51 protein-coding genes, 1 tRNA gene and 4 pseudogenes (2 of these 56 only partly in view) are annotated in these 57,365 nt (G+C 61.6%); 25 read left to right on the forward strand and 31 right to left on the reverse strand.

Going from position 1 to position 57,365, the window contains the following annotated elements; genetic code table 11:
• From CD932_RS25810 to CD932_RS25820, 3 genes are all read right to left on the reverse strand, one after another.
• A protein-coding gene (locus CD932_RS25810; RefSeq protein ID WP_094445727.1) for a transglycosylase domain-containing protein crosses the window boundary here: on the reverse strand, positions 1-1,460 show its 5' portion. It extends 1,666 nt beyond the left edge of the window; only the first 1,460 of its 3,126 coding nucleotides appear in the window; its start codon is at positions 1,458-1,460; its stop codon lies beyond the left edge, outside the window.
• Between the two features lie 348 nt (positions 1,461-1,808).
• Entirely contained in the window at positions 1,809-2,594 is a 786-nt protein-coding gene (locus tag CD932_RS25815; protein ID WP_094445728.1) for a molybdopterin-binding protein, read from the reverse strand.
• A 37-nt stretch (positions 2,595-2,631) separates the two neighbouring features.
• Complete coding sequence (locus CD932_RS25820) at positions 2,632-3,459, reverse strand: EI24 domain-containing protein (RefSeq protein WP_094445729.1); 828 nt, start codon at positions 3,457-3,459, stop codon at positions 2,632-2,634.
• A gap of 185 nt (positions 3,460-3,644) precedes the next feature.
• On the opposite strand from CD932_RS25820, the gene CD932_RS25825 reads away from it, so the two are divergent.
• Together CD932_RS25825 and CD932_RS25830 are read left to right on the forward strand one after the other, a co-directional pair.
• The gene (locus CD932_RS25825; RefSeq protein ID WP_094445730.1) at positions 3,645-4,001 is read left to right on the forward strand and encodes an FKBP-type peptidyl-prolyl cis-trans isomerase; all 357 of its coding nucleotides are present in this window, start codon (positions 3,645-3,647) and stop codon (positions 3,999-4,001) included.
• Between the two features lie 178 nt (positions 4,002-4,179).
• Positions 4,180-4,434, forward strand: a complete 255-nt coding sequence (locus CD932_RS25830; protein ID WP_094445731.1) for an acyl-CoA-binding protein — start codon at positions 4,180-4,182, stop codon at positions 4,432-4,434.
• Between the two features lie 116 nt (positions 4,435-4,550).
• Here the strand turns inward: CD932_RS25830 and proX are convergent, their stop codons facing one another.
• From proX to CD932_RS25850, 4 genes are all read right to left on the reverse strand, one after another.
• Complete coding sequence (gene proX, locus CD932_RS25835) at positions 4,551-5,600, reverse strand: glycine betaine/L-proline ABC transporter substrate-binding protein ProX (RefSeq protein ID WP_094445732.1); 1,050 nt, start codon at positions 5,598-5,600, stop codon at positions 4,551-4,553.
• Between the two features lie 9 nt (positions 5,601-5,609).
• The gene (gene proW, locus CD932_RS25840; protein WP_094445733.1) at positions 5,610-6,710 is read right to left on the reverse strand and encodes a glycine betaine/L-proline ABC transporter permease ProW; all 1,101 of its coding nucleotides are present in this window, start codon (positions 6,708-6,710) and stop codon (positions 5,610-5,612) included.
• Positions 6,707-7,942: a glycine betaine/L-proline ABC transporter ATP-binding protein ProV gene (gene proV / locus CD932_RS25845; protein ID WP_094445734.1), complete on the reverse strand. Its 1,236-nt coding sequence runs from the start codon at positions 7,940-7,942 to the stop codon at positions 6,707-6,709. Before proV ends, proW begins: the two co-directional genes overlap by 4 nt.
• A gap of 549 nt (positions 7,943-8,491) precedes the next feature.
• Entirely contained in the window at positions 8,492-8,776 is a 285-nt protein-coding gene (locus CD932_RS25850) for a polyhydroxyalkanoic acid system family protein (RefSeq protein WP_094445879.1), read from the reverse strand.
• A gap of 151 nt (positions 8,777-8,927) precedes the next feature.
• Between CD932_RS25850 and CD932_RS25855 the strand changes: the two genes are divergently transcribed.
• From CD932_RS25855 to CD932_RS25870, 4 genes are all read left to right on the forward strand, one after another.
• Entirely contained in the window at positions 8,928-10,355 is a 1,428-nt protein-coding gene (locus CD932_RS25855) for a hypothetical protein (protein WP_094445735.1), read from the forward strand.
• A 31-nt stretch (positions 10,356-10,386) separates the two neighbouring features.
• Positions 10,387-10,686, forward strand: a complete 300-nt coding sequence (locus tag CD932_RS25860; RefSeq protein ID WP_094445736.1) for a protealysin inhibitor emfourin — start codon at positions 10,387-10,389, stop codon at positions 10,684-10,686.
• 268 nt (positions 10,687-10,954) lie between these two features.
• Positions 10,955-11,278 carry a ferredoxin FdxA gene (gene fdxA / locus CD932_RS25865; protein ID WP_094445737.1) on the forward strand — a complete coding sequence of 108 codons (324 nt, stop codon included), beginning with the start codon at positions 10,955-10,957 and terminating at the stop codon, positions 11,276-11,278.
• Between the two features lie 219 nt (positions 11,279-11,497).
• Positions 11,498-12,718, forward strand: a complete 1,221-nt coding sequence (locus CD932_RS25870; RefSeq protein WP_094445738.1) for a polyhydroxyalkanoate depolymerase — start codon at positions 11,498-11,500, stop codon at positions 12,716-12,718.
• Positions 12,719-12,772: 54 nt separating this feature from the next.
• On the opposite strand, the gene CD932_RS25875 is transcribed toward CD932_RS25870, so the two are convergent.
• Positions 12,773-13,570 (reverse strand): ABC transporter substrate-binding protein, encoded by a 798-nt coding sequence (locus tag CD932_RS25875; protein ID WP_094445739.1) that lies wholly within the window; start codon positions 13,568-13,570, stop codon positions 12,773-12,775.
• 247 nt (positions 13,571-13,817) lie between these two features.
• Here CD932_RS25875 and rsxB point away from each other — a divergent pair, with 247 nt between their 5' ends.
• Together rsxB and nth are read left to right on the forward strand one after the other, a co-directional pair.
• On the forward strand, positions 13,818-14,540 hold the full coding sequence (rsxB, locus tag CD932_RS25880; RefSeq protein WP_094445880.1) for an electron transport complex subunit RsxB: 723 nt from the start codon (positions 13,818-13,820) through the stop codon (positions 14,538-14,540).
• Positions 14,537-15,184 (forward strand): endonuclease III, encoded by a 648-nt coding sequence (nth, locus tag CD932_RS25885; RefSeq protein WP_094445740.1) that lies wholly within the window; start codon positions 14,537-14,539, stop codon positions 15,182-15,184. Before rsxB ends, nth begins: the two co-directional genes overlap by 4 nt.
• A gap of 31 nt (positions 15,185-15,215) precedes the next feature.
• On the opposite strand, the gene proB is transcribed toward nth, so the two are convergent.
• The 5 genes from proB to rplU form a co-directional block, all read right to left on the reverse strand.
• Complete coding sequence (gene proB / locus CD932_RS25890) at positions 15,216-16,334, reverse strand: glutamate 5-kinase (protein WP_094445741.1); 1,119 nt, start codon at positions 16,332-16,334, stop codon at positions 15,216-15,218.
• A gap of 15 nt (positions 16,335-16,349) precedes the next feature.
• On the reverse strand, positions 16,350-16,760 hold the full coding sequence (locus tag CD932_RS25895) for a hypothetical protein (protein ID WP_094445742.1): 411 nt from the start codon (positions 16,758-16,760) through the stop codon (positions 16,350-16,352).
• A 12-nt stretch (positions 16,761-16,772) separates the two neighbouring features.
• Complete coding sequence (gene obgE / locus CD932_RS25900) at positions 16,773-17,882, reverse strand: GTPase ObgE (RefSeq protein ID WP_094445743.1); 1,110 nt, start codon at positions 17,880-17,882, stop codon at positions 16,773-16,775.
• A gap of 113 nt (positions 17,883-17,995) precedes the next feature.
• On the reverse strand, positions 17,996-18,268 hold the full coding sequence (gene rpmA, locus CD932_RS25905) for a 50S ribosomal protein L27 (RefSeq protein WP_094445744.1): 273 nt from the start codon (positions 18,266-18,268) through the stop codon (positions 17,996-17,998).
• 40 nt (positions 18,269-18,308) lie between these two features.
• A complete protein-coding gene (gene rplU / locus CD932_RS25910) occupies positions 18,309-18,620 on the reverse strand; it encodes a 50S ribosomal protein L21 (protein ID WP_054268134.1) in 312 nt (103 codons plus the stop codon).
• A gap of 282 nt (positions 18,621-18,902) precedes the next feature.
• Between rplU and ispB the strand changes: the two genes are divergently transcribed.
• From ispB to CD932_RS25925, 3 genes are all read left to right on the forward strand, one after another.
• The gene (gene ispB / locus CD932_RS25915) at positions 18,903-19,892 is read left to right on the forward strand and encodes an octaprenyl diphosphate synthase (protein WP_094445745.1); all 990 of its coding nucleotides are present in this window, start codon (positions 18,903-18,905) and stop codon (positions 19,890-19,892) included.
• Between the two features lie 154 nt (positions 19,893-20,046).
• A complete protein-coding gene (locus CD932_RS25920; protein WP_094445746.1) occupies positions 20,047-22,152 on the forward strand; it encodes an AsmA family protein in 2,106 nt (701 codons plus the stop codon).
• Between the two features lie 62 nt (positions 22,153-22,214).
• A tRNA-Pro gene (locus CD932_RS25925) sits at positions 22,215-22,291 on the forward strand.
• Between the two features lie 121 nt (positions 22,292-22,412).
• Here the strand turns inward: CD932_RS25925 and CD932_RS25930 are convergent.
• The 5 genes and pseudogenes from CD932_RS25930 to CD932_RS29080 all read right to left on the reverse strand — a co-directional run bounded on the left by CD932_RS25930 (position 22,413) and on the right by CD932_RS29080 (position 27,924).
• Complete coding sequence (locus CD932_RS25930) at positions 22,413-23,570, reverse strand: methyl-accepting chemotaxis protein (RefSeq protein ID WP_254926768.1); 1,158 nt, start codon at positions 23,568-23,570, stop codon at positions 22,413-22,415.
• 262 nt (positions 23,571-23,832) lie between these two features.
• On the reverse strand, positions 23,833-24,108 hold the full coding sequence (gene tnpB / locus CD932_RS25935) for an IS66 family insertion sequence element accessory protein TnpB (protein WP_094445881.1): 276 nt from the start codon (positions 24,106-24,108) through the stop codon (positions 23,833-23,835).
• Between the two features lie 169 nt (positions 24,109-24,277).
• Positions 24,278-25,431: pseudogene (locus CD932_RS25940) on the reverse strand (IS3 family transposase); the annotation flags it as partial.
• 154 nt (positions 25,432-25,585) lie between these two features.
• Entirely contained in the window at positions 25,586-25,972 is a 387-nt protein-coding gene (locus CD932_RS25950) for a transposase (protein WP_176461144.1), read from the reverse strand.
• Positions 25,973-26,100: 128 nt separating this feature from the next.
• Positions 26,101-27,924: a hypothetical protein gene (locus CD932_RS29080; RefSeq protein ID WP_176461118.1), complete on the reverse strand. Its 1,824-nt coding sequence runs from the start codon at positions 27,922-27,924 to the stop codon at positions 26,101-26,103.
• A 300-nt stretch (positions 27,925-28,224) separates the two neighbouring features.
• On the opposite strand from CD932_RS29080, the pseudogene istA reads away from it, so the two are divergent.
• Positions 28,225-29,086: pseudogene (gene istA, locus CD932_RS25960) on the forward strand (IS21 family transposase); the annotation flags it as partial.
• A gap of 17 nt (positions 29,087-29,103) precedes the next feature.
• Complete coding sequence (gene istB, locus CD932_RS25965; protein ID WP_254926776.1) at positions 29,104-29,868, forward strand: IS21-like element helper ATPase IstB; 765 nt, start codon at positions 29,104-29,106, stop codon at positions 29,866-29,868.
• A 57-nt stretch (positions 29,869-29,925) separates the two neighbouring features.
• Here the strand turns inward: istB and CD932_RS29575 are convergent.
• Positions 29,926-31,413: pseudogene (locus CD932_RS29575) on the reverse strand (IS66 family transposase).
• A gap of 365 nt (positions 31,414-31,778) precedes the next feature.
• Here CD932_RS29575 and CD932_RS25980 point away from each other — a divergent pair.
• On the forward strand, positions 31,779-32,183 hold the full coding sequence (locus CD932_RS25980; RefSeq protein WP_094445753.1) for a DUF4431 domain-containing protein: 405 nt from the start codon (positions 31,779-31,781) through the stop codon (positions 32,181-32,183).
• A gap of 5 nt (positions 32,184-32,188) precedes the next feature.
• Here CD932_RS25980 and CD932_RS25985 read toward each other — a convergent pair whose 3' ends face one another.
• The 4 genes and pseudogenes from CD932_RS25985 to CD932_RS26000 all read right to left on the reverse strand — a co-directional run bounded on the left by CD932_RS25985 (position 32,189) and on the right by CD932_RS26000 (position 35,673).
• Positions 32,189-32,986, reverse strand: a complete 798-nt coding sequence (locus CD932_RS25985) for an SDR family oxidoreductase (protein ID WP_094445754.1) — start codon at positions 32,984-32,986, stop codon at positions 32,189-32,191.
• 93 nt (positions 32,987-33,079) lie between these two features.
• Complete coding sequence (locus CD932_RS25990; protein ID WP_254926769.1) at positions 33,080-33,676, reverse strand: TetR/AcrR family transcriptional regulator; 597 nt, start codon at positions 33,674-33,676, stop codon at positions 33,080-33,082.
• 96 nt (positions 33,677-33,772) lie between these two features.
• A pseudogene (locus CD932_RS25995) lies at positions 33,773-35,168 on the reverse strand (GntP family permease).
• A 121-nt stretch (positions 35,169-35,289) separates the two neighbouring features.
• A complete protein-coding gene (locus CD932_RS26000) occupies positions 35,290-35,673 on the reverse strand; it encodes a hypothetical protein (protein ID WP_094445756.1) in 384 nt (127 codons plus the stop codon).
• 266 nt (positions 35,674-35,939) lie between these two features.
• On the opposite strand from CD932_RS26000, the gene CD932_RS26005 reads away from it, so the two are divergent.
• The 3 genes from CD932_RS26005 to CD932_RS26015 all read left to right on the forward strand — a co-directional run bounded on the left by CD932_RS26005 (position 35,940) and on the right by CD932_RS26015 (position 39,681).
• Positions 35,940-37,121: a benzoate/H(+) symporter BenE family transporter gene (locus CD932_RS26005; RefSeq protein WP_254926777.1), complete on the forward strand. Its 1,182-nt coding sequence runs from the start codon at positions 35,940-35,942 to the stop codon at positions 37,119-37,121.
• Between the two features lie 96 nt (positions 37,122-37,217).
• Entirely contained in the window at positions 37,218-38,567 is a 1,350-nt protein-coding gene (locus CD932_RS26010; RefSeq protein WP_094445757.1) for an MFS transporter, read from the forward strand.
• A 28-nt stretch (positions 38,568-38,595) separates the two neighbouring features.
• Positions 38,596-39,681 carry a porin gene (locus CD932_RS26015; protein WP_094445883.1) on the forward strand — a complete coding sequence of 362 codons (1,086 nt, stop codon included), beginning with the start codon at positions 38,596-38,598 and terminating at the stop codon, positions 39,679-39,681.
• Positions 39,682-39,750: 69 nt separating this feature from the next.
• Here the strand turns inward: CD932_RS26015 and CD932_RS26020 are convergent, their stop codons facing one another.
• Positions 39,751-40,665: a LysR family transcriptional regulator gene (locus CD932_RS26020; RefSeq protein WP_094445884.1), complete on the reverse strand. Its 915-nt coding sequence runs from the start codon at positions 40,663-40,665 to the stop codon at positions 39,751-39,753.
• A gap of 102 nt (positions 40,666-40,767) precedes the next feature.
• On the opposite strand from CD932_RS26020, the gene CD932_RS26025 reads away from it, so the two are divergent.
• From CD932_RS26025 to pcaD, 8 genes are read left to right on the forward strand one after another with little or no spacing between them, the layout of a single operon-like run.
• Positions 40,768-41,877 carry a muconate/chloromuconate family cycloisomerase gene (locus CD932_RS26025; protein WP_094445758.1) on the forward strand — a complete coding sequence of 370 codons (1,110 nt, stop codon included), beginning with the start codon at positions 40,768-40,770 and terminating at the stop codon, positions 41,875-41,877.
• Positions 41,878-41,889: 12 nt separating this feature from the next.
• Entirely contained in the window at positions 41,890-42,180 is a 291-nt protein-coding gene (gene catC / locus CD932_RS26030) for a muconolactone Delta-isomerase (protein WP_094445759.1), read from the forward strand.
• Between the two features lie 33 nt (positions 42,181-42,213).
• Positions 42,214-43,134 carry a catechol 1,2-dioxygenase gene (gene catA, locus CD932_RS26035; protein WP_094445760.1) on the forward strand — a complete coding sequence of 307 codons (921 nt, stop codon included), beginning with the start codon at positions 42,214-42,216 and terminating at the stop codon, positions 43,132-43,134.
• A gap of 10 nt (positions 43,135-43,144) precedes the next feature.
• A complete protein-coding gene (gene benA, locus CD932_RS26040) occupies positions 43,145-44,521 on the forward strand; it encodes a benzoate 1,2-dioxygenase large subunit (protein WP_094445761.1) in 1,377 nt (458 codons plus the stop codon).
• Positions 44,518-45,009: a benzoate 1,2-dioxygenase small subunit gene (gene benB, locus CD932_RS26045; RefSeq protein WP_094445762.1), complete on the forward strand. Its 492-nt coding sequence runs from the start codon at positions 44,518-44,520 to the stop codon at positions 45,007-45,009. Before benA ends, benB begins: the two co-directional genes overlap by 4 nt.
• A 28-nt stretch (positions 45,010-45,037) precedes the next feature.
• Positions 45,038-46,057, forward strand: coding sequence for a benzoate 1,2-dioxygenase electron transfer component BenC (gene benC / locus CD932_RS26050; RefSeq protein WP_094445763.1), 1,020 nt, complete (start codon positions 45,038-45,040; stop codon positions 46,055-46,057).
• Positions 46,058-46,060: 3 nt separating this feature from the next.
• Complete coding sequence (locus CD932_RS26055) at positions 46,061-46,846, forward strand: 1,6-dihydroxycyclohexa-2,4-diene-1-carboxylate dehydrogenase (RefSeq protein WP_094445764.1); 786 nt, start codon at positions 46,061-46,063, stop codon at positions 46,844-46,846.
• A gap of 9 nt (positions 46,847-46,855) precedes the next feature.
• Positions 46,856-47,641: a 3-oxoadipate enol-lactonase gene (pcaD, locus tag CD932_RS26060; protein ID WP_094445765.1), complete on the forward strand. Its 786-nt coding sequence runs from the start codon at positions 46,856-46,858 to the stop codon at positions 47,639-47,641.
• A gap of 12 nt (positions 47,642-47,653) precedes the next feature.
• Here pcaD and CD932_RS26065 read toward each other — a convergent pair whose 3' ends face one another.
• The 7 genes from CD932_RS26065 to CD932_RS26095 all read right to left on the reverse strand — a co-directional run.
• The gene (locus tag CD932_RS26065) at positions 47,654-48,259 is read right to left on the reverse strand and encodes a membrane integrity-associated transporter subunit PqiC (RefSeq protein WP_094445766.1); all 606 of its coding nucleotides are present in this window, start codon (positions 48,257-48,259) and stop codon (positions 47,654-47,656) included.
• Positions 48,256-49,887, reverse strand: a complete 1,632-nt coding sequence (locus CD932_RS26070) for an intermembrane transport protein PqiB (RefSeq protein ID WP_094445767.1) — start codon at positions 49,885-49,887, stop codon at positions 48,256-48,258. The genes CD932_RS26065 and CD932_RS26070 overlap by 4 nt, the downstream gene beginning before the upstream one ends.
• Positions 49,877-51,175, reverse strand: a complete 1,299-nt coding sequence (locus CD932_RS26075; RefSeq protein WP_094445768.1) for a paraquat-inducible protein A — start codon at positions 51,173-51,175, stop codon at positions 49,877-49,879. The genes CD932_RS26070 and CD932_RS26075 overlap by 11 nt, the downstream gene beginning before the upstream one ends.
• A gap of 86 nt (positions 51,176-51,261) precedes the next feature.
• Complete coding sequence (locus tag CD932_RS26080; protein ID WP_094445885.1) at positions 51,262-52,605, reverse strand: amidase; 1,344 nt, start codon at positions 52,603-52,605, stop codon at positions 51,262-51,264.
• Positions 52,606-52,733: 128 nt separating this feature from the next.
• Positions 52,734-55,238 carry a S8 family peptidase gene (locus CD932_RS26085; protein WP_094445769.1) on the reverse strand — a complete coding sequence of 835 codons (2,505 nt, stop codon included), beginning with the start codon at positions 55,236-55,238 and terminating at the stop codon, positions 52,734-52,736.
• The gene (locus CD932_RS26090) at positions 55,216-56,241 is read right to left on the reverse strand and encodes an AAA family ATPase (RefSeq protein ID WP_094445770.1); all 1,026 of its coding nucleotides are present in this window, start codon (positions 56,239-56,241) and stop codon (positions 55,216-55,218) included. The genes CD932_RS26085 and CD932_RS26090 overlap by 23 nt, the downstream gene beginning before the upstream one ends.
• 265 nt (positions 56,242-56,506) lie before the next feature.
• Positions 56,507-57,365 carry the 3' portion of a M20/M25/M40 family metallo-hydrolase gene (locus CD932_RS26095; protein ID WP_094445771.1) on the reverse strand. It continues 377 nt past the right edge of the window, so the window shows 859 of its 1,236 coding nt (coding positions 378-1,236); its start codon lies off the right edge, out of view; it ends in the stop codon at positions 56,507-56,509.

The following is a 57,365-nucleotide window of genomic DNA, read 5'->3' on the forward strand; positions in this document are numbered from 1 at the left end:
GTAAAGCTGTACACCACATTGGCCGGATCGCCATTGCCCAGCATGCCCTTGCCCGTCAGGCCGGCCGCTTTCGCCACCGCCGGATCGCGCAATTCGCGCAAGACCTTGGTGACGGCGTTTTGCGCCTGTGCGTCGAGCGTGCTGACCACGCTCAGGTCGAGCCGGTCGAGGTTGTACAGGCGCGGGTCGCCCAGCATCCCGGCCAGGTGGTTGCGCACGGCATTCGAGGCCTTGCGCGTGACAAACGAGGTGGCCGCCTCCGACTGCGCGCCGGACGCCGTCGATGGCCGCAATGGCTGGGCCAGCGCGGCATCGCGCAGCTGCGGCGTGATCACGCCGGCCTGCGCCAGCAGGCGCAAGTGGCTGTTGGTCAGCGCTTCGAGGTCGGCGCCGCCGGCCACCAGATAATGCGAGGGACGGCGCTGTGCGATCAACAGGCTCAGCGCCTGCTTGTAGGCCAGCGCGCTGCCCGGCTGGTCCAGCCTGGGCGTCAACTGCGCCTTGACGTCGTCGAAGTTGCGGCCATACCAGACCCACATGCCGTCGCCGATGCCGTTGACTTCGCCAAAGCCGCTTTTTGCCGACAGCGGCACCGTATTGAGGTAGTTGACGACGATCTTGCGCCGCACCGCCATGGTGTTTTCGCCATCCTGGTACGAACGCAGGCTGGCCGACAGCATCTGCAGCAGCTTGTCTTTCATGGAACTGGTGCGGCCGTCTTCGGAATGGCGGTATTTTTCGATCTGCGTGGCCAGCGTGCTGCCACCGCCGCCGCGATGGCCACCCACCATATTGAGCGCCTTGTCCAGCACGGCCTTGCTCAGGCGGTCCCATTCGACGGCCGGATTGCGCTCGGGCGTGCCCGGGTCGAGCAGTTCGCGGTTTTCGATAAACAGCAGGCTTTGCACCAGCGCCGGCGGCGCTTCGGCAAAACCGTTGAAGGCACGCTCGGGATAGACGGCCGAAAACAGCGGCGCGGCGCGGCAATCGAGGATGGCGAGGCCGGCGCGGTTTTTCTCGTGGTAGGTGGCAAACACGCCCATGTCGACCAGTTGCACCATCTTCGGCGACATGCGCGACTGCGCCGTGACGGTGTAGTCGCGCGCATTGAGCTTGCCGATGAAGTCGGGCAGGCTGGCGTAGCCGAGCCGCTCGTCGTACGGGCCATGCTGCGGATAGCGGATCGCGCCGGCAGGACTGGCGCCGGGCTCGACCTTGTATGTCAGTTGCCGGCTCAGGCGGTTGAAAAACTCCGCCTGCAAGGCCGAGCTGCGCACTTCACGCATGACGAACCAGGCCGCGCCGGCGATCAGCGCCAGCAGTATCAGGACAAAGATCGGCCAGACGCGCGAACGGCGCTTCGGGCGCGGCCCCACGGGCGGCGGCGCCTCGGGTCCGGCCACGGGTTCTTCGGGAGGCCGCACTTGTGCATGGGCCAGGTTGTCGCCTGTGTCTTTCATGGGATGCTGGAGTCAGTTTGAATAAGGGGGTGGTTGGCGCGCACCAGACGGCGACGGCAAATGCAGCCGGCGTGCTCTGCGCAAGATAAGACGGTGGCCAGGCGAGGCCGGTAATACTGCTGCTTGCTTGACATGATATCCAGACCGGTGAATCAACAATACGCAACAGGACAGCGCCCGCGTGGGCAGAACGGCAATGACGCAAAAGTCCTGTTCACCATTGCACCACATCGGCACGAGCAGCATTGACGAGCGCGCACAAAAATCTTTCTTCCATAAAGATTTTCGCAAAAAAACAACGACCGGACTGTACGCTTGCATACATAGCTGCAAGCGGGTTGGCAACCTTCAGATGGTGGTGTATTCGGCGCGCAAGGCGTCGAGCGCGGCGCGCATCTCGGCAAAGGCAGCCTGCGCCTGTTCCGGCTCGCCCTTGACGCCCAGTTCGATATGGCGGCGCGTGTTGGCGTCGCCCACGCTGGGCAGGCTGAATACCTTGATCAGGGGGAACTGCGCTTCGAGCCGCACCATCAGCGGCGTGAGCAGGGATTCGGCCGTTTCGTACACCAGCAGCGCATGCTCCGCATGCGGCACCTGGTTGAACAGGTGCGCATAATGGGTGTCGAGCACCCACTCGATCATCGGCCAGGACATGACGGGGAAACCGGGCACGAAATAATGTTCGCGCACGGCAAAGCCGGCAATCTTGTTGTACGGGTTCGGGATCAGCTCGGCGCCTTCGGCAAACTCGGCCATTTTCAGGCGGTGCAGGTTTTCCGGCGAATCCAGGTCGACCGCCACGCCCGCTTCCAGGCCCATTTCCGTGATGCGCTGCTGGATGTTGAGCTTGCCTTGCGGATGCAATACCAGTGGCAGGCCCAGCGCGCTGGCTGCCGCCTGGCGCGTATGGTCGTCGGGCGTGGCGCCGATGCCGCCAAAACACAGCACGATGTCGCCGCTGGCAAAGGTGCGCTTGAGCAAGGCGACGATGCGCTCCGGCTCGTCACCTACATATTCCGCCCAGCTCAGCTGCAGGCCACGCGCCTTGAGCAGCTGCACCACTTTCGGAAAATGCTGGTCCGTGCGCTTGCCCGACAAAATTTCGTCGCCAATGATGATCAGTCCGATAGCCATGTCACTTCCTTTGTTCGATTCAATATGATAATGGGTGTTACGCGTCGGCGGCCGGCACATCCTTCATGCCCTGCACGGCGCGCAATGCCGCCAACGCTTCCAGGCAGTAGTACTGGAACCACAGGCCGGTAAAAATAAAGATCAGCACATACAGCCAGATGGCGAATCCCGCCAGGAAGGGGAAGAACACCACCGACATCACGCCGCCCATCCACAGCATGCCGGGCACGGCGCCAGCCACGCCCGAGACCAGGCCAATGACAAAGAGCTGCGTGCGGCGCGCGCGCATGATGGCCTGGCGCTCTTCCACGCTGGCGTAGTCGGCCATCGCGTCATAGGCCATCACGCGGTAAGTGAGCCAGCCCCACAGCACGGCCTGGCCCACCAGCGCGGCCGGCGGAAACGCATACAGCGGCAGCATTACCACCCAGGCAATGATGAACAGCAAGAACGTGGCCAGCGAAGTGCCGACGCTGCCCAAGAGGCTGCCGCCATGCTTTTGTTGCAACTGCGGAAAGTGGCGCCCGCCGACATGGCGCGCAATCGCCGGCATCGCAAACAGGCCCATGAAGATCAGCGCCGTCAAAATCATCAGCGGCAGCAGCATGAACATGGCGATCAGCGGCACGATCACCGCTTTCAGCATGCCCAGGCCAAAGGTGGTCAGCACGGCGCCGCTGGTGCGGAAGAAATCGTATTCGGTAAACCACGCGTGCAGGCTGTCGATCAGCGGCTGCAGGCCGAACCACAGCAAGGCGCCCCACAGCAGCAGCGACAGCAGAAACGGCAGCGCGCTCAGCAGCAACATCTTGCCGTGCAGCTGGGACAGCAGCGCGCGGCCATAGGAATTGATTACATTGCGCATCAGTGCGGCCCTTTATGTACGTCGTCAAACAAATCGGTGCGAGGCGCGATGATAGCAATAATCGACGACACGCTCATGACAAAATGGCGCGCACCACCGTCGAGCAGCACGATAGCGGGGCCCGTGGCGCATTCGCGGCCCATGCTCTACAATCTGTAGCTTTCATCGTCTTCAAAAGGAATCTCATGTCCATCACCACCACCGCCTCCGGCCTGCAATATACCGACACCGTGATCGGCGACGGCGCCGAAGCCAAGGCAGGCGACAATGTTGTCGTGCATTACACGGGCTGGCTGCAAAACGACGACGGCAGCGCCGGTTCGAAATTTGACTCGAGCAAGGACCGCAACGATCCCTTCGAATTCCCGCTCGGCGCAGGCCGCGTCATCCAGGGCTGGGACGAAGGCGTGCAAGGCATGAAAATCGGCGGCAAGCGCCAGCTGATCATTCCTGCGGCACTGGGCTATGGCGCACGCGGCGCCGGCGGCGTGATTCCACCGAACGCCACCCTGATTTTCGATGTCGAACTGCTGGGCGTGTAATTCCCCGCTCAACCGCAGCATGCGCCGCCTCTTCAGGCGGCGTTTTTTTTGAGGCTGCACTCTAATGCAGCGCGCGGTTTTTTTACTATGATGTCTGGCATTGCGGCAAGCAGGGTGGCCACTCCGCCAGGCTTGCCGCATATCCACACCATGATCCATCCAGCATTGAGGAGCACCCATGAACTTGCAAGAGCAATTTGACCAAGCCCAGCTCGATTCCAAGACCCTGTCCGAACGTCCGGACAATATGACCTTGCTGAAGATCTATGCGCTGTTCAAGCAGGCATCGAGCGGCGACGCCACCGGCGAGCGCCCGGGCATGACCGATTTCGTCGGCCGCGCCAAGTTCGACGCCTGGGCCGCGCTGGCCGGCACTTCGCAAGAAGATGCGCAGCAGCAATATATCGACCTGATCGAGGATTTGAAGGACTGATCAGTGCGTTTTGGCAGGAAAACCGGCCAAAACGCCTGAAAAACTCACCAATAACCACCGCAACAGGCGGTTAACGCAAAAGTGGCTACCCAATCGGTAGCCACCTTTTTATGGGTTTAGTTTTTGGCTGCGGCCAGCGCTTGCGCGATCCAGCCGTCAAACGCCTGCTGGTGGACTTTGATCCAGCCTGCCGTGTGGCGCGCGATATCGGCTTGCGTGTTTTCGCCGGAGCGCATGCGCTCGTTTTGCGCATTGATATCGTCTATCGGCAGCCGCATCACTTCAAACAGTTTCAAGGCCGCCGGGTTCTTTTCGGCCCAGGCGCGGTTGACGACGATGCGCGTGGTATTGACGGCAAAACCGTAGTCGCTGCCGTCCATCATGCGGGTATTGCTCTTGTCAGGATTGGACGAGAACGGCACTTTCAGCCACACCACATCCTTGCCCGGCACCAATACGCCGCTGACCCAGTACGGCGTCCACGTGTAGTACAGGATAGGCTCGCCACGCTGGTAGCGGCCGATGGTGTCGGCGATCAGCGCCGAATAGCTGCCCTGCACATGCTGCACGGTTTTGCGCAACTGGTAGGCATCCATATGATTTTCGATCATCGCCTCGCAGCCCCAGCCAGGGTTGCAGCCGGTCAAATCCGCCTTGCCGTCGCCATCATGGTCGAACAGCCTGGCCAGGGCCGGGTCGCGCAGCTGGTCGATATTGGTGATGTTGTACTTCTCGGCCGTCTTTTTATCGATCAGGTAGCCCTGCGCGGCCGGGCCCGCATACTGGCCCACGCGCATCAGCTTGGCGTCGCCGCCGGCATGGTCGTAATAGTCCTTGTGCAACGGGTCCCAGTGCACGGCCAGGAAGGTCGCGTCGCCATTGGCAATGGCGATATGCGCGGTCGGATATTCCACTTCCTTGACCGGCTGCATTTCATAGCCGAGTTTTTCCAGCGCGCGCTCGACCAGCATGGTCTGGAAAGTTTCTTCCGCGATCGAGCTTTGCAGCGCCTGCACCTTGATGCCCTTGCCGGGCAAATCGGCGGCGGGCGTCTGCGCCATGGCCAGGCTGGTGCTCAGGGCCAGGGCGGCAATGCCCAGGAATGACAGCCACTGGAACTTGCGTTGCGATTTTTGTGTCACTTTAAAATGTTCAACTTGATGCATAGAAATCCTTTATTGTGCGGTTGCCAGCGGGGCCGGTGCGGCGTCTTCCTTGCGCGCCGCGCTGGCGCGCACCAGGCGCATGACGAAGCCGGCCGGGCCCGTCTGATACCAGTGACGCACGCCGCGGCGGGGCTGGCCCATCGCTTGCGTCAGGCGGTCGAGGGTAATGGCCAGCAGCACGATGCCCAGGCCGCCGACGGTCGCCAGGCCCATGTCCAGGCGGCCAATGCCGCGCAACACCATCTGGCCCAGGCCACCGACGGCGATCATCGAGGCGATCACCACCATCGACAGCGACAGCATCAGCGACTGGTTGATACCGGCCATGATGTTCGGCATGGCCAGCGGAAACTGCACGCGGGTCAGCAACTGCCACGGCGAGGCGCCATAGGCGCGCGCCGCTTCGATCAGGTCGGGACGCACCTGGCGAATGCCGAGGTTGGTCAGGCGCACCAGCGGCGGCAAGGCGAAGATAATGGTGACGATCACGCCAGGCGCATTGCCGATACCAAACAGCATCACCACCGGCACCAGGTACACAAAGGCCGGCGTGGTCTGCATGGCGTCGAGCAGCGGACGCAGGAGGTTTTGCGCGCGGTCGCTGCTGGCCAGGAAGATCCCCAGCGGCAAACCGATGACCATGCAGAACACCAGCGAGGTCAGCACCAGCGACAAGGTGATCATCGCTTCCGGCCAGATGCCCAGCATCGCCACCACCAGCAGGGATACGACGGTGCCGACGGCCAGCGCGCGGCTGGTCAATTGCCACGCCAGGAGGCCAATGATGGCGATCACCGTCAGCGACGGCGCGGCCAGCAGCACATCGCTGACACCGGTCAGAGTAGCGTCGATCGGCGCACGCACGGCCTGGAAAAACGGCCGAAAATTGGCCACCACCCAGCCCAGGCCCTGGTTGATCCAGGCCTCCAATGGCAGCGAGCCGTCGACGATCTGCGTCAGGTGAAAGCCGCCGGCGGCATGCTCGGGCGCGACGGCCGGCGCGGCGGCGTCGAGCCAGGCGGTATCGGTCGGCGCGGATGGCAGCCAGGGATTGATCTGCGCCGCAGTTTCTGCGACGGGTGCTGCTGCGGTAACGGTAGCTGGATTCATGCTTGTCCTTTCTGTGCTTGTGGTTCGGCAATGGCTGGCGTATCGCGGTCCAGGAACTTCAGCAAGGTGGTCTTGCTGATGGCGCCGCGGAAGCTGCCGTCGTTGGCCACCACAGGGACGGCGTAAGGCAGTTGCGCCACCTGGCCGAACAGGCCGGCGACGGGCTCGTCCGCATCGATGGTCGGCACCTCCGGCAAATACGCATGTGCCAGGCCCAGCGGGCCGACATGGCCGTCGAGCGCATTGCGCAAGGAATCGGCCGACACCACGCCAAGGAATTTCTTCTGCGGGCTGACCACGTAGGCGTAGGCGCGATCCTGCTCTTCCAGCATCGACAGCGCGGCGCGCGAACCGCGGGTGGGCGACTCGGACACCACGATCTGGCTCTTGCGGGCGATATCGCCGGCCTTGAAGACGGCCGCTGCATCAACGCCGCGCACGAAGTTGCGCACATAGTCGTTGGCCGGTTTGCGCAGGATTTCTTCGGGCGTGCCCACTTGCACCACATGGCCATCCTTCATGATGGCGATGCGGTCGCCGATGCGCATCGCTTCATCGAGGTCGTGCGAAATGAAGACGATGGTGCGGCGCTTGATCTGTTGCAGGCGCAGCAGTTCCGATTGCATTTCCGTGCGCATGATCGGATCGAGCGCGGAAAACGCCTCGTCCATCAGCAGGATGGACGGATCGCAGGCCAGCGCACGGGCCAGGCCCACGCGCTGCTGCATGCCGCCCGACAATTCGTCAGGGTAGCTGGCACCATAGCCGTCGAGGCCCACCTGGGACAACGCTGCCAGTGCCAGCGCGTGGCGCCGAGGCTTGGGCATGCCGGCCAGTTCCATGCCGAAGGCGGTGTTGTCGAGCACGGTAATTTGCGGCAGCAGTGCGAACGACTGGAACACCATGCTGATGTCCTTGCGGCGCAGCGCGCGCAGCTCCTTGTCGGGCAGGGTGTTGATGTCGTTGCCGTCAATCATGATGCGGCCGTCGGTCGGCTCGATCAGGCGGTTGAGCATGCGCACCAGAGTCGACTTGCCGGAACCGGACAAGCCCATGATGACGAAAATCTCGCCCGCTTCTATGGTAAAAGTGGCGTCGAACACGCCGATGGTGCAGTCGGTCCGGGCCAGGATGTCCTGCTTGCTGGCGCCCTGGCGTACCAGTGCCAGCGCTTCTTTCGGCTGGTCGCCGAATACCTTGAATACATGGTCGATGATGATTTGTTTTGCCACGTTGTGGTTCTCCCTCGGTTGGACGAATGGATTGAAACCCGGCAGGCATGCAAACCTGCGGCGGGCATCAGCAAACCTTTTTCCGTCGGCCAGGCAGCGGCGCTGACAAGCGCGCGGAAGCGACAGGAAAAAGGGGGGTGACACGCGTGTTGCCGGCAAGGCTAGCCTGCGCCGGGGTGTCGTCCGCGCGCTAAAAGAGGCTGGGGTTCAGGACTTTTAACGACGCGCGGTACCATGCAAATACATGGAACCAAATGTATTTGACCGAAAAACAAGGGTCAAAATGCTTGCTGGGTGCGGGCGCAAGGCCCTGAGATGATTTTCCACTGTGTCGGTGAAAAATACCTGCGGAGCAGAGGTGTTGCAAAGGTGCTGCGGGGCGTAGCTGTTGTAAATATGCGTCAAGTATAGCGCAAAAAGACACCAAAGTCCAATAGCTTTCCAAATTGAAATATGCTAGCAATGTTCGCCAGCACACATAAGGCGGTGGCATCCGGTGCGCAACGGGCGGCCAGACCAGGCTGGCCGCCCGTTGCGCGCCGTGCTGAATCAGGCCGCTTCGGCAAACACCTTGCGCATCTTGTCGGCGATCTTGCCTTCGATCATTGGGGCGAACGCGCTCAGCATGAAACCGAGCTTCAGGTTGAGCTGGGCCTGGTCTTTTTCCAGGGTCAGCGCGCCATCGACGCCGCTGCGCTCGAAGCGCAGCACATCGCCATCCCAGGCGCACGACAGATCGTATTCCTGGGCCAGCTTGTCGGCCACCTGCTGCGCCGCCGCGCGGGCTTTTTCCGCTGTCAGCTTATGTTGCTGAACTATATTTATATCCGCCATCAAACCTTCCTTTTCATCAAAACGGGCAATACCAGGGCCGTCATGATAGCAGCCGGCGATTTCCCGCACATCGTTTGCGCGCCATCAATCCCCTCATGGCCACGCGGGCCGACTATTCCAGTTCCAGTCGTCCCTGTCGTGGAGAGCCATCATGGACCAGAAAGTCATCGTGCCGGTCGAAGCCGTGCTGACCAAATGCGTGTCGCTGCCGGTCGGCTATGTACCGACGCCGTCGGCGCCCTACCGCCAGCATCGCAAGCAAGCACAACTGACACTGCAGCCGGGGCCACCGCGCTTGAGCGAGTCGACCGTGCGCAACACCGCCGCGCTGCCGGTCGGCGCGCGCGTGCTGGTCTGGAAGCAGGACCCGTCGGTCAGCGAACTGGGCACGCGCAAGGCCTTCCTGCCGGGTCTGATCCTCGAAGGCCCAAGCGACGCGCGCATCACCTTTGGCGAACCCGGCATCGCCCAGGTCAGCCCGAACGCCTTTGGCGACTTTATCGTCTCGCCCAACACCGACCAGTTCGACGCCGTGCATACCTTTGCCATCGTGCGCATGACCCTGACCATGTTCCAGCGCGCGCTGGCACTGGGCGGCACGGCCGCGCCGTTGCCCTGGCAATGGAACAGCGCCAGCAATACCGATCCGCTGCGCGTGTTCCCGCACGGCTTGCCGAACGTCATGAACGCCTATTACAGCCGCCGCGAACGGGCGCTGAAATTCGGCGACTTCGTCCCCAGCGGCGCCACCGAACGCGTCTACACCTGCCGCTCGCTCGATATCGTGTCGCATGAAACCGGACACGCCGTGCTCGATGGCCTGAAACCGAATTGGCTGCTCAACAGCAACCCGCCGCAAACCGGCGGCCTGCATGAGTCGTTCGGCGACCTGACCGCCATCTTCCTGGCCCTGTCGCAGCTGGACCAGGTCGAAGCGGTGATCACGCAAACCAAGGCCAACCTGCACGACAAAACCTTTTTGGCCGACCTGGCCGAACAATTCGGCCTGGCGCTGGGCCGGCCCAATGGCCTGCGCAACGCCGACAACGACATCAAGCTGTCGCAGGCAGGTACCGAGGTGCACGCCATCTCGCAAGTGTTTACCGGCGCCATTTACGACATCCTGGCCGACATCTTCGACCATGAACGCCGGCCGCAGCTGAAAGACGACGCGGCCGTGCTGCTGGCCTGCGGCGACTACCTGTGCGGCCTGGTGCTGCGCGCCCTGCTGGCCGCGCCCGCCCGTGCGGCCACCTACGCCAACGTGGCCAACCTCATGTTGTCGCTGGCCAAGTCCGATGGCAAGGATGCCTACCTGGACTTCATCCGCAACAGCTTTACCGTGCGCGAAGTGCTGGGCGCGCAACGTGGCGATGGCGGCGATGGCGACGATGGCGCAGGCAACGGCATGCCCGGGTTTGCGCCGGCCACCGTCGACGAAGACGGCGCCGCGCAGGACCGCCACGCCTGCTGCGGTACCATGAACAACGCCCAGTACAGCGCGGCCGACCAGGCCTTCGATGCGGAACGCGAAGCGCTGGCCGCCTGGTGCCGCGACTACGGCCCACGCCACGACTGATCGGCCATTCACCCCAACCACAGGACACCCCATGAAAATTTCCGCCACCAGCAGCGGCGGCTTTGCCGGCCTGCGCGAACATTACGAGATCGATACGCGGACCCATCCCGCCGGCCAGGCACTGGAGGCGGCGCTGGCCGGCTGCGACTTTTTCACGGCGCCGCCGGCCGCCGACCTGGCCGACAGCGAACCGCTGGGCGCAGATATCGCGCAATGGCGCATCACCGTCGAGGCGCCCGACAGCCAGCATACCGTCACCTTTGCCGACGATGGCAGCGCGCAGACGGCACGCTGGCAGCAGCTGGTGGCGAAAATCCGCGCCAACGCCTGATTTCCCTGAAAAGATTGAGCTGAATAAAGCGACAGCGCCCTGCCTGTGGTTTTTTCGCCCGTTGCGGCGGCACCATTGACGCAGGAGCGCCCGGCCCTCTCCCCGTGCGGCCCGGCGCCGTCCCGAAATGAATTTGCTTATACATATTGTATATAAGCGGGATTTGTGAGAAATAGCGAATTGCCTTAAAATACGGTGCTTTGCTTTAGTACGCGCCGTTGAAGTTCCTGCAGGCGCTACAGCACCTCCCCCATTTGATAGGACTGTTATGACCCACGTTGTCACCGAATCCTGCGTCGCCTGTCGTTACACCGATTGCGTCGATGTCTGCCCGGTAGATTGTTTCCGGGAAGGCCCGAATTTCCTGGCGATCGATCCGGACGAATGTATTGACTGCGCAGTGTGCGTGGCGGAATGCCCGGTGAACGCGATTTTCGCGGAAGAAGACGTGCCGGGCGACCAGCAAGCCTTTATCAAGATTAACGTCGACCTGGCCCGTAACTGGCCTTCGATCACCAAGACCAAGGCGGCCTTGCCGGACGCCGAGGCGATGAAGGACGTCAAGGACAAGCTGCACCTGCTGGTCAAGTAAGCGCAGCCGGCAAGCCCTTGGAAAAGCAGCGGAAACGCTGCTTTTTTATATTAAAGACATGATTTCCGAATTGCCATGCAAGTGTGGCGCGATAGGGCACAGAAGCTGCAAAGTGTGGCCCTATGCGCGTTAAAGAACATTTTGCCCTCAACAAATGGCTTAGAATTGGATTATGATATTTGAGCCGCATTGGCGCTTGGAATTAAACAAGGACTCTATATGCTTTACCAACTGCACGAACTGCAACGCTCTTTCCTCACTCCGGTGATGCAATGGGCAGACATGTCCTCCAAGTTATTTACCAACCCGGTTTCACCACTGGCCCATACCCCGTTTTCGCAACGCATCGCAGCCGGTTACGAGCTGATGTACCGCCTTGGCAAAGACTACGAAAAACCCCAGTTCGACATCAAATCCGTGCTCGTCAAAGGCGAGAGCGTTGACATCCGCGAACACGTGGTCGTGACAAAATCATTTTGTCGCCTGATCCACTTCAAAAAAGAAACACCTGGTTTGCAACAGCCCAAAGTGCTGCTGGTTGCCCCCCTGTCCGGTCACCACTCGACCCTGCTGCGCGACACCGTGCGCGGCCTGCTGGCCGAGCATGATGTCTACATCACCGACTGGACCGACGCGCGCATGGTACCTTTGAGCGAAGGCCCGTTCCACCTCGACGACTACATTTACTATGTGCAGGAATTCATCCGCCTGCTGGCACCCGACCTGCATGTGATCTCGGTCTGTCAACCGACCGTGCCGGTGCTGGCCGCCATTTCGCTGATGGCGACGGCCAACGATCCGCACATGCCGAAAACCATGACCATGATGGGCGGTCCCATCGATCCGCGTCGCTCGCCGACGCAAGTGAACAACCTGGCGACGGAAAAGAAATTCTCGTGGTTTGAGAACACCGTGATCTACGCGGTGCCGCCGAACTACCCGGGCTTTGGCCGCAAGGTCTATCCCGGCTTCCTGCAACACGCCGGCTTTATCGCCATGAACCCGGGCCGCCACGCGCAAAGCCACCGCGAGTTCTACATGCACCTGGTGACGGGCGACGACGAGCCGGCGGAAGGCCATCGCCAGTTCTACAACGAGTACAACGCGGTGCTGGACATGCCGGCCGAGTACTACCTGGAAACGATCAAGACCGTGTTCCAGGAATTCAGCTTGCCGACCGGCACCTGGAAAGTGGGTGGCCAGCTGGTGCGTCCGCAAGATATCACCAATGTAGCGCTGTTTACCGTCGAAGGCGAACTGGACGATATTTCCGGCGCCGGCCAGACCCAGGCTGCGCATGACCTGTGCAGCAGCATCCCGGCCGAGATGCAAGAGGACTTCGTGGCGCCGAAATGCGGTCACTACGGCATCTTCTCGGGCCGCCGCTGGCGCGAGATCATTTGCCCGAAAATTGGCGAATTCATCCAGAAGCATTCCTGATCAGCTACGCTGCCTGGACAACGGCGCGCCCGCATCACGCGGCGCGCCGTTTTTTCATGGCGCCAGCGGCAGGCCAGCCGGTATCTGTTCCAGGCGTTTCCAGTAGTCACGCTCGAGCCGGGCCAGGTCGACCTCGCGCGCGGCCTCGTTGAAGCGTTTTTGCAGCAGCGCGCCGTCCGCGTCGCGCTTGAAGCACACATGCACGGGGCGCTCCCTGAAGGCAGTATCGACAAAGCCGATGCGCTCACGCTCGGCCTTGCTGAACTCCGGCCCCATCACCAGGTGTTGCAGCACATGGCGCTCGATAACGATCACGCGATAACGCCGGATCAGCAGTTTCTTGAGATTGGTCGCGTCATTCAGGCCTTCTTCGGTGTGCAGCTCGCCGCGCGCCACCATGGCGTCGAACTGCTCGCCATTCGCATAGCCAGCCACCGTGCCGATGCGCAACTTGCCCAGTTCCTGCAAGCTGGCGCCAGGCGAGCCATCTTCCTTCAGATAAGCCAGCACGCCATGGGTATTGCCGATCGGAACAGAAAAATGGCAGAGCTTTTCCCGCTCCGGCGTGCGCCACACGGCCATGAAACCCGCATAGCGCGGACTGCCGAGACCCAGCTGCATGGTGCGCTTCCAGGGGAAGTACTCATATTTGACCAGATAACCCATGCGCTCGAACACGGCGCTGACCATGGCGGCCGACATGCCCTCGGCCGGCAGCCTGGGCGAAACAAAAGGCGGCCAGTCATCGGTGGCAAAGCGCACAATGCGCGTGGCCGGCACCACCTGCGCCTGGACGGCTGGCACGATGCAGCAAGTGAGCAAGGACAAAGCAACTGTCCGGAGGAAAGGCATATGCTGCTCCTGTCGCCTGGCGTATCCACGGGAAAGTCATAGCACGCGGAAATGTGGTCGAATTCCAGCAATAAAACTTCATCTTTATCCTCCCATAGAACCGCCATTTTTTAAAGTTGTTTATTGAAAGTCATTAATTCCTGTTGGAAATACAATACACGATCAACCGCAGTGTCCCCTGCGCCAGGCAGGTTTTTCACTTGTGCGCGGGCCAGATGGCCGATAATACTGTTTTACTGTATTGAAGATCACCGTGCCGCACCCAGCTCCCCCCTCCCTTGCCGACCAGATCGAAGACTTGCTGCCGCAAACGCAGTGCACCAAGTGCGGCTACCACGGCTGCCGCCCGTATGCGCAAGCGATTGCCGAAGGCAGCGCCGACATCAACCAGTGTCCACCCGGCGGCGTGCAAGGCATCGCGCGGCTGGCGCACTTGCTGGGCAAGCAAGTCATTCCGCTCAACCCCGTGCATGGCCTCGAGCGCCCCCGCTCCGTCGCCTATATCGATGAATCGCTGTGCATCGGCTGTACCCTGTGCATCCAGGCCTGCCCGGTCGACGCCATCGCCGGCGCGGCCAAGCAGATGCACACGGTGGTCACCAGCCTGTGCACCGGCTGCGACCTGTGCGTGGCGCCTTGCCCGGTCGACTGCATCGTCATGTATCCGGTCAGCGGCGAGGCCACCGGCTGGGACGCCTGGAGCCAGCTTGATGCCGATGACGCGCGCGCGCGCCATGATTTCCGCGCCGAGCGGCTGCGCCGCGAAGCCGAGGAAAACGATGCGCGCCTGGCCGCCAAGGCCGTCTCCAAGATGCAGGAACTCAAGCAGGAAGTGCCGGCCAGCGAGGCCGAAGCGGCCGAAAAAGAACGCAAGCGCGCCATTATCGCCGCAGCCATGGAGCGGGCACGCGCCAAGGCGGCCGCCGCCAGCGCGCAACCCGCCGCCGACACCCCGGAAAACGACGCATGAACGCCGCCAAACGCCTGGAAATCTTCAAGCGCTTTCGCGCCGCCAATCCTGCGCCGAAGACCGAACTCGAGTACACCACGCCGTTCGAACTGCTGATCGCCGTGCTGCTGTCGGCGCAGGCGACTGATGTGTCGGTGAACAAGGCCACGCGCGTACTGTATCCGGTCGCCAATACGCCGGCCGCGATACTCGCGCTGGGTGTCGATGAACTGAGCCATTACATCCGCACCATCGGCCTGTTCCGCACCAAGGCCAAAAACGTCATCGCCACCTGCCAGATCCTGCTGGAGCAGCATGGCGGCGAAGTGCCACGCGACTGCGCCTCGCTCGAAGCGCTGCCCGGCGTGGGCCGCAAGACGGCCAATGTGGTGATGAATACGGCGTTTGGGGAAGCAACGATGGCGGTCGACACACATATTTTCCGCGTCTCGAACCGCACCGGCCTTGCACCGGGCAAAAATGTCGAGATCGTCGAGCAAAAATTGCTCAGATTCGTGCCCAGGGAATTCCTGCACGATGCCCACCATTGGCTGATACTGCATGGGCGCTACACCTGCATCGCGCGCAAGCCGCAATGCTGGAACTGCATGATTGCCGACCTGTGCGACTACAAGGAAAAAACCGTGACACCGGCGCTGACCTGAAAAAAGCGGCCCATCGGGGCCGCCTTGCGCATTACAGCAACACCAGATTGTCGCGGTGAATCAGCTCATGGCCTTCGATAAAGCCGAGGATGGTTTCGATCTCGCTCGACCGTTTGCGCATGATGCGGCGCGCTTCGCCGCTGGTGTAGTTCGACAGGCCGCGCGCCACCGCCACCCCGGCGCCATCGAGGCAGGTGATCACGGCGCCGCGGCCAAATTCGCCCTGCACGGCCACCACGCCGATCGGCAGCAGCGATTTGCCTTCCAGTGTCAGCTTTTGCACGGCGCCCGCGTCGAGCACCACCGCGCCGGCCGTCTGCAGATGATCGCTCATCCACTGCTTGCGCGCCGTCAATTGACCGGTCTGGGCGCGCAATTCGGTGCCGATCGCCTCGCCTTGCGCCAGACGGCTCAGCACGTCGCTGTCGCGGCCCCAGGCGATGATGGTGTGGGCGCCCGACTTGGCGGCGCGCTTGGCGGCCAGGATCTTGGTCAGCATGCCGCCACGGCCCAGGCTGCTACCGGCGCCGCCGGCCATCGCTTCGAGGGCCGGGTCGCCGGCCACGCCGTGCGTGATCAGGCGGGCGTTCGGGTCCTTGCGCGGGTCGGCAGAGAACAGGCCGTGCTGGTCGGTCAAAATCACCAGCGCGTCCGCTTCGATCAGGTTGGCCACCAGCGCGCCCAGGGTGTCGTTGTCGCCGAACTTGATTTCATCGGTGACCACCGTGTCGTTTTCATTGATGATCGGCACCACGCCCAGGCGCAGCAGGGTCGTCAGGGTGGAGCGGGCGTTCAGGTAACGTTCGCGGTCGGCCAGGTCGGCGTGCGTCAGCAGCACTTGCGCCGTGCCCAGGCCGTGCGCGCGAAAGCTGCTTTCGTAGATTTGCGCCAGACCCATCTGGCCGACGGCGGCGCAGGCCTGCAACTCGTGGATATCGGTGGGGCGGCGCTCGAAACCGAGGCGCAGCATGCCTTCGGCGATGGCGCCGGAGCTGACCAGCACCACTTCCTTGCCCACGGCACGCAGGCCGGCGATCTGCGCGGCCCAGCGCGCGATGGCGGCATGGTCGAGGCCGCGGCCGTCGTTGGTCACCAGCGAGGAACCGACTTTGATGATGATGCGGGTAGCTTTTTGAATCACGGAATCCATGGAGGCTCTTATCGGTCAGCGCGCAGGACGCAGCAGCAGCAAGGCCAGCCCCGCCGTCAGCTCCATCGCACACATGTACAACACCAAACCCTGGGGCAAGCCGAAGCTGATGGCCGCGAACAGACGGCCGGCGGGCTGCGCCAGGACCAACATTGCAGTGATATCGCTGAAGACGGGCGTTTCGCCCCGCCGTGCCGCGAACAGCGCCAGGAGCGCGATAGCGCCCCAGAGGCCGACATGCGTGGCGTAGAACTGGCTGTAGCCGTTCACACCATTGAGAAAGATGCCCATGCCGGACGCCATCTCATCGGCGAACAGCAGGCAGGCAAAAGCGCCCAGCCCGTAGGCGGCGGTAATCAACTGCAATACACGGTGCTGCCACGCCAGCTTGCGCGCGGACGTGACAGCAGCCGCCAGTACCGGCATCAGGATAAAACCTTAGTCCAGGATCTTGAAGCGCGGATCGTCCGGATCGATCGACGAGATGCCGCGTGCTTCTTCGGTCATCTGCGTTTCTTCGGCACGGCTTTCGCTGTGTTTCTTCTCTTCCAGGTGCTGGTAGATGGCGTTGACCAGTTCCGGGCAACCCTGGTGGTTCAGCGCGGAGATCTCGAACACGGGACCTTTCCAGCCGAAACGCTTGAGGAAGTCCTTGACCAGCTTTTTACGGTCGTCTTCCGGCACCATATCGAGCTTGTTCAACACCAGCCAGCGCGGCTTGTCGACCAGCGACTCGTCGTATTTTTTCAGTTCCTTGACCAGCGCCTTGGCTTCCTTGACGGGGTCGACGTTGGTTTCAAACGGCGCCAGGTCGACGATGTGCAGCAGCAGGCCGGTGCGCTGCAAATGGCGCAGGAATTGATGGCCCAGGCCCGCGCCTTCGGAAGCGCCTTCGATCAAGCCGGGAATATCGGCGATCACAAAGCTCTTCTCGTGCGACACGCGCACCACGCCCAGGTTCGGGTGCAGGGTGGTAAATGGATAATCGGCAATTTTCGGGCGCGCGTTCGAGACGGCCGAAATGAAGGTCGACTTGCCGGCGTTCGGCATGCCCAGCAGGCCGACGTCGGCCAGCACTTTCAGTTCCAGGCGCAGTTCGCGGCGTTCGCCTTCCTTGCCCTCGCCTTTCTGGCGCGGGGCGCGGTTGGTCGAGGACTTGAAGTGGATATTGCCCCAGCCGCCTTCGCCGCCCTTGGCCAGCATTTCGATCTGGCCGTGTTCGGTCAGATCGGCCAGGATTTCACCGCTGGCATGGTCGACGATCAGGGTGCCGACCGGCATGCGCAGGTGGATATCATCAGCGCCCTTGCCATAGCAATCGGCGCCGCGGCCAGGTTCGCCATTGCGAGCCTTGTGCATTTTGGAAAAACGGAAATCGACGAGCGTATTGATATTGCGGTCGGCGACTGCCCAGATGGTGCCGCCCTTTCCGCCATCGCCGCCATCGGGACCGCCAAAAGGTCGGAATTTTTCACGGCAGAAAGAGGCACAGCCGTTGCCGCCATCGCCCGCGATGACTTCGATTTTTGCTTCGTCGATAAACTTCATAATTTTGCCGCCATAAAACTAAAAAGGCTCTACCTTGGGCAGAGCCTTTCGATTGAAGGCTTGCGCCTTACATCATGCGTGTTGCAGCGGAGCACATTGGCTCCGGTCTGGAATTACGCTGGTACTGCTTCGTTTGCTACAACGGTGACGAACTGCTTCGAGCCGGCACCTTTGACAACGAACTTCACTTTGCCAGCGATCAGCGCGAACAAGGTGTGATCCTTGCCCATGCCTACGCCTTCACCAGCGCGCACCGGGGTGCCGCGCTGACGAATGATGATGCCGCCGGCATTGATGGTTTGACCGCCGTAGACTTTGACGCCCAGACGTTTTGATTCTGAATCACGGCCATTTCGCGTTGTGCCGCCGCCTTTTTTGTGTGCCATTTAAGACTCCTTGATAGCTGATTAATTCAAACAGCGGCGATTAGCCGTTGATCGAAACGATTTGGATTTCGGTAAAATTCTGGCGATGGCCCTGATGCTTCTGGTAGTGCTTACGACGACGCATCTTGAAAATTTTGACCTTATCATGGCGACCATGCGCCACAACCGTAACCAGTACCGTTGCACCTTCGACCAATGGCGCACCAAATTTAATGGTGTCGCCCGCGCCTACTGCGAGAACTTGATCGATGGTGAGTTCGGAACCAATGTCTGCCGGTATCTGTTCTACTTTAAGTTTTTCGCCAGCGACAACTTTATATTGTTTGCCACCGGTTTTTATGACCGCGTACATGATTTGAAACCTCATCAAATGTTGAAAGAATTTGTCCCACTGCCATGAAAAGCAAGCCGTGCACAACAGGGAGAACCAGCGATTATACACGGACTGAGAAAACGCGTCAAAAACTATGCACAAAGCTTGGCGGTCGTGGTATGTCGACAACCCGCACACGCTGCCAGGCCGGCGCTCCGATGGCCGGACAGTCAATCATTGCTCTGTAACCATGCTCAAACGGCACGCGGGCGCAAGCCATGTCGTATAATCGGCGCACCCACAATCTATTGCAGGTTCGCCTTGTCTGACGCTCACAAACACGTTAACCAAAACACCATCGTGGAAACGATTGCCGCCGATATGAGCGCAGTCAACACGGTGATCCGCCAAAAATTGCATTCCGATGTCATTCTGATCAACCAGATTGCCGAATACATCATCAGCGCAGGCGGCAAACGCATCCGCCCGGTGTTGATCTTGCTGGTGGCCAATGCCCATGCCTATCGCGGCACGGCGCACCATGAACTGGCGGCCGTGGTCGAATTCATCCATACCGCCACCCTGCTGCATGATGACGTGGTTGATGAATCCTCGATGCGCCGTGGCCGCCAGACGGCCAATGCCCTGTTCGGCAACGCCGCCTCGGTGCTGGTGGGCGACTTCCTGCACTCGCGCTCGTTCCAGCTGATGGTGGCGCTGGACAATATGCGCGTGATGCAGATCCTGTCGGACGCCACCAACGTGATTGCCGAAGGCGAAGTCCTGCAGTTGCTCAACATGCATGACCCGGACGTCACGCAAGAGAGCTACCTGACCGTGATCCGCTCGAAAACGGCCAAGCTGTTCGAAGCGTCGGCGCAACTGGGCGCCCTGATCGCCGGCGCCAGCGAAGCCGATATCGAGGCGGCGGCCGAATATGGCCGCTCGCTGGGCACCGCCTTCCAGCTGATTGACGACGTGCTCGACTATGCCGGCGACGCCACCGAAATCGGCAAGAACGTCGGCGACGACCTGCGTGAAGGCAAACCGACCCTGCCGCTGATCTACCTGATGGAAAACGGCACGCCGGAACAGCGCGAACTGGTGCGCAGCTGCATCGAGCAAGGCGACGAGCAGCATTTCGACGCCATCCTGGCAGCCATCACCAGCAGCGGCGCGCTCGACTATACGCGCCAGCAGGCGGAAATCGCCGCCCGGCGCGCGGCCGACGCCATCGCCGGCTGGCCCGACAGCGTCTATAAACAGTCGATGCTGGAACTGTGCTCGTTTGCCGTGGCCCGCAACCACTGATCGCGGTGACAGCATGATGAATGGAAACGGCGCCGATGGCGCCGTTTTTCATGCCACGTTGGCTGGTGCCCGGTCGATTAAGTATGCTACCGAACCGACTTGCATGCACATTTTCCCTACATTGATTTAAATATCATGAGGATCGGGATCTGTTATGGCGCGTGCAAAACCTTTGAAAATCGTCGGCTGGACACTGGCCAGCCTGTTGGCGCTGATTGTACTGGTCATTATCTTTATCATGACCTTCGACTGGAACCGCGCCCGTCCCTATATCAACCGCAAGGTGTCGGAAAGCACGGGCCGCGAATTCGTCATCGGCGGCGACCTGCAAGTGACATTTCACCAGGGCTTGACAACGCAAGCCGGCTGGCGACGCTACGTGCCGCGCCCGACGATCACCGCCAACGATGTGCGGATCAGCAATCCCGACTGGGCCACGGCCGGCAAACAGATGGCCAGCGCGCAGCGCATCGTGGTCTCGACGCATCTGCTGCCCCTGCTTCGCCACCGCCTGGTGCTCACCGACCTGGCGCTCGATGCCCCGCAAATCGCCCTGCAGCGCCGCGCCGACGGCAGCAACAGCTGGACCCTGAGAAACAATGGCCCATCGCAATGGGACGTGGACATCGAGCGCATGGCTTTTGCGGCCGGCACCATCCGCTACCTGGACCAGGCCATCGATCTCGACATGCACGCCAAGGTCAGCTCGACCGCGCCGGACGCCACGCCGAACGATGGCGGCAATGACGCCAAAGCGGGCAACACGGTAGAAAAATACGGCATCGCCTTTACCCTGGGCGGCAGCTACCGCAAGGCGCCCGTCACCGGCGGCGGCAAGGCCGGCGCCGTACAGTCGCTGACGGACGACCATACTGTCTACCCGATCCAGGCCCATGCCGTGCTGGGCAAGAACAAGGCCAGCATCGACGGCACCCTGACCGATCCGCGCAGCCTGTCCGGCATCGATTTCCAGCTGAGCCTGGCAGGCGCCAGCATGGCCGACCTGTATCCGCTGACGGGCGTGCTGCTGCCGGAAACACCGCAGTACGCGACCAGGGGCCGCCTGCTGGGCAAGAAGGAAGGCGGCACCTGGAACTGGACCTATGAAAAATTCAAGGGCAAGGTGGGCGAGAGCGACCTGGCCGGCACCTTGCAGTACCTGCCGCGCAAGCCGCGCGCCCTGCTGCGTGGCGAACTGAGCTCGCAGCAACTGCGCCTGGAAGACCTGGGACCGACCATCGGTGCCGAAAGCAATGCCAGCAAAACATCGCGCGGCAAGGCAGCCAACCAGCCGGCCGGCAAAGCCTTGCCAGTGGAACAGTTCAACACGGCCAAATGGGATGCCCTGGATGCCGACGTGAAATTTACTGGCAAGAAACTGGTGCGCACCCACGATATTCCGCTCAATGATATTGTTGCCGAAATTCACATGAAAGACAAGGTACTGAGCCTGACGCCATTGAACTTCGGCCTGGCCGGCGGCGACATCACCGCCAACATCACGCTCGACGGCCGCCAGAAAACCATCGCCGCGCAAACCAAGGTGGCGGCGCGCCATCTCAAGATACGCGAGCTGTTCCCGAAACTGCAATCGATGCAGGCCAGCTTCGGCGAAGTTTATGCCGACGCGGCCCTGACCGGCCACGGCAATTCCGTGTCGTCCATGCTGGCCAGCGCCAACGGCGAACTGGCGGCCACCGTCAGCGAAGGCACGGTCAGCCAGTTCATCCTGGAACTGGCCGGCCTGAACCTGGCCAACGCCGTGTTCGTGAAAGTGTTCGGCGACAAGCAGGTCCAACTGAACTGCCTGGCCAGCGACTTCGCCGTCAACCACGGCGTGGCCAATGTGCGCCGCTTCGTGCTCGACACCGACAACGCCGTCGTCAACGTGACGGGCAACGTCAGCCTGGCCCGCGAAACGCTGGACCTCGACATCCGCCCGAAAACCAAGGGCGCCCGTGTCTTCTCGCTGCGCACTCCGCTGTATGCGCAAGGCACCTTCAAGGAGCCGAAGATCGGCCCGCAAAAAGGCCCGCTGGCCCTGAAAGCGGGCGCCGCCGTGGCCCTGGCCACCATCGTCGCCCCCGTCGCCGCCATCCTGCCGCTGATTAACATCGACCGCGCCCCCGACACCGACTGCGGCGCCGTGATGGCGCAAGCGAAGGCCGTGCGCAAATCGGCAAAGTCGCCAACCACCAATGCCCCGGCGAAAAAAGTGACGGAAGCGGAAATCCGGAAAGCCCAGCAAGCGAAAAAATAAACCAGCTTGACGCCAGCACTTGCAAGCCACCGCGCCATCTGCTGTAATTCAAGAGCAGTCGGCGGGGTGTGGCTCAGCCTGGTAGAGCGCTGCGTTCGGGACGCAGAAGTCGTCAGTTCAAATCTGGCCACCCCGACCAGATTTCCCTTTTCAATCAAGGTTTTCCAGACCCGCCAAGCGGATTTCAGCTGCTTGCGACCACACTCAATAGCTTAATTTGACCAACTTGCAAACGCAGGCTGCAAGCCGGGCAACTTAGATCAACTTGCTATCACCAGATCGGAAACCTTGAACGCCGACACTGTGTGTTCAAGCCGGCCAGCCTGCTCTTCCAACAACTGCGCCGTCGCCGCAACCTGTTCAACCAGCGCCGCGTTTTGTTGCGTGGTCTGATCCATCTGGGTAATCGCGGCACCGATCTTTTCAATATCGTGACGCTGTTCGACCGAACTCGCACTCATGGCGCCGACGATCTCGGACACGGCGCTGATCGATTGCTGCACCTGATTGACCATGGTCCTGACTTCCTGCGTTTGGCGCAAGCCGTCCTGCACCATTCCCGCCGAAGCATCGATCAGCGCCTTGATCTCTTTCGCCGCAGTGGACGAGTGCTGCGCAAGATTGCGCACTTCGCTGGCGACCACCGCAAAGCCGCGCCCCTGCGCACCGGCGCGCGCCGCTTCCACTGAAGCATTGAGTGCCAGAATATTGGTCTGAAAAGCGATGCCGTCGATCAGAACGGTAATTTCGGAAATCTGCTTTGAGCTTTGAGCCAACCGCGCGATGGTGTCGCTCATGGTTTGCATCGCCTTGCTGCCCGACAGTGCTTGCGTGGCGGCTGCGTCGGCAAGCGTGTTGGCCCGGAGGGCATCATCGCTGTTGCGGCGTATCGTTACTGTGAGGCCGTGCATGCTTTGTGCGGTCCGCTCCAGCGACGCCGCCTGCTGCTCGGTGCGGATAGACAAATCCACGTTGCCGGCCGCGATATCGCGTGTCGCCATTGCCACCGAGCCGGTGGCGTGAACCACGCTAACCACCACGTCTTCGACGCGTTGAAGGAAGCCGTCGAAGGCACGCGCCGAAGTGCCAAATTCATCCTTGCGCGGGCTGGCCGTGCGCTTGGAAAAATCGAGGAAGGAAGCCATCTCGCCGAACTTCGCAGTTTGCCGGTGCAGGCCGCCGCACACCACCGTGATCAAGTGGCGCGCCGCGATCAGCGCGACGATGACGCCGGCGATCATCAAAGCGGCGGCGCTCCAGATTAACAGCGTCGCCAGTCGCTGCGCATGTTCGACCACGGCGTCGCTCTGCAGCGAGATCGCACGCAATGGCTCGATGTCTTGCTGCAGTATGAGCGCGACGGCGATGGCGCCGACGCCAAGGCCCGACAGAATGACGACAGACAGGAAAAACGCCAACGTTACCTTGAACTGTATCGAGCGAAAGTAGTGGGATTTCATGTGATCTTCGTCCGTAAGATGTGTTCGCGCCTGCCCGGACTTCACGCCATGCAAGCAACAACGAAGGGGTGTCGCGCACAATGCGCGCAGCGTTTTCCAGCGATGATCTTAGCGTGGCGTCGGATAAAAAAATATCCGGCGCTTGCGGATGCGCCGGGGTGCTTTATCCATTTACTGCATAAAGCGGCGTCAAGAACAGAAAAAGTACATCTACTGCACCCTATGCATCAGTCCGTGTCCGAATGGCGGACCTGACCCCGGCGCCTCCTTTGCCGCTGGTGGCCTGCGGCCACACGAAGCGCCCGTGTTCGAGCCGCTTGGACAGCAGGCACAGGCCGTCGCCGGTAGACCATAGCAGTTTGATGACGTTGCCGCGTCGACCGCGAAACACAAACACGTGCCCGCTGAACGGGTCATCGGAAAGCGCCGACTTAAAGTGGACCCATCCGTCAAGACAGTTTTTGCCTGAATTTAAGCTATGGTCTTGATCCTGCATGCAGCAGATCAGCGCTGCCCTGTCTTGCTTAATTTTACCCACCCGTGAGCATGGGAGTCATCTCGGTCGGCTCCCGGCAGGGCGGGGTTTGGGGCGGAGCCCCATGCTCCCCAGCACTGCTTGCATCGTGCCCTGGTTTTGTCTCAGGTGATTCCAGCGCAGGCACGCTGCCGTATTTATCGAGGATCAAGGCACCACCGCCTTCGCCACTTTTGTACACTACATCCGGCGTCTGATAGTTCAACGCCTGGTGCGGCCGCTCGCCATTGTAAAAGGCGAAGTACCGCGTCAATCCTGCATGCAGGTCGCCCATCGTGGCGTAGCCGTTCAAGTACACGTCCTCGTACTTGACGTTGCGCCACAGGCGCTCCACGAAGATGTTGTCCAATGCACGGCCCCGCCCGTCCATGCTGATGTCAACTCCTGCACGCTTCAGGACCCCTGTGAAGGCCACGCTCGTGAACTGACTGCCCTGGTCGGTGTTGAAGATCTCAGGCTTGCCGTGATCGATCAATGCCTCCACCAGACAGTCCACGCAAAATGACGCGTCCATGCTGTTGCTGATGCGCCAGGTCAGCACGCGCCGCGAGTACCAGTCGATGATCGCGACCAGGTACGCAAAGCCGCGTGCCAGCCTGATATACGTGATGTCTGTACTCCAGACATGGTTTGGCCGCACGATGGCCACGCCACGCAGTAGATACGGATACACCTTGTGCCCTGGATGTTGAACTGCCGTGCCCGGCCCCGGCGCCATCCCCGCCAGCCCGAGCATGCGCATCAATCGCTGCACATGCTTGCGGTTAACCATCCAACCTTGCCGCGTCAGAATCACCACCATCCGCCGGCTCCCGTAGAACGGATGCCGCGTGAATTCTTCATCGATCAGCGCACACAAGGTCAGCTCATCGTCATCAGGACGCGCCGCCTCCCGTGGCCGGTACACGGTCGCCCTCGAGACACCCGCCAACTCGCATTGTCGCGACAGCGATATCTCGCCGGCGACGATCCATTCCAACCGCACCGCGCCGCTTACAGGCCTGACTTTTTTTTAAGCCAATCTAACTCCATCTTAAGGCGACCAATTTCGCCGTACAGCCGGTCTTCGTCCTCGTGTGCCGCCTCCACTTTCGGTCCCCGCTTACCTTCGAACAGGGTCCCAGCTCGGGCAAGGATCTCCTTCTTCCACTGGCTGACCATCACAGGATGGACACCGTGATGCTGCGCGATCTCGTTCACCGTTTTGATACCACGCACGGCCTCAAGACCGACCTTTCCCTTGAACTCCGCGCTGTGCACTTTCCGCTTCTTTATCTCCGCCATTCGCCGCCATCCTCCTGTGAGGACCATAGCTTAAACTGCTGTCTCAAATCGTGGGTCCACTATAACTCGACCTTGGCGGCGAGTCCGTTGAAACCGGCCCGCATATCCGTGAACCCGGCCGAGATCCAGATGCGTGTGCCCGCCGGCAGGCCCATCATGCGCGCAAACTCGCGATGACCAGGCGCAGCGTGTCGGCATCGACCGTTCCCTCGATCCGTACTACCGCGCCGCCCAACTCGATGGCGATACTGCCGCGCTGGCATGGCGGCGCCGGTGCCGGTAGCACCGCCGGCGGCTCTTCCTGCTCCGTCACGAGGACCACCGGCAACAAGGCGCTCTCTTCGGTGTCAAAGCCAGCGAACAGTCCGGCCAGGTACTCGCGCCGCCACTTGAACACCATGTTGGCATTGAGTTGATGCTGCAGCGCCAACTGAGATACCGATATGCTTGGTGTGCATGCCTCAAGCGCCACTTTCAGTTTGAAGCTGCGCGGATAGTTTAGTCGCCCGCTGCGACTGCCCCGTTTTAACACTGTGTCCATTTTGGTTCCCATCAAAAAATAGTGGGAACCACTTTGGACTATAGAGTGAACGACGTACAGACGGTGCAGGCACCTCGCTTACACTCCATCTGAAATTACAGTCGCATTACATTGTGAAGCGACTGTGCTCATTTCCCTTCGCAACTTTGAGTGCTGCTACAAATGATTTTAAAGTTACAAGGAGTAACCGAGCAGAAATCAGGGCCTGTAGTGTAGCCAGGCTTAAAACTGCCATCTTCATTCGTGCATCCAGCGTAAACACGTCTCCCCACTGCATAAACTGTATGTAATTTATTGGTACATGTTGTTGGTGTTGGTGTTGGTGTTGGTGTTGGTGTTGGTGTTGGTGTTGGTGTTGGTGTTGGTGTTGGTGTTGGTGTTGGTGTTGGTGTCGGTGTCGGTGTGACGCATACGCCGTTTTGCAGCACTTGCGATGACGTGCAAGTTGGTGTTGGTGTGACGCACACGCCGTTTTGTAGCACTTTCGGTGACGTGCAGGTAGGCGGTGGCGTTACACATACGCCGTTTTGCAGCACTTGTGGCAATGTACAGGTTGGTGCTGGCGTTACGCATACGCCGTTTTGCAGCACTTGCGATGATGTGCAAGTTGGTGTTGGTGTGACGCACACGCCGTTTTGTAGCACTTTTGGTGATGTGCAGGTAGGCGGTGGCGTTACACATACGCCGTTTTGCAGCACTTGTGGCAATGTACAGGTTGGTGCTGGCGTTACGCATACGCCGTTTTGCAGCACTTGCGATGATGTGCAAGTTGGTGTTGGTGTGACGCACACGCCGTTTTGCAGCACTTTCGGTGATGTGCAGGTAGGCGGTGGCGTTACACATACGCCGTTTTGCAGCACTTGCGATGATGTGCAAGTTGGTGTTGGTGTGACGCACACGCCGTTTTGCAGCACCTTTGGATAAGTACAGATTGGTGTTTCAACAGGCGCTGGTGCAGTCGGCGCTTGTCGTTCAGTATAGGTTGTGGTTCGGAGATCACTTGTGTATTGGTTCGTTGTTGAAACGGATGGTTCCGACTCAGTAATGACCAAAGCACTTCGCCTATCTGCATAGTCTATCGCCATTGAGCCGATCACATAACCTGCAGCAACTACTGTAACTACAGGCAATGAGGCTACAATTGCTGTGGTAACTGCTGCACCACCAGCAGCAATGGCTCCCCCCTCGCCTGCAGCAATAAGTGTCGATAAGGCACCGCCACTTACTGCCACCACGCCGTTCCATCCAATGGTCCTGAAATTGTCCCAATGGATGCCAAGGATAGTTCTTCTGCTAACGAGATCCACTTCTTGGGCGTTGGCCTCTGACATCAGGCTAAATCCACGTATACGTTTGATAGCCATCCCTGCCAATGTCATTAATGCGCCTGATGGCTGAGTAACCACCGAAGTAACGTCCTTTACCCCAATAAGGTTGTTGTAACCCGAAAAACTCTCGGTGAGCATCCATCCCTGCAGCCATTTATCAGCATTGGTATAAAGCACCGCACCGACGGAAAATCGGCCATTCATGTCATACGTTCGATATTCGATACGTTCAACCCCCACATAGTTGACAGTTGTTCGGTGGCCTTTATCCATCGACATAATTTCTTGGAGGCCACCGGTATCCGTAAAGGTCACGCGGGTGCGGTCATTCGTTGGACCTGTGTACATTACCCATTTCCCCTTGCCTATTTCACCCTGGTGGGTATAGCGAACAGAATTTCCTTTGTAGGTTCCTGTAAAAAATAATGTTCCATCCGTTTGGCTGGTTGCAGTCAGATTCTGAATCGAAGCTTTTGATGCAGTAACTGGCAAGGGAACCGCAGGCGCTCCAGATGTACTGCTGCCCGAACTAGGAACGCCATCACTGCTACCGCCACCGCAGGCTACCAATGCGCATGCGACGGTTGCACATAAAATGTAACGAAGACGACTTAGTGCGATCAATTAGAAACTCCAGAATGGTTAAGGTGTTTATTAGGAAGACAAAGCTAAATTAAAAGCTTCTGTGAAAAATATTTTTTGGCAAAAATCTCATTCACTTGCATGTGCCAGAAACCCGGACAATTTATCCTACTTGGTTTTTTAATTTTTAACATCCCATAAATGGGGGATATGAATTGATAGCAAATGCTTGGATCTATGCCGTTACTGTGAAAGGTAGAGACTTCGGGCGCGCAGCTTCCCTTCCCGCATGAAGCGAGTTCAAGGAAATTGCCGCTAGGCACTCCCCCTCGTTGTGACGGCCCGGCGAGCGTACTGCACCGTGAGATCGCCGAGCGTGGTTACCTGGGAGGGTTGAGCCAATTGCGCGCCTTCATGCGCTCACTGCGCCCGACGTTGCCGGTTGAGCCGGAGGTGCGCTTCGAGACGGCGATGGGCGAGCAGTTGCAGGTGGATTGGGTCGAGTTCCGCAAAGGCAGCGCGCCGCTGCACGCGCTCTGCGCCACGATGGGCTACAGCCGCGCCAGCTACGTCGAGTTCGTCAGTGACATGAAGGTGGCCACGCTGATCGCCTGTCACGAGCGGGCCTTCGCCGCGTTCGGCGGCGTGCCACGTAAGGTTCTGTACGACAACATGAAGACGGTGGTGATCGAGCGCGACGTGTACGGCGAAGGGCTGCATCGCTACCACGCTGGATTCCTCGACTTCGCCAAGCACAGCGGCTTTCGGATCGCCGTACCGTGCCCAGACCAAGGGCAAGGTCGAGCGCTTCAACGGCTACCTGCGCCGGTCGTTTTACGTGCCGCTGGCGAGCCGCCTTGGCCAGGATGGTTTGCAGCTCGATGTCGTCACCGCCAACGCCGAAGTAGCGCGCTGGCTGCGCGAGGTGGCGAACGACCGTGTGCACGGCACGACGCAGGAGAAGCCGGCCGCCAGGATGACGCTGGAAGCGCCACACTTGCAAGCGCTAGCGGCGCCATGGCGCGGCGATATCGCCGCTGCCAGACCGCAGGGGGAAGCGACGGAAGCGACAGAGCCGGAGCAGGCGTCTGCACCGCGCCCGGCCATCGTGGCCGAGCGGATCGCCGAAGCGGCGCCGGCACAGCACCCCCTGGCGGTCTATGAACAACTGCTGATGAACGTCAAGCAAGGAGTGGCGGCATGAACCTGTAACATGAACGGATCGACCAGATGTGCGACACGCTGAAGCTGGCCTTCGTGGCACAAGGCTACGGCGCGGCAGCCCAGCAGGCTGCCAAGGACGAAATCGCCTACAGCGACTTCCTGGAAGCGCTGCTGCGCGAGGAAATGGCGGGGCGGACGGTGCGTAAGCAAAGCATGATGACCCGCCTGGCGGGCTTTCCGGCGATCAAGACGCTGGAGCAGTTCAACTACGACTTCGCCAAGGGCGTGAAGCGCAGCCAGATCGAGGAGCTGGCCGGACTAGGCTTTATCGAGCGCAACGAGAACGTGGTGCTGGTCGGCCCCAGCGGCGTCGGCAAGACGCATCTGGCGATGGCATTGGGCTACAGGGCAGCGCAAGCCGGTATCAAGACGCGCTTCATGACAGCGTCGGACTTGCTGCTGACTTTGAGCACGGCGCACGCGCAAAATAAATTGAAGACGGTCATGCATCGGGCCATCAAAGCATACCGGCTGCTGATCATCGACGAAATCGGCTACCTGCCGATGAACCGCGAGCAGGCCAACCTGTTCTTCCAGGTGATCGCCGCCCTGTACGAAAAAGGCAGCCTGATCGTGACGAGCAACCTGCCATTTGGTCAATGGGATGCTACGTTCGCCCAAGACGCGACGCTGACGGCGGCGCTGCTGGACCGGTTGCTGCATCACGCTCATATCGTGCCCATCGCCGGCGAGAGCTACCGGCTCAAGCACCAGCGGCAGGCCGGAATCGTCCAAGGCATCAGGACCGACAGGACTGCTTGAGAGAGCTATGCGAAAAGTGAAAAGCCAGCGCGTGCTGGCAACGGAGGTGTATCAGTTTTAAATCGCTGCAAGCGCCGAAACTGTATCAGTTTTAAATCGCTGTTGACAGTTGTCGAGATTGATCTCGGGATGGGCCACAAAAACGGTCAAGCCAAGCCAGTGTTTGCGCAGGCTCACCATGACCTTGACAGCAGCCGGGTGCAACGTCCCATCGCGTAACTCGGCATCGCGCAACTCGGCATCGCGCAACTCGGCCATCGATTGCAGATGCCGTTCGATCGCCACCGTGCCCAGGGTAAAGGCGGCGCTGTCGGTCCGCACGGCCAGGCGCTCGGCGTTGAGATGATACAAGGTGCCGATTCGTTCGACCCAGGCCAGCGACCAGCTCAGCAGTTGGGGATAGCCCAGCGCCAGGGTCAGGAAATCGCGCCGTAAGTGGGCCCAGCAAAAAGCGAGCCGCAGCCCGAGCCGGCGCGCCATGGTCTGATATGCGCTGTAGCGGTCGCAGACGATGATGCCGTCTGACAGTCCCTTGAAGTGGGCTTGCGGCACGGTCGCGGCACGGCTGGGTTCGAGGTCGAAGTAAATCACGCTCGTCGAGCGATAGACCCATCAATACCAGCGGTTCGTTTTCCGTACCTCGACATGCTCGAAGACCCGCCAGCCGGTTTCGTCGGCGTACCAGTGGGTGTCGGTCAGTTGCCGCTCCCGGAACGCCGACATCAGTGGATCGAACAGCGGCGCCAGATAGGCAAAGCCGCCGGCCACCGTGCCCGGCGCCACGTCCAGACCGAGGGCTTTCCACGATTGCAGCAGGCGATGCGTGGGGCGGCCGTACAGGAATTTATCGAGCATCAGTTCGGTCCAGATCGAGATACCGTACTTACCCTTTGGGATGATCTTCGGCGGCGCGGGCGCAGTCACGATGGCAGGCAACGCGCAGCACTGGCAGACCGGTTCGTATTGTTTGCGCCGGATCAGGCGGCGATACGCCCTGACCTCGATTTCGATGACTTCACTGTCCTCGCTGCCGGCATACGGCGCCAATGCCAGGCCGCACTGCGGGCAGCATTTATCCACCGCCGGCAAATCCACCACTTCCAGCACTGCCGGCAACGTCGTTGGCGTTGTGCGGCCATGGCCGGGCTGCCCAGGCTGATGCCCGCGTGGTCGTCCCGTTCCGGCCAGCTGACCAGGCAGCTTGCCTCGCTGTCCCTTCGATTTTTCACTTTTCCGGCCGAACAAGCGTTGCTGGAAGTCCTTGACCTGCGCTTGCGCTTTGTCCAGCGCATCCTGTAGCGCCAACAGGGCTTGCGCGGCACGTTCGTCACGCCGCGCCATCTCATCCTTGAGGCGCTCGATATCTCGATTCCGATGATCGCTTAGCTTGCTAAACTGCACCTGCCAGTAATGCGCATCCCATTTGAGCTCGATGTACTCTGCCTTGCTGATGCTGACCATTTGCCGCTCGAACGGCGTGCCGCCAGGCCGCCCCGCAGGTGGCGCGGTTTCGCTATCGACAGGAGGGGCGGTAGTGGAGGTCATGCCATCAGAATACAAACATCCAACGGCGACGCCATGGCCAGATCAAATCAGTTTGATATATCGCAAAATGTGGGTCTGGAGGGAGTGATATTGATTTGCCGAATTTTTACTCAAAAAAGAACACAATACTTCCAAGTCTTTGATTTGTAATGATTTACTAGCAATCTGTGGCACGATAAAAGTGGTGACAAGCGCGTTCTGAACGCAGAGGCCAGAGGTTCGAATCCTCTCCCCCCGACCACTTCACCTCACGCGGTCCTTGTCCAAACCCGCTTCCACATTACAGATAAGCAAGGTGCACCAAATCACCTTGCTCGCTATAAAATCCCCGCTAACATAAGCCCTGGCCCTACTGGAACCCTGCCATGACCATCCGCATGAAGCTGTCGAAGCTGCTGTTTTTCAGCCTGTTTTGCCCGGCGGCGCATGCCGCCGATTGCCTGAAATATGAACCCGATACCGTGGCCCTGAGCGGCACCTTGCATCGGGCAACGTTTCCTGGCCGTCCGAACTTTGAAAGCATCGCCGAAGGCGACGAAGCCGAAACCGGCTTTTACCTGACGCTCCGGGCCGCCATCTGCACCCAGGGCGATGGCGGCCCGGAGCGTGAGCCGCACAAGGATGTGCGGGAAATTGAGCTGGTGCTCACGCCAGCGCAGTACGCCACATTAAGGCCGCAACTGGGCCAGCAGGTCCAGTTGCGCGGCCAGCTGTTTTCCAGTTTTACCGGACACCACCACGCTGACGTCTTGCTGCGGGTAGCGCAGTAGCGAGGTCAAGGCCGTTGCAAACGCGGCGCGACCTTGCCGGTTTGCGAGGCGGCAAACAGGGCCACGCGGGCTTGCTCGTGACGTTCGATCAGGCTGGCGTCGGCCACCGATGGCAGGGTCAGGCTCTCACCCTGGTCGAGCGCGAACAAAGCTGCATCGACCATGGCGTCGGCCGCCATCACGGTGTCGGGCGCCAGCGCCGCCAGCGGCACGCCGGACGCATCCCACAACTCGGTGGCGGTGGCGGCCGGCAGTACCGCCTGGACTTTCACGCCCGTGCCTTCCAGTTCCTGTTCCAGACCGCGCGTAAAAGCCACCACATAGGACTTGGTGCCGCTGTAGACGGCGCTGATCGGCAAGGTATGCAGGCCCAGCACGGAAGCGATATTGATGATGGTGCCCTGCTTGCGCTCTTTGAAGCCAGGCAAGGCCGCGTGCGTGAGGCGGGTCAGCGCCGTGATGTTCAGCGCCAGCTGGGATGCCAGGTCCTGCTCGGTGCTGGCGGCAACCGGCGCCAGCCGTGCACTCCCGGCATTATTGACCAGCACGCTGATCGCCGGGTCGCTGGCCAGCAATTGCACCACGCTGTCCTGCCCCGCTTCGGTGGCCAGGTCGGCGACCAGCGGCTCGACTCGCACGCCATGCTTGACGGAGATGGCGTCAGCCAGGGACTGCAGGCGGTCGGCGCGGCGCGCGACCAGCACCAGGTCGTAGCCGCGCTGGGCAAGACGGTCGGCGTAGATGGCGCCGATGCCCGAGGAGGCGCCGGTGATGACAGCAATATTGCGGATAGTGGCAGACATGTTTGTTTCCTTTATGGTGAGCGGCGCACAATGCGCCGCAGGTTGGCTTAATATGATGGTCATCATATTATTGTGCAAAAAAAAGCGCCGACATTACCCGGCACCTGGTGAAAACTGTTTCATGGTTGCGGCGCACAGGGCGGCTGACAGCCTGGGATCGTCCACCGCCCGCGCCAGCATGGTGGTGCCGATCAGCGCGCACAGCAAGGCCATCGCTTCTTCATGGGCGCGCGCATCGCCCCAGTCGGGCATCTGGCGCGCCAGCAGGTCGATCATTTCCTTGATATGCAGGGTGGCGGCATGGCGCACTTCGGGCGCCTGGCGCGGCATTTCACAGGCCAGCGCCGCTACCGGGCAGCCGGTTTCGACGGCGGCGATATGTTCGGGCGACAGATACGCCTTCATGATCGCCTGCACCGACTGCCCCGGCGGCGCGGCGGCGGCCAGGCGCGACGCCAGCGCCACCGAGTCGCTGCCGGCACGGTCGCCGGCCTCGGCCAGCAAGGCGTCGCGCGACGCAAAGTGCGCGTAGAAGCCGCCGTGCGTCAGGCCCGCTTCCTTCATGATGTCGGCCACGCCGGTGCCGCTGTAACCGCTGCGACGGATCGCGCGCGACGCCACTTCGACGATGCGTTCGTGGGTGGCTTCCTTGCGGCTGGCAGCGGGGGGGCGCGATGATTTATTATGCATGACGATCATCATATATCATTTTCAGGCCTGCTGCATGCTGGCGTTACAATCTGTGTCGTCGCACAGGATGAGTATATGCCTGCCATTCGGTGGCTATCACACCAAGCCGGTCAGATAATACGTCGCAATCACCAAAAACACGACCCCCGTCTTGATGATCGTAATCCCGAAAATATCGCGATACGACTGCCGGTGCGTCAGTCCCGTGACGGCCAGCAGCGTGATCACGGCGCCGTTGTGCGGCAGGGTGTCCATGCCGCCGCTGGCCATGGCCACCACGCGGTGCATCACGTCGAGCGGAATGTTCGCCTGCTGGGCGGCAGCGATAAAACTGTCGGACATGGCGGCCAGGGCGATGCTCATGCCGCCCGACGCCGAGCCTGTGATACCGGCCAGGGCGGTGACGGAGACGGCCGCGTTGACCAGTGGGTCGGGCACGCTGCGCAGGGCGTCGCGCACCACGATAAAGCCGGGCAGCGCGGCGATCACGCCGCCGAAACCGTATTCGGAGGCCGTATTCATGGCGGCCAGCAAGGCGCCGCCGACCGCGCCCTTGGTGCCTTCGGCAAAGCCGTCCCTGATACGCTTGAACGCGGTGGCGCAGACCAGCAAAATCCCCAGCAGCAAGGCGCCCTCCACGGCCCAGATGTCGACCACGGCGCTGATCGATGTGCTCACGGGCGCGTGCAGGCCCGGCAATTCATCGCTGGTGATGACATGGCTGGCGCCGTACCAGCGCGGTATCCACTGGGTCAGCAGGAAGTTTGCCACGCCGACCAGTATCAGCGGCGCGACGGCCAGCAGCGGTGACGGCAGGCTGGACGGATCCCTGGGCCACCGGCTCGGTGTCGCCGCCATAGCCTTCGCCGCTGGCCATCACCGAGCGCCGCCGCCATTCGAGGTACGTCAAGCCACAGACAATCATCAGGAAGGCGCCGATGGTGCCCAGCCACGGCGCGGCCCAGCCGGTGGTCTGAAAAAAGGTGGTGGGAATGATGTTCTGGATCTGCGGCGTGCCGGGCAAGGTGTCCATGGTGAAGGTGAACGCGCCCAGGGCGATGGCGCCCGGCATCAGGCGCTTGGGGATATTGCTCTGGCGGTAGAGTTCGGCCGCGAACGGATAGACGGCGAACACCACCACGAACAGCGACACGCCGCCATAGGTCAGCGCCCCGCATACGGCGACGATCACGGCATTGGCGCGCGAGCGGCCGATATGGCGGATCGCCGCCACCACGATGGACTGCGAAAAGCCGGACATTTCAATCAGCTTGCCGAATACGGCGCCGAGCAGGAAGACGGGGAAATACAGCTTGATAAAGCCCACCATCTTTTCCATGAAGATGCCGCTGAATACGGGCGCCACCGCCGACGCATCGGTCAGCAGCACGGCGCCCAGAGCGGCCACGGGGGCGAACAGGATCACGCTGTAGCCGCGGTAGGCGGCCAGCATCAGGAAGGCCAGGGCGGCCAGGACGATCAGGAAGGACATGGCAATTAGCCTTTGGCGAAGTAATCGATGGAAAACATGCCAAAAATATCATGGTTTGAATAAATTACCAATCCACAATATCAAGTTCTCCGCACCGGCTGCCTTTTTTCAAGGCCCAGGATCAGGCAGCGTCGACCAGCAAAGACGGCTGCAGTGCGCGGATGCGCAATTCGGTGAAATAGCCGCCCGCCTCGTTATAGCGCAAATAGTAGCGGCCACAGTTCAGGCAGCGCGCCACCTGGCTGAGGTTGGCCGGATAGTAACGCGGCGCAATCGGCGCAGCGGCGCTGTCGTAGCGCGTGCCGTGCGGATGGTATTCGGCAAACGTTGGTTCTTCGTAGGGATCGGCGCGCAAGGTGCCGACTTCCTCGAAGCGGTCCAGCTCAAGCGACATCGGCAGGCGCTGCCATGCCAGCAGCGGCACGGCACAGCAACTGCACGGCTGCGTGATCGCCGCCGAGGTGGCGGCAAAGCGGGACAAGGCGGGAAAATCGATCCATATCATCAAAAGTACCTGCAATAAATATGCTGCCGGGCACCAAGCCAGGCGGCGTAGCTGATTGTAGCGCAAGCCATCAGGCTAAAGACGCATACCTTTTGAGTATCGACTGGATACCCAATCGGTGTTGGACGCCACCGCACTAGTTATCTAACCTGCGTATATCTGATAACAGCAGGAGTGATGACTTGTCGCACAGCACACAAGCACGGCCGCGCAGCACCGCCTGCCCGCCGCCAGGCCAGGCACCGGATGACAAGCCGGCAAGCGCACTGCGGCTGGGCGACTGGTCGGTGTCCGCAGTGGCTGCCGGCTTCATGGCCGTACTGGTTTCCTACGCGGGACCGCTGGCGATTTTCTACCAGGCGGCACAGGCGGCGCAGATGAGCAATGCGCAGTTTGCGTCGTGGGTATGGGGCATTTCCATCGGTGCTGCCGCCGCCGGCATTTTCCTCAGCTGGACGCTGCGCATTCCCGTCATCACCGCCTGGTCGGCACCCGGTACGGCGCTGCTCATCACGCTGTTTCCCGCCATGTCGATCGGCGACGCCATCGGCGCCTACCTGAGCGCCGCCGCCATCCTGCTGGTGATCGGCTTGTCGGGCCAGTTCGAGCGGCTGATGAGCGCCATCCCCAAAGGCGTGGCGAGCGGCATGATGGCCGGCATCCTGCTGCCCTTCGGCCTGAATGCGTTCAAGGCCATCGGTTCGCTGCCCCTGCTCAGCGGCGGCATGATCATCGCCTACCTGCTCTTCAGGCGCATGCTGCCGCGCTATTGCATCGTGCTGCTGCTGGCGACCGGCGCGCTGCTGGCCTGGGCCGGCGGACTGACCCACTTTGACGGCTTTACCGTGGAACTGGCAAGGCCGCAGTTCATTGCGCCAAGCTGGTCCTGGGCCAGCACCTTCAGCCTGGCGCTGCCGCTGGTGCTGACCACCCTGACAGGACAGTACCTGCCCGGCATGGCCGTGCTGCGGGGCGCAGGCTACGACAGCCCGGTGCGGCCGATACTCACCGCCAGCAGCGTCGCCTCGCTGGCCGTGGCCTGCACCGGTGGCATCACGATCGCCATTGCCGCCATCACCGCCGCCATGTGCACCGGACGCGATGCCCACGATGATCCGGCGCGCCGCTACATCGCCGGTGTCGCCAACGGCCTGTTCTACCTTGCCGCTGGTCTGTGCGGCGGCTCGCTGGTGATGCTGTTTGCCGCGCTGCCGCGCGAACTGGTGGCCACGCTGGCCGGCATGGCCTTGCTGGGCGCCATGACACTCAACCTGGTTGGCGTGGCTGCGGCCGAAGACCACCGCGAAGCGGCCGTCATTACCTTCCTCGCCACGGCCTCGGGGATGCGCTTCCTGGGCCTGGGTTCGGCCTTCTGGGGCATCCTGATCGGCATGCTGGCCTGCTGGCTGCTCCATGGCAAGCGGCGGCAAGCCACGCCGCCCTCCTGACGCAACACCACCATTTTTCATGAATCACGGCTGCCGGCTGCATGGCCGGCAGCCGTTCGCACCCACAGACCAAAAAACACCAAGGAGACCAGCATCATGCGACAGATCGATGTACACGAATTATCCGACCAGGCCCGTTTCAACCGCTTCCATGCAGGCGTGCTGCTATGGTGCGCCATCATCATCATCTGCGACGGCTACGACCTGGCCGTGGCTGGCATCGCCCTGCCCTCGATCATGAAGGACATGGGCGTGACGGCGCAGAACGCCGGCTTCATGGTCAGTTCGGCCCTGTTTGGCATGATGTTCGGCGCCATCTTTCTGGGCACCATCGCCGACCGCATCGGCCGCCGCAAGGCCATCGCCATCTGCATCGCGCTGTTCAGCATCTTTACGGCGGCGGCGGGCTTCACCCACGACCCCTACACCTTCAGCGCCATGCGCTTCCTGGCCGGCCTGGGCATCGGCGGCGTGATGCCCAACGTGGTGGCGCAAATGACGGAATACTCTCCCAGGAAAATCCGCGCCACCATGGTCACGCTGATGTTCAGCGGCTATGCGGTAGGCGGCATGCTCGCTGCGCTGCTGGGCAAGGGGCTGCTGGAGACTTATGGCTGGTCATCCGTCTTCCTGGCCGCTGGCCTGCCGGTGCTGCTGATCCCGGTGATCCTCAGGACCCTGCCCGAATCGATGCCTTTCCTGATCCGCGAAAACCGCCTCGATGAACTCAAGCAGATCGTCGCGCGCATGGAGCCTTCGTATCGTCCCGATGCCGGCGACCGCTTCGCCCTGCCGGTGCGCGAGCGTGCCGAAGGCGCACCGATCGGCAAGCTGTTCCAGGATGGGCGCGGCTTGAGCACGGTGATGTTCTGGATCGCCTTTTTCATGTGCCTGTTCATGGTCTATGCGCTCAGCTCCTGGCTCACCAAGCTGATGGCCAGCGCCGGCTACAGCCTCGGTTCCGCCCTGACCTTCGTGCTGGTGCTGAACTTCGGCGCCATGATCGGCGCGGTCGGCGGCGGCTGGCTGGCCGATCGCTTCAATATCAAATATGTGCTGATGGGGATGTACGCGCTGGCGGCAATATCGATTACCTCGCTGGGCTTCAAGGTGCCTGCCGAGGTGCTGTTCCTGCTGGTCGGCCTGGCCGGCGCCTCGACCATCGGCACGCAGATCGTCACCTATGCGTATGCGGGCCAGTTCTACCCGATGGCGATTCGCTCGACGGGCATCGGCTGGGCCTCTGGCGTGGGCCGCAGCGGCGCCATCCTGGCGCCCATCGTCATCGGCACGCTGGTCGGCATGGCGCTGCCGCTGGAGCAGAATTTCATGGCCATCGCCATCCCGGCTGTCATCGCCGTACTTGCCGTGTCGCAGATACGCCATGGCAAGTCGGCATCGGCCCATGCGGCGCCAGCACCACGCGCAGCCGCCACCCATTCGTAACGCCACCATGACCATCAGGGAGAACAATATGAATCACACCACAGCCGTCGCGGCACTGCTCGCGGCAGGATGCTGCTGCACAGGCGCGCAGGCCCAGCAAGTAACAATGTACGGCCTGCTCGACCTGGGCGTGGCCTACACCACCAATGCCAATGCCGGCGGCGACAGCGTCTTCAAGATGCCGTCGCTGACGGCCTCGCTGCCTTCACGCATCGGTTTTCGCGGCAGCGAAGAGCTGGGCGGCGGCACGCAGGCCATCTTCGCACTGGAAACCGGCATCGGCGCCGACACGGGCACGACCGGCCAGGGCAACCGCCTGTTTGGCCGCGCCGCCTGGGTGGGCCTGAAAAACCATTACGGCCAGCTGATGCTGGGCCGGCAGGTCAACATGACCTTTCTTGCCACCGCCAAGGCCGACATCATCGGACCGAACATCTTCAGCATCAGCAGCCTCGACCTGTACCTGCCCAATGCGCGCAGCGACAACGCGATCGGTTACCTGGGTGTCTTCAAGGAGCTGACCGTGGGCGCCACCTACAGCTTTGGCCGCGACGCCTCGTCGGCGGGCGGGCCGGCCGCTACCGGCTGCGCCGGCGAAGTGGCGGGCAATGCAAGGGCGTGCCGGCAAGTGACGGGCATGCTGGCCTGGGACACGAAAACCTGGGGTGCTTCGGCTTCGTACGACCAGTTGCGCGGCGGCCCGGGCGCGGCCAATGGCCTGACGCGCGCGGCAGACACCGACCGCCGCATCTCGCTGAACGGCTACGCGGTGCTGGGACCGGCGAAGATCGGCGGCGGCGCCATCGAGCGCAGCATCGACGCGGCCAGCGCTACCCGGCAGGGCCTGTACTACCTGGGCGCCGCCTACACCTTCGACGGTCCGTGGCAGCTCGACGCGCAGCTGTCGCGGCTCGACGTCAGGCACACTGCCAGGGTCTCCAACCTGGCGGTGCTGCGCGCCACCTATCACCTGTCCCGGCGCAGCGCCGTCCATGCCTCGCTCGGCCGCATTCAAAACAGGGGCGGCGCCGCCATCGCCCTGGACGCCGGCGGCACCGTCGGCGCCGGCTTGAACCAGTCCGGCGTGCTGGTGGGCGTGCGCCATATGTTCTAGCCTGTCCCTTGCCTGCAGGCAGATCGGTGAAGCAGTGCCTGAGCAGGTCCATGCAGGCCTGCACACACGCTACAGCACTTCCTTGACGTGGACCAGGCCGAGGGCGTCGTAGATTTCATAGATCACGGCGAGCATGTTGGCCAGTTCTTCCGCGCGGTCCATTTCGCGCACGCTGAAGATGATGGGCGAGACGGCGCGGCGGTCGTCGATGGGGCGATACACCACGTCAGTGCGCTGCATGCCCTGCAGGCTGTCGGGCACGATGGCGATGCCCTGGCCGGCACCCACCAGGCCGATGGCGATCTGCAGTTCGCGCACTTCGATCACCTGTTCGGGAACGATCATGCGGTCGCGGAACGTGGCCAGTACCTGGTCGGCAAAGCTGGGGCGCGGCGACTTCGGATAGACGATCAGGGGGTCATGCAGCAGGTCAGTCATCTTCAGCGGCTCGTTTTGCCTGGTCAGCCGGTGCCCCAATGGCAGCGCGACGATCAGCGGCTCTTCACGCAGCACGATGCGGCGGATCGCCGCGTCGTCGCTTTTCAGGCGACCGAAACCCACATCGATGCGCCCCTCCTTGAGCGCCTTCAGCTGCTCCATGGTGGTCATTTCGTGGAAGGCGATGTCGACAGCCTGGTAGCGCTCGCGAAAACGCCGCACGATTTCAGGCAGCAGGCCATACAAGGTGGACGCGACAAAGCCGATCGACAGCGTGCGCTCGATCTTGCCGACGCGCCGGGTCATGGTTTTCAGGTCGGCTGCCTTGGCCAGCAGCTCCTGCGCATGCGCATGAAAGAACCGCCCCGCCTCGGTCAGGCGCAAGGGCCGCGAGCCTTTTTCAATCAACAGCACCTCCAGTTCTTCTTCCAGTTGCTGGATCTGGCGGCTCAGCGGCGGCTGGGCGATATGCAGTCGCTCGGCAGCCCGCGTGAAATTCTTTTCTTCGGCGACAGCGACGAAATAACGCAAATGACGCAGTTCCATATTCATACCTATAAAGTATTGAATCCATACCAAAACAGTGTTGGACGCGGGGTGTGACGGGGAATATCGTACATATACCTGCTCACATTATACAAATTAAATATGATACTCAGTATAGAAACCATCCTTGCAGACGTGCCCACCATCCGCGCCCACAAGATGTCGGTCGCCACCATGCAGTCGCAAACGCTGGTCCTGGTACGCATACGTTGCGCCGACGGCATCGAGGGCTGGGGCGAGGCCACCACCATCGGCGGCCTCAACTACGGCGAGGAAAGCCCGGAGAGTATCAAGGTCAATATCGACACGCATATCGCTCCCCTGCTCGTTGGCATGGAAGCGACGGCCGTGGCCAAGGCCATGGCGAAGCTGCGCAAGGTCATTCAGGGCAACCGCTTCGCCAAATGCGCGATCGAGACGGCCCTGCTGGACGCGCAGGGCCAGCGCCTGGGAGTGCCGCTGAGCGAATTGCTGGGCGGCCGGGTGCGCGACGCCCTGCCTGTGGCCTGGACCCTGGCCAGTGGCGACACGGCGCAGGATATCGCCGAAGCGCAGCACATGCTGGAACTGCGCCGCCACCGCATCTTCAAGCTGAAGATCGGTTTGCGCAGCGTGGCCGACGACGTATCGCACGTGCTGGCCATCAAGCGTGCCCTGGGCGACGCCGCCAGCGTGCGGGTCGACGTCAACCAGGCCTGGAGCGAACTCGATGCCGTGCGCGGCATCGCCGCGCTGCAGGACGGCGGCGTGGACCTGATCGAACAACCGGTACGCGCCGACAACCCGGCCGCACTGGGCCGCCTGGCCGCCCGTTTCGACGTCGCCATCATGGCCGATGAAGCGCTGCACGGTCCGGCCGATGCCTTCCGCCTGGCCTGCGCCGGCAGCGCCGATGTGTATGCCGTCAAGATCACCCAGTCGGGCGGCCTGGTGCCGGCCCAGCAAGTGGCCGCCGTGGCGCAACTGGCCGGTATCGGCCTGTATGGCGGCACCATGCTGGAAGGCAGCATCGGCACGGCCGCCAGCGCCCACCTGTGCTCGACCTTCGCCGACCTGGCATGGGACACCGAATTGTTCGGCCCCCTGCTGCTGACGCAGGAAATCCTGCGCGAGCCGCTGGTCTACCGCGATTTCATGCTGCAAGTGCCTACCGGCGCCGGTCTGGGCGTGCAGATCGACACCGACAAACTGCGCCGTCTGGCGCGCCACTAAGAGGAGATTGCCATGCTGTTTCACGTCAGGATGGATGTCAGGCTGCCGCCCACCATGCCGGCCGAGCTGGCAGACACACTCAAGCAGCAAGAGAAAGCGCTGGCGCAAACACTGCAGGACGCCGGCCAATGGCGCCACCTGTGGCGCATCGCCGGTCAGTACGCCAACGTCAGCATCTTCGACGTGGCCGGCAACGAAGAGCTGCATGCGCTGCTGATGTCGCTGCCGCTGTATCCCTACATGCAGATCGACGTGATGCCCTTGTGCCGGCACCCATCGTCGGTCCGCGCAAACGATCTTTAACCACCGCAGCACCTTCCCCACAGAGGAGACACCATGACACACAATGACATCGATACCCTGGTAAAAAGCTGGATCGTCGACGCCGCCACCGGCCCCGCCAACCCGCGCGTGCAAGCGATCACGCTGCGCCTGGTAAGCGACCTGTGCAAGGCGATGGAAGACCTGGACATCCAGCCGGCCGAATTCTGGACCGGTCTCGATTTCCTGTCCAGGGCGGGTACCTCGCATGAACTGGGCCTGCTGGCGCCTGGCCTGGGCCTCGAGCGCTTCATGGACATCCGTGCCGACGAAGCCGAAGCGAAGGCGGGCCTGAACGGCGGCACGCCGCGTACCATCGAAGGTCCGCTGTACGTGGCTGGCGCGCCCGAAAGCGACGCTTTTGCCCGCCTTGACGACGACAGTGAAAGCGCGCAGGCCGAAGTGCTGCTGATGCAAGGCATCGTATACGATCAGCAAGGCAAGCCGCTGCCTGGCGCCAAGGTCGAGGTCTGGCATGCCAATCTGCTGGGCAACTACTCGCATTTCGACCAGAGCCAGTCTGCCTTCAACCTGCGCCGCACCATCTACACCGATGCGCAGGGACGCTACCAGTTCCGCAGCATCATGCCCAAGGGCTATGGCTGTCCTCCCAACGGCTGCACACAGTACCTGCTTGACCTGCTGGGCCGCCATGGCCAGCGTCCGGCCCATATCCACTTTTTCATCAGCGCCGATGGTCAGCGCCAGCTGACCACGCAGATCAACATCGACGGCGATGAATACCTGTGGGACGACTTCGCCTTTGCCAGCCGCGAAGGCCTGGTACCGGCGGTAACGCGCATCAGCGAGCCGGCGGCGATCGCCGCGAACGACCTGCGCCAGCCGTTCGCATCGATCGACTTCGATTTCCACCTGTATGCGGACACCACGGCGGCGCCAACGTCGCAAATCGAGCGCAGCCGCGCAGCCGCCTAGAGAGCACGCCATGATTCCCATCCATCCTTGCCGGCCCGCCAGCGCGCCGGCCCCCGACCTCGACGCCTTGCTGGTCGAAGACCAGGCCACGGGCGACCATCGCCTGCACCGCAGCGCCTTCACCGATGAAAGACTGTTCGAACTCGAGATGAAGCATATTTTCGAGGGCAACTGGATCTACCTGGCGCATGAAAGCCAGGTCGCCAACAACAACGACTACTACACCACCCACATCGGCCGCCAGCCCGTCTTCATCGCGCGCAACCGGCAAGGCGAGCTCAATGCCTTCATCAACGCCTGCAGCCATCGCGGCGCCCAGCTGTGCCGCCACAAGCGCGGCAACAAGGCCACCTATACCTGTCCCTTCCACGGCTGGACTTTCAATAACAGCGGCAAGCTGCTGAAGGTCAAGGACCCGGAAAACGCCGGCTACCCGGAATGCTTCAACAAGGAAGGCTCGCACGACCTGAAAAAAGTCGCGCGCTTCGCCAACTACAAGGGTTTCCTGTTCGGCAGCCTGAACGACAAGGTGGCGCCGCTCGAACAATTCCTGGGCGAGGCCAGCAAGATCATCGACATGATCGTCAACCAGTCACCGGATGGCCTGGAAGTGCTGCGTGGCGCCTCCACCTATACCTTCGATGGCAACTGGAAGCTGCAGGCTGAAAATGGCGCAGACGGCTATCACGTCTCGGCAGTACACTGGAATTACGCCGCCACCACCAACCGCCGCAAGGAGCAGGTGGCCCAGCACGAAGACAATATCCGCGCCATGGATGCCGGCAACTGGGGCCGCCAGGGCGGTGGCTTCTACGCCTTCAAGCAGGGACACATGCTGCTGTGGACGCAGTGGGCAAATCCGGAAGACCGGCCGAACTTTTCGCGCCACGCCGACTATGCGCGCCAGTTCGGCAAGCCGACGGCAGACTGGATGATCAGCCGTTCGCGCAATCTGTGCCTGTATCCGAACGTTTACCTGATGGATCAATTCGGCTCGCAGATCCGTTTGCTGCGGCCGATCTCCGTCGACAAGACGGAAGTGACGATCTACTGCATCGCGCCCAAAGGCGAGGACGCCGAGGCGCGTGCACGGCGCATCCGCCAGTACGAAGACTTCTTCAACGCCAGCGGCATGGCGACGCCGGACGACCTGGAAGAGTTCCGCGCTTGCCAGCAAGGCTATGCGGGCAGCGCCATGCCATGGAACGACATGTGCCGCGGCGCCACGCACTGGATCACCGGGGCCGACGCGGCGGCGCAGGAAATCGGCCTGCAGCCCCTGATGAGCGGCGCGCGCACCGAAGATGAAGGCTTGTACACGGTACAACACCGTTACTGGCTCGACGTCATGAAACAGGCGCTGGCGGCCGAAGGAGAGCAGCCATGAGCGCCATCGCATCGCACGACATCGCCAGCTTCCTGTACCGCGAAAGCCGCTTGCTCGACGATGAACAATGGGATCAGTGGCTGGAATGCTACCACCCCGACGCGCAGTTCTGGATGCCGGCCTGGGATGACGACGGCACCCTGATCAGCGACCCGCAGCGCGAAATTTCGCTGATCTTCTATCCGACCCGCCAGGGGCTGGAGGACCGCGTCTTCCGCATCAAGACCGAGCGTTCCAGCGCCACCATGCCCGATACGCGGACCAGCCACAATATCGCCAATATCGAACTGGAAAAACAGGAAGGCGCGGTGTGCACGGTGCGTTTCAACTGGCATACGCTGAGCCACCGCTACAAGCGCGACTATGGCTACTTCGGCATGTCGCGCTACGTCATCGATTTTTCCGGCGCGCAACCGCAGATCCTGAACAAATATGTCGTTCTCAAGAACGACTATATCAACCAGGTCATCGACGTGTACCACATTTGACATGCTCTAGCGAGCAAGGAGACCGACGATGAGTCATCACATCGCCCTGCAATTCGAAGACGGGATCACCCGCTTCATTTCCTGTAACGACAATGAAAAGCTGGCCGACGCCGCGTATCGCCAGAAGATCAATATCCCGCTCGATTGCCGCGATGGCGCCTGCGGCACCTGCCGCGGCCAATGCGAATCGGGCAGCTACGATTTGCCCGCATCGAGCTATATCGACGATGCGCTTACGCCCGAAGAAGCGGCCCAGGGCCATATCCTGGCCTGCCAGATGCGCCCGCGATCGGACTGCGTGATCAGAATCCCCGCCACGTCCTCGGCCTGCAAGACCGGCGTGGCCAGCTACGCCGGCACGGTGGCGGCGGTGCGCCACCTGTCGCCGTCGACGATCGCCTTTGCGATCGACCTGGCCGCTCCGGAGGCGCTCGACTTCCTGCCCGGCCAGTACGTCAACGTGGCCATTCCAGGCACCACCCTGACGCGCTCGTATTCCTTCAGTTCGGTGCCAGGCGCGGCGCAGGCGCAGTTTGTGGTGCGCAACGTCCCTGGCGGGCAGATGAGCGGCTACCTGTCGCACACTGCCCAGCCAGGCGCGCCGGCCAGCTTCACCGGCCCGTACGGCAGCTTCTATCTGCGGCCGGTACAGCGCCCGCTGCTGATGCTGGCGGGCGGCACCGGCATCGCCCCCTTCCTGTCGATGCTCGGCGTGCTGGCGGCGCACGGCTTCACGCAGCCGGTACGCCTGGTCTATGCGGTGACCAATGAGCACGACCTGGTGGAGCTGGAACAGCTCGACCGCATCGCCGCCGCCCACCCGCAGTTCGCGTACATCACCTGCGTGGCGGCCAGCGACAGCGCCCATGCGCGCAAGGGCTACGCGACGGCGCATGTGGAACCATCCTGGATGAATGCGGGCGATGTCGACGTCTACCTGTGCGGCCCGGCCGGCATGGTCGATGCGGTCCGCAGCTGGCTCACGCAGACGGGTATGGTGCCCGCCAACTTCTATTATGAAAAATTTTCGGCAAGCAGCGGAGCGTGAACAATGAGTGATCGTCAACGATTTTCCGGCAAGGTGCTGCTGGTGACCGGCGCGGCGCAAGGCATAGGCCGCGGCGTTGCCCTGGCCGCCGCGCGTGAAGGCGCGCAACTGGTGCTGGCCGACCGCGCCGACCTGGTTGAACAGGTGGCGGCCGAGGCCGTTGCGCTGGGTGCGCGCGTGAGCGTGTGCAAGGCCGACCTCGAACAATACGCCGGCGCGCGCCAGCTGGCAACGCAGGCCATCAATGATTTTGGCCGTATCGATGTGCTGATCAACAATGTCGGCGGCACCATCTGGGCCCAGCCTTTCGAGGCCTACCAGGAGGAGCAGATCGAAGCGGAAATCCGCCGTTCGCTGTTCCCTACCCTGTGGTGCTGCCGGGCGGTGCTGCCGGCCATGCTGGAACAAGGCGCCGGCGCCATCGTCAATGTCTCCTCGATCGCCACGCGCAGCATTTACCGCGTACCCTACGCTGCGGCGAAGGGCGGAGTCAACGCGCTGACGGCCAGCCTGGCGCTCGAGCACGCGCAGCACGGCATCCGCGTCAATGCGGTCGCCACCGGCGGCACCGAAGCACCGCCTCGCACGATCCCGCGCAACCAGCAGCCGCTCAGCGAGCAGGAGCAGCTGTGGTACCAGGGCATCGTCGAGCAGACCATCGCCAGCAGCGCCATGCACCGCTATGGCAGCATCGCCGAACAGGTAGGCGCGATCCTGTTTCTCGCGTCCGACGAAGCGTCCTACATCACGGGCAGCGTGCTGCCTGTCGGTGGCGGCGACCAGGGCTAGGAGCAGCATATGCCACAGGCATACATCAAGGGCTATCTGCGGCATTACCGCAGCGAAGGTGATCCGCGCAAGCCGTGCGTGATGCTGTCAAACTCGCTGGGCACTGAGCTGAGCATGTGGGACGCCCAGGCCGAAGCCCTGGCGCAGCACTTCCATGTGCTGCGCCATGACACGCGCGGCCATGGCGGCAGCGCCAGCCACGCCGGCACCGCACCCTGCACCATTGCCATGCTGGGCCAGGACGCGCTCGACCTGCTCGATCACCTGGCGATCGGCAAGGCGCATTTCTGCGGCCTGTCGATGGGCGGCGTCACGGCACAGTGGCTGGGCGTGCACGCACCGCATCGCCTGCACAAGCTGGTGCTGGCCAATACGGCAGGCCGGATCGGCACGGCGCAAGGCTGGCTCAGCCGTGCGCACACGGTGCGCACCGGCGGCATGGCCGAGATTGCGGCAGGCGCTGGCGCTCGCTGGTTTACACCAGGCTTCATCGCCGCGCAGCCGGCCATCGTCACGGCCATGCTGGCCAGCCTGGCCGCCCAGGACGCCGATGGCTATGCCGCCTGCTGCGAGGCCCTGGCCAGCGCCGACTTGCGCGGCGACATCGGGGCGATCAGTGCGCCCACCCTGATCATCGCCGGCAGCCAGGACAGCGTCACCACGCTGGCCGACGCCAGGCAAATGCAGCAGGCGATTGTCCATGCCGAGGTGGCGACCGTGGCAGCGTCGCACCTGTCCAATATCGAAGCCGAACCGGCGTTTACCAGGCTGCTGCTGGCATTCCTGCAGGCCTGAAATGCGGGCCGCTCAGGCGGCAGGGCAGGCCGCGTCACCGGCGGCAAAGCCGCGCACCACGTTGGCCATCTGCGTTGATATCGCCTGCACGGCGCGGCGGTGGCCCAGCACCATCTCGTCGTAGCCGGCGCCGACCTTTTGATTGGCGACGGTGCGGCAGGTCACCACCTTGTTGCTGGCCAGTTCGCGCACGCTCCAGACGGCGTCGATCAGCGCGTACTGGTCCATCACCGATTCAAACCGCTGCACATTGGTGCTGATGCGGTAGACCGGCAGCTTGTCGGGATACGGCGTGCGGAACACGTCGATGGCGCCCAATTCGCCCGTGACGGCCGTCGACAGGGCCTGGCCGATTTCGCCGGCCAACGGTCCGGCCCAGCGCTGCTGCTCGAGCAGTTCGATGCGGCCCGACGGCGCCGTCACCACGAACTGGTTGCGGCTGACCTGCTGCGGCACGCTGACGGCCAGCATCTCGACATAGTACCGCACCGGCTTGGCGGCTTGCGCCGCCATGCCGCCGGACAGCGTGTAGAAATGCTCGGGCTGGGGCGCGGCACAGCCGGCCAGCAGCAGCGCGGCGGCCAGCGTGGCAGCCAATGCGGAAACGGTCATCTTCATTTTTTCTCATCTCCTTGTTTGCCACGGATCAGCGATTCGGGGTGGCGTTCCAGGTAGTCGGTCAGGGCGTTCAGCGACTGCAGGGTTTGCGTCAGCTGCTGCAAGGCCTGGCGCACGTCGGACTGCAGCGGCGAATCCTTCTGCAGTACCTGTTCGGCCGTGCCAAAGGTATTTTTGGCCGCCGTCAGGGTGCCGCGCATTTCCGGCACCACCTGGCTGTCGAGCTGTTTGAAGAGCGCATTGGCCTGTTTGATGGTGGCGTTCAGGTTGTCGCCGATCTCGCCGAACGGCACCTGGTCGAGTTTGCGGGCGATGCTGGCCACCTGCGTCTGCAATTCGTCGAGCGTGTTCGGCACGGTCGGCACTTCCACCGGATACTTGCTGGTGTCGAGCGCGATCTTTGGCGCTTTCGGGAAGAAGTCGAGCGCGATATACAGCTGGCTGGTCAGCAGGTTGCCGGTGCGCAACTGGGCGCGCAGGCCGCGGCTGACCATGCGCTCGAGCATCTGGTTACTCCTGGACTCTTCCGCATCGGCCACCGCCGTCTGGAAGCGCATGCCCAGGCGCGCCGGATACAGGTTCACCGTGACGGGCATGCGGAAGTTTTTCTTGACCGGGTCGAACTCGATGCCCACCGAGCGCACTTCGCCAAGCACGATGCCGCGGAAGTCCACCGTGGCGCCGGGCTGCAGGCCGCGCAGCGACTGGTCGAAATAGAACACGGTGGTAATGGCTTCGCCATCGGGCTCGCGCATGGCGCTGGCCTCGTCGGCGGCCAGGCGGAAGGCGGTATTGGCCGGCGCCGGCGCGGACGGCTTGCGGCCGTTTTCCGCCTCAAAAGCGATGCCGCCGATCAGCAGCGCCGCCAGCGACTGCGTGTTGAGCTTGAAGCCGTTCGAGTCGAGCCGCACATCGACGCCGCTGGCATGCCACCAGCGCGCTTCCTTGCCGACGAATTGATCATAGGGCGCATTGACGAACACCGTCATCGAAATGCCGTTGCCGTCCTTGTCCAGGCTGAAGCTGACCACCTTGCCCACCCGCAAGCGGTGAAAGAACACGGGCGAACCCACGTCGACGGAACCGAGGCTTTCGGCATGCAGGGTAAACAGTTTGCCCTTCTGGTCGCCATCGACGGCGGGCGGGCTTTCCAGCCCCGTGAAGCTGTCTTTCTTGGCTTCCGACTTGCCGGTGTCGACGCCGATATACGCGCCCGACAGCAAGGTGCCCAGGCCCGTCACGCCACTGGCGCCGATCTGCGGGCGCACCACCCAGAAGCGCGAATCGGCGGTGGCGAAGCGGCGCGCCTCCTTGCTCATTTCGATGCTCACCAGCACGCGGCTCAAGTCGTCGCCGAGCTTGATCGCGCGCACCTGGCCGATCTCCACATCCTTGTACTTGACCTTGGTTTTTCCCGGTTCGAGCCCTTCGGCGCTCTTGAAGCTGACGGTGACCGTCGGCCCCTGGTCGAGGATGGACTTGGCGGCCAGGCCGGCGCCGATCAGCGCGGCCAGCAGCGGAATGAGCCACACCAGCGAGGGCAGCCAGCGGCTGGCCCTGTCCACGTCCGGTTCCGGCAATTGCCGCGTATCGGGCGCACGCACGCCCTCTTCCTTGTCAGACATCATGCTCTCCAGTTGCCAGGTTTGTTACAGCAGGTTCATGTGGTTTGGCGGCGGCGTCGACCGGGTCCCAGATCAGGCGCGGATCGAACTGCATCGAGGCCAGCATGGTCAGCACCACCACCGCGCCAAAGGCCAGCGCGCCCGGGCCGGCCGTGATCACGGCCAGCGCATCGAAGCGCACCAGCGCCACCGTCAGGGTCACCACGAAAATATCGAGCATCGACCAGCGGCCGATGAATTCGACCATGCGGTACAGTTTGGTGCGCTGCACCGGACGCCAGCGCGAACGGCGCTGCGCCGTCAACGCCAGCAGCGCCAGGGTACCCAATTTGAGCATCGGCACGACCACGCTGGCGATAAAGATGATGATGGCCAGGCCTTTTGAACCGCTGGTCCAGAAAAACACCACGCCGCTCATGATGGTGTCGTCTTCGACGCCGAACAGCGAGTGCGTATACATCACGGGCAGCAGGTTGGCGGGGATGTACAGGATGGCCGCAGCGATCAATAGCGCCCAGGTGCGGCCGATGCTGTCCGGGTGGCGCCCATGCAAGGCAGACCCGCAACGCACGCAGTGCGGATGCTTCGCCGTGCCGCCTGGGGGCGCCACCAGGGCGCAACTGTGACAGGGCAGCAGCGCGTCGCCGGGCTCGAAACGCTTGTAGCGGATGCCGGGCAAGGCCTGGCGCGTCAGGTCGTCGCCCGCGTTCCACAGCGCCTTCGGGTCGAACGAGACGACGATGGCCAGCATCATGGTCAGCGCGCCAAAGGCGAACAGGCCCGGACGCGGCACCACGGTGGCCAGACTGGTCATCTTGACGACGGTGATCAGGATGCCGATCATCAGCACCTCCGTCATGCCCCAGGCGCGCGCCGTGCGCACCGCGCGCAGCACCAGGTTGAAACCCGGCACTTTCACGCCCAGGCGCAGGCCCAGCGACACATACAGCAAGGAGCCCAGTTCGATCGCGGGAAACAGCATGGTGAACAAAAATACCATGGTGGCCACCACCTGCATCTGCTCGTGCCACAGCACGCGTATGGCGCCGAGCAAGGTGGCACTGGACGTGAGGCCATTGACGTCGAGTTCGACGATGGGAAAAAACTGGGCGATCAGAAACACCAGGGCCGCGCCCAGGGTCAGCGCCACCACCCGGTTCAGGTCGGCCGAGGTGCCGCGGTAAAGGACCGAGCGGCAACGCACGCAGCGCGCCTTTTCACGCGGGCGCAACGGCCGCTTTCGGTACAGCACGCCGCATTCATGACAGCTGATCAGGTCGTATCGAAGCACAGTGTGTAGTTGGCCGGCACGCCGTGCGCGGTTATTCCATATCAATGCCCGCTATCATATTACAAACAGGCGCCACTTGCGCCTGCTCAAGGCGAAGCGGCATGCAGCAGCGCCTCCACTGCGCGGGCTATCGCAAGAATACGCTCATCCATGCCATGCACGCCGCAGATGGACAGGCCCACCGGCAACTCGCCCCTTGCCTGGCAAGGCAGCGACAAGTCGCAGCCATCGAGGAAATTGATCACGCTGGCATTGCGCAGCACCAGGCCATTGGTGGCAAAGAAGGCCGCATCGTCCGCCTCCAATGGCGCCACTTGCGGCGCCACGATGGCCACGCTGGGCATCAGCCAGGCGTCAAACAAAGCCAGGCGGTCGCTGGCGATGGCGCGCAGGTGCGCACGGGCGTCGAGCAGGTCGAGGTATTCGGCCGCGCCCTGCTGCTGGCCACGGCGGATGCGGGCCGCCACGCGCGGGTCGTACTGCGCGCCCTGCTGTTCCAGCAAGTCCCGGTGCCAGTGCCACGCTTCGGCCGCCACCAGGCCGCCGCCGCTATTGATGGCGGACAGCTGCAGCAACTCGGGAAAATCAAATTGCTCGACCAGCGCGCCGGCCGCGCCGAGCATATCGAGCGTGCGCTCGAATGCCTGCCGCACCTGCGGCTCCAGGTTCGCGCCCACGTAATCGGCGGTGTAGCCGAAGCGCAGGCCCTTGAGCGATGGCGCCGGCGGCGCAGGCGCGTGGCCCGACAGCGCCGCATGCAAAATGGCGCAGCAATCGACGCTGTTGGCGATCGCGCCTGCCGAGTCCAGCGAACGTGACAGCGGCACCGTGCCGGCCAAGGGCACGCTGGCGGCGGTCGGCTTGAAGCCGGTCAGGCCGCAGAAGGCCGACGGGATGCGGATCGAGCCGCCCGTGTCGGTGCCCAGCGCGCCGGCCGCCATGTCAAGCGCCACCGATACGGCGCCGCCCGAAGTGGAGCCACCGGCCACCCGGCTGGCATCGTGCGGATTGCGCGGCGTGCCGTGATGGGGATTCAAACCGAGGCCGGAAAACGCGAACTCGCTCATATTGGTGCGCCCCAGCAGCACGGCGCCGGCCGCACGCAGCCGCGCCACCGCCACCGCGTCGCGGCTGGCCGCTGGCGCATCGGCCAGCACCCGCGATGCCGCGCTGCTGACCTGTCCCCGTACGTCGAACAGATCCTTGATCGAGATCGGCATGCCGGCCAGCGGCGAGGCCACCATGCCGGCCGCGCGCAGCGCGTCGCTGGCGCGCGCCTCTTTCAAGGCCTGTTCGCCATCGAGGCTGACATAGGCATGCCCGCCGTGCGCACGGTGCGCTTCGGCGCGCGCCAGCATATCTTGCGTGAGCGCCACGCTGGTGAGGCGGCCGCTGGCAAGGTCGGCAGCCAGTTGACGGATGGTCTTCATTGTTATCCTTACAAAGGCAGGGGTTTGCACTGCATTGGCGATGTAGCCCTCGACCCAGCCAGCGATGATCATCCAGTCCATATCGAAGGTGACGGGTATTTATCGGCCAGTTCAACTGTGAGCTTTGCCTACGTTTCGATCACCAGTTTCTGCGCGATAGCGGTGTACAAGTCGACCTCTGTTTCTTCTGTAAAAATAGAAACAATCAGACTGTAACGTGCTGGCAGATTGTAGCGTTCCAATGCTGGTCTGGTTCGCCACCATCCAGCCGATGGATAGACGGCCAGGAAGCTGCGGCTGGCAAGTTCCGCAGCAGTACCTTCCCATATATCCTGATGCAAGGAGCCCCTGTGACGATGCCGCTCACCCAAGTGCCAATGAGGATCTGCCGGATTGGTCGGAGCACCCTCATCCTCACGCTGAGCTGCAGCATTGACGCGAGCGACGAAATCATCTGTCGTTGCATCCAGGGGACGTTGAACATCAAAGCGTAAACGATGCGAAGGATAGTGATACTTGGAAGTGCTACCCCTTGCCGACGGATTCGGTTCGATAAAGTATGAGAGCGTAACCCGCATTTGAACCTTCGCCGCCTGCAATGCCTCTAACTCCTCGCGCGGCCAAGGCAGAGCATGCAGATTCATGTCACGACTCGACGGCGCTTGCCCCTTATCCTTTTTAAAAGGGTATAGCTGATCTTCGATTACCAGTGTCAAGGAATTACCTGCGCTCCAAAGTGCCCGTCCCAAGTCTGGCTGTCCCCAGCCGCAATGCCGTATTAAGCGTATAAACGCTGTCTTGGTAGCATCAGCCGGCGGCAAGTACATGGCACGCATCGCCTCTGTCCATTGAGCAGAATGGACAATCAGCGCACGAATTGTTTCTGGACGTAATGCAGGATAAACGGCTGCAATCTGCGCGGCCATCTTCGCACACAAAGCCGAGGCTGCACTAGTTGCATTGAAAGTCGTGAACAAACGGTCTTGAGGTCGATAGTTCGTAGAGAGCAATTGCAAGCTGTTCATGCCAATTGGACCCAAACCATCATTGCCTAGATTACCACCTTCAAGTACGACCTCAGGCTTTAGTGGCCAGCCACTTTCCCAGGCTGCCGAAGTCGACGTATATGGACTAAGCCCGCCACTAGCCGCTACAGCTTGGTAATTGGGATCTTGGGTATCTGTTTTGGTGGAGAACGCGCCAACTGTCAATGCATTCCAAGCTTGCCCTGGATCATGTATGAGGTTAGTGGACAGGCTGGCAGGATAGTTCGCCCAATCCGCAGGATCATCGGTATTACCTGCGGAAAGAACGAACAAACGTGGAAAATATCCGGCACCGTCTGCATCGGCAGCCAGACTGTCGACTTCGGACGACCAAGACGACGGCTTGCCACGATCACGATAATCCGCTGCGGTCACAGCGGAACAGAAGACACGCTTTCGGTGCGGAAAAGCGATTTCCGGACGCGCGACGGCTTCGGCGAATAACTGGGCATGTAGGGTAGGTGGGCCAGCATTGGCCCCACCAGCAGCAATCAGGCGTACCGACTCCAGTCGGTGCGCGACTCCGATCAGCCCTGCGCTGGCAAGCGCATCGGTCAGATCTCCATAAGCAGCAAGACCGGCCATGCCTGTTCCGTGGTTGGCTGTATCATCGGTTCCGCCGGTCGGATCAACCGTATGCATGTCGGCTGGCGCCATCAATGGCAGCAGCAATGGATGACCGCGGTTCACTCCGGAATCAAGCAGACAAATTCGTGGAATGCCTTCATCCTCTTCTGCGAAACCCACTCGTTGCAATAATTCGTCCTGCCATTCGCGCTGTTCAACGACACCCATCTGGTCGAAAAATTCCGCTGTTTCCTTGGCCCGGCGTAGCTCGGCAACACAATTCAAGGTCAACACGCAATCGGCAAACTGGCGCTCTGAACCGAACATCAAAACTACTGTTCTCTCAGGAAATCGCACTTGTTGAGAACCGACCTGACAACCAACAAGTTCTGCAAGTTTACGGAAGTCGGACAGTACAGCGTCACCATTGCCTCTCACCGGTAACCAGACTTCCCACCAGAAGGCTTCGGTGGGATCTTCCGGCAGCAGACTTGAGTCATCGGTCCAGAGCGCCCGTAGTTCAGCTTTGCGTATGGCTTCAATCGTGTTGAGCAATGGTGTGTTATCGCGTGGATTGCCCTTTGCATCCTTCTTTTCCGCCAAATATTCAGCGACATATTTTTCAAAGTGATCAAGCTTGCCATCGGGAACGAAAACATTGGCGTAGGTATGCTCGCCTTCCTGCTTCACGCTCAACAGTTCAATCTTTTTACGGGGATCTTTGCCGCGCTCTTCCGCAAGACTTTGAAAAGCCAATGCCACATTGGGCTGACTGACGAACTGAATTTGAAGGCCAAGGCCACTTTCAAACCCATGCGCCTGCTGCGCTGATGCTGCCTCAACAGCCAAAACTTTCAGCTGCGCCAGTTGCCGTTCCAACATCTTCCCATGCTGCTGACGTGGCAAATCAGGAACAACAGGTTTCTTGCCGCCCTTTGCGGAATGCGCTGTGAAGGCTTTCGAGGTCGAGGTATTTTGCAATAAAAGATGAGGATGCTTATTGCGAGGTGGCACCGGCATTTTTCGACAATTCCCTGTTTGTTATTCTTTTATTGAGTTGACTGCGTTCGAGCAGTGCATTCCCCAATGCCTCCGACTTAACGCGGCTTTCATCGTGCATCAGTGCTTCCTTGATGGCCTCGTCTACCGCACGACGAATTTCCGCGTAGCTCAAGCCCTCGACTTTAGACATCACAGACTTCAATGGAAACGGCTTTGGCAAAAAATGGCCCATACGTGAACGAATCAGGTCTACCGCTTGGTCAGCGGTCGGAAGATGGTATTCAATGACATCGTCGAACCGACGAAATAAAGCATAGTCCAAGATTTCTGGATGGTTAGTGGCGGCTACGATCAAACTATTTGAATGGTCCTGCTCGATCATTTGCAGAAAGCTGTTCAGCACACGCCGTATCTCGCCAACATCATTGCCCAGTCCGCGTTGTGAGCCTATCGCATCAAACTCATCAAAGAAATATACGCCACGAACTTCGGTAATTGCATCGAACACTTGACGTAGCTTGGCTGCGGTCTCTCCCATAAACTTCGTAATCAGTGCGTCCAAACGCACTAGAAATAACGGCAGTCCCAGTTCACCCGCAAGGACTGAAGCTGTCATCGTCTTGCCTGTTCCTGGCGGCCCCACCAACAGCAGTTTGCGACGTGGCGAAAGACCATGTTCGCGAATGCGCGCGAACATGGCTTGTTCCTTCAAAATGCGGCGCAGTTGCTCATGAATTCCTTGAGCCAGTACCATGTCCGCTAAACGGTGCTCTGGATGGCTAACTTGTAATAAGGCCGCGACCTCTCCTCGTGGACGAGCTAAGGTTACGGCGGGAGTTGACACTACACTCAATGTACGTATCTTTGCAGCATCAATTATTTCACGAAGCTCGACTGCCAGTTTCCCATGTCCGACCTTTGCTTCATGAGCCGCGACCTGCATTGCCACGGAAAAAAACTTTCCGTCGTCCCGCTCAATGTGGGATCTCACAAGCGCCTTGAGCTGGTCTGCGCTAGCCATATCGTTACCTTTATACTGCCTGCTGCATTTTGATTATCATACCTGAGCCGAGGATACCATAATGACCAACGCACACTCAGAGCCCATCCCAGTAGACGAATACATCTCCTGCTGGTGCCCCGCAGAAGCGGGGACCGCGTTGCTCATGTTGCATGGCTCGCCATGCCGCCTTGTCCGCGCCCCTGATGAGCTGCAAGCAGAAAACGCTCCCTACTGTGACACGCCATTACAGTGAGTTCGCCCCATTGTATGCCAAAGCCCCCGCCTATTTCGCTGCCAGAAAATCGAGCAAGGTCAGCGCCACGATCTTGCTGGCGCGGCGCAAATCATCGAGCGCCAGCCGTTCGTCGGCCTTTTTCGCATTCGACTCGGGCACGGTGCGCGGGCCGGCGCCATACAGCACGGCCGGAATGCCATGCTCGCCGTACAGGCGCGCATCCGCATACAGCGGCGTGCCCTGGGCGGGAATCGTCTCGCCGAGGATCGCCAGCGCGTTTTTCTGCAAATTGGCGACCAGCTGTTCCGAGCCGGGCAAGGGGCGCAGCGCATGCGACAGCAGCAGGCGGCGGATCTCGATGCGGATGCCGGGCTCGCCCTGCACGGCGTCTTCGATCAGCGCGCGCACCTGCGCTTCGACCGCCACCGGATCTTCCTCGGGAATCATGCGGCGGTCCATCTTCATCGTGACTTTGCCCGGCACCACATTGGTATTGGTGCCGCCGTCGATGCGGCCGACCAGCATGGTGGGCGAATCGATGCCCGGCACTTTGGACTTGATCTTTTTCAGCTCGGGCAGCTGGCCGTAGATGGCGTTCAGGATCTTGCTGGCCGCCTGCAGCGCATCGATGCCCGTCTCCGGCATGGCGCCGTGGCCGGACTTGCCATGCACCGTGATCTCCAGCTGCAAGCAGGCGTTGTGCGCGGTGACGATGTTGTAGCTGAAGCCGGCCGCGATCACGAAATCGGGCTTGGTCAGTTTCTGCTCCAGCAGCCAGCCCGGCCCCAGCAGGCCGCCGAATTCCTCGTCATACGTAAAATGCAGTTCCAGCTGGCCCCGCAAGGGGATGCCCAGCGCTTCGAGTGCGCGGGTGGCGAAGACATAGGTGGCGAAATCGCTTTTCGAC

The organism is Janthinobacterium sp. PC23-8 (assembly GCF_002250505.1).
Lineage (GTDB): Bacteria > Pseudomonadota > Gammaproteobacteria > Burkholderiales > Burkholderiaceae_D > Janthinobacterium.

What these genes read in the sequence shown, in the direction of transcription:
- CD932_RS25815 (WP_094445728.1), bottom strand. Translation starts at nt 2,594, where the DNA reads ATGGCTATCGGACTGATCATCATTGGCGACGAAATTTTGTCGGGCAAG.
- CD932_RS25820 (WP_094445729.1), bottom strand. Translation starts at nt 3,459, where the DNA reads ATGCGCAATGTAATCAATTCCTATGGCCGCGCGCTGCTGTCCCAGCTG.
- CD932_RS25825 (WP_094445730.1), top strand. Translation starts at nt 3,645, where the DNA reads ATGTCCATCACCACCACCGCCTCCGGCCTGCAATATACCGACACCGTG.
- CD932_RS25830 (WP_094445731.1), top strand. Translation starts at nt 4,180, where the DNA reads ATGAACTTGCAAGAGCAATTTGACCAAGCCCAGCTCGATTCCAAGACC.
- proX (WP_094445732.1), bottom strand. Translation starts at nt 5,600, where the DNA reads ATGCATCAAGTTGAACATTTTAAAGTGACACAAAAATCGCAACGCAAG.
- proW (WP_094445733.1), bottom strand. Translation starts at nt 6,710, where the DNA reads ATGAATCCAGCTACCGTTACCGCAGCAGCACCCGTCGCAGAAACTGCG.
- CD932_RS25850 (WP_094445879.1), bottom strand. Translation starts at nt 8,776, where the DNA reads ATGGCGGATATAAATATAGTTCAGCAACATAAGCTGACAGCGGAAAAA.
- CD932_RS25855 (WP_094445735.1), top strand. Translation starts at nt 8,928, where the DNA reads ATGGACCAGAAAGTCATCGTGCCGGTCGAAGCCGTGCTGACCAAATGC.
- CD932_RS25860 (WP_094445736.1), top strand. Translation starts at nt 10,387, where the DNA reads ATGAAAATTTCCGCCACCAGCAGCGGCGGCTTTGCCGGCCTGCGCGAA.
- fdxA (WP_094445737.1), top strand. Translation starts at nt 10,955, where the DNA reads ATGACCCACGTTGTCACCGAATCCTGCGTCGCCTGTCGTTACACCGAT.
- CD932_RS25870 (WP_094445738.1), top strand. Translation starts at nt 11,498, where the DNA reads ATGCTTTACCAACTGCACGAACTGCAACGCTCTTTCCTCACTCCGGTG.
- CD932_RS25875 (WP_094445739.1), bottom strand. Translation starts at nt 13,570, where the DNA reads ATGCCTTTCCTCCGGACAGTTGCTTTGTCCTTGCTCACTTGCTGCATC.
- nth (WP_094445740.1), top strand. Translation starts at nt 14,537, where the DNA reads ATGAACGCCGCCAAACGCCTGGAAATCTTCAAGCGCTTTCGCGCCGCC.
- proB (WP_094445741.1), bottom strand. Translation starts at nt 16,334, where the DNA reads ATGGATTCCGTGATTCAAAAAGCTACCCGCATCATCATCAAAGTCGGT.
- CD932_RS25895 (WP_094445742.1), bottom strand. Translation starts at nt 16,760, where the DNA reads ATGCCGGTACTGGCGGCTGCTGTCACGTCCGCGCGCAAGCTGGCGTGG.
- obgE (WP_094445743.1), bottom strand. Translation starts at nt 17,882, where the DNA reads ATGAAGTTTATCGACGAAGCAAAAATCGAAGTCATCGCGGGCGATGGC.
- rpmA (WP_094445744.1), bottom strand. Translation starts at nt 18,268, where the DNA reads ATGGCACACAAAAAAGGCGGCGGCACAACGCGAAATGGCCGTGATTCA.
- rplU (WP_054268134.1), bottom strand. Translation starts at nt 18,620, where the DNA reads ATGTACGCGGTCATAAAAACCGGTGGCAAACAATATAAAGTTGTCGCT.
- CD932_RS25920 (WP_094445746.1), top strand. Translation starts at nt 20,047, where the DNA reads ATGGCGCGTGCAAAACCTTTGAAAATCGTCGGCTGGACACTGGCCAGC.
- tnpB (WP_094445881.1), bottom strand. Translation starts at nt 24,108, where the DNA reads ATGCAGGATCAAGACCATAGCTTAAATTCAGGCAAAAACTGTCTTGAC.
- CD932_RS25950 (WP_176461144.1), bottom strand. Translation starts at nt 25,972, where the DNA reads ATGGACACAGTGTTAAAACGGGGCAGTCGCAGCGGGCGACTAAACTAT.
- CD932_RS25980 (WP_094445753.1), top strand. Translation starts at nt 31,779, where the DNA reads ATGACCATCCGCATGAAGCTGTCGAAGCTGCTGTTTTTCAGCCTGTTT.
- CD932_RS25985 (WP_094445754.1), bottom strand. Translation starts at nt 32,986, where the DNA reads ATGTCTGCCACTATCCGCAATATTGCTGTCATCACCGGCGCCTCCTCG.
- CD932_RS25990 (WP_254926769.1), bottom strand. Translation starts at nt 33,676, where the DNA reads ATGCATAATAAATCATCGCGCCCCCCCGCTGCCAGCCGCAAGGAAGCC.
- CD932_RS26000 (WP_094445756.1), bottom strand. Translation starts at nt 35,673, where the DNA reads ATGATATGGATCGATTTTCCCGCCTTGTCCCGCTTTGCCGCCACCTCG.
- CD932_RS26010 (WP_094445757.1), top strand. Translation starts at nt 37,218, where the DNA reads ATGCGACAGATCGATGTACACGAATTATCCGACCAGGCCCGTTTCAAC.
- CD932_RS26015 (WP_094445883.1), top strand. Translation starts at nt 38,596, where the DNA reads ATGAATCACACCACAGCCGTCGCGGCACTGCTCGCGGCAGGATGCTGC.
- CD932_RS26020 (WP_094445884.1), bottom strand. Translation starts at nt 40,665, where the DNA reads ATGGAACTGCGTCATTTGCGTTATTTCGTCGCTGTCGCCGAAGAAAAG.
- CD932_RS26025 (WP_094445758.1), top strand. Translation starts at nt 40,768, where the DNA reads ATGATACTCAGTATAGAAACCATCCTTGCAGACGTGCCCACCATCCGC.
- catC (WP_094445759.1), top strand. Translation starts at nt 41,890, where the DNA reads ATGCTGTTTCACGTCAGGATGGATGTCAGGCTGCCGCCCACCATGCCG.
- catA (WP_094445760.1), top strand. Translation starts at nt 42,214, where the DNA reads ATGACACACAATGACATCGATACCCTGGTAAAAAGCTGGATCGTCGAC.
- benA (WP_094445761.1), top strand. Translation starts at nt 43,145, where the DNA reads ATGATTCCCATCCATCCTTGCCGGCCCGCCAGCGCGCCGGCCCCCGAC.
- benB (WP_094445762.1), top strand. Translation starts at nt 44,518, where the DNA reads ATGAGCGCCATCGCATCGCACGACATCGCCAGCTTCCTGTACCGCGAA.
- benC (WP_094445763.1), top strand. Translation starts at nt 45,038, where the DNA reads ATGAGTCATCACATCGCCCTGCAATTCGAAGACGGGATCACCCGCTTC.
- CD932_RS26055 (WP_094445764.1), top strand. Translation starts at nt 46,061, where the DNA reads ATGAGTGATCGTCAACGATTTTCCGGCAAGGTGCTGCTGGTGACCGGC.
- pcaD (WP_094445765.1), top strand. Translation starts at nt 46,856, where the DNA reads ATGCCACAGGCATACATCAAGGGCTATCTGCGGCATTACCGCAGCGAA.
- CD932_RS26065 (WP_094445766.1), bottom strand. Translation starts at nt 48,259, where the DNA reads ATGAAGATGACCGTTTCCGCATTGGCTGCCACGCTGGCCGCCGCGCTG.
- CD932_RS26070 (WP_094445767.1), bottom strand. Translation starts at nt 49,887, where the DNA reads ATGATGTCTGACAAGGAAGAGGGCGTGCGTGCGCCCGATACGCGGCAA.
- CD932_RS26080 (WP_094445885.1), bottom strand. Translation starts at nt 52,605, where the DNA reads ATGAAGACCATCCGTCAACTGGCTGCCGACCTTGCCAGCGGCCGCCTC.
- CD932_RS26085 (WP_094445769.1), bottom strand. Translation starts at nt 55,238, where the DNA reads ATGCCGGTGCCACCTCGCAATAAGCATCCTCATCTTTTATTGCAAAAT.
- CD932_RS26090 (WP_094445770.1), bottom strand. Translation starts at nt 56,241, where the DNA reads ATGGCTAGCGCAGACCAGCTCAAGGCGCTTGTGAGATCCCACATTGAG.